We start from the raw sequence: 57,671 nt of genomic DNA, 5'->3' as shown, positions 1-57,671 counted from the left end.
ATTGCAAAATTTTATCCATCTTATAAATTTTCAACAAAAATACATCTTTTCGTTAAGAAATATTTTTTTTAAGCTGTATTTCGAAAAAGAATATTAGTACCTTTGAAACCATCAATGAATTAATGAATTATGCAAAATAAAACCCCTATTTTTTCGAAAACGAATAACGCAGCTTTTTTTAGAACGTTAAATAAAAGAGTTAATACTTATTTTAAAGAGAATAACCTAAAAAAAACAGGAAACTGGAAATTACATTTAAAAACAGTTATTATGTTCAGCTTGTTTTTAGCTCCTTACTTCTTTCTGATAGGAATGGAAATGCCTTTTTGGGTTTACTTACTTTTAAATATTGTAATAGGTATAGGAATGGCCGGCGTTGGAATGAATGTAATGCACGACGGCAACCACGGAGCGTATTCTACCAAAAGCTGGGTAAACAAAATTATGGGTAGCAGTATCTATATTTTGGCAGGAAACGTTTATAACTGGCAAGTTCAACACAATGTTCTCCACCACACGTATACTAATATTCACGGTCATGACGAAGATTTAGATGCCGGAAAAATCATTCGTTTTACGCAAAAGGCGAAATGGCATAGATTCCATAAATTCCAACACTACTACTCTATTTTCTTATATGGATTACTGACTTTCAATTGGGCAATTACTACTGATTTCCTTCAAATGAAACGTTATTTAAAACGTCAATTGTCTTATGGGAATTTCAAAAAACCGGCTTTTCAATGGACTACATTAATCATTACTAAAGTAATTTATTTCTCAATTTGGTTAGTTACTCCTATGGTTTTAGGGATTACTTGGTGGAAAGTTTTAATCGGTTTTGTGTTAATGCACTATACTGCCGGACTTATTTTAAGCGTGGTTTTCCAATTGGCTCACGTTGTTGAAGACACTACAAATCCGGAACCAAACGAAGAAGGAGAAATGGAACACACTTGGGCAGCACATCAATTGTTCACTACTGCTAATTTTGCACCAAAAAACTGGTTGGTAAATTACTTTACCGGTGGATTGAACCATCAAATTGAACATCACATTTTCCCGAATATCAGTCATATTCACTACAAAAAAATATCTGAAATTGTAAAAGAAACAGCGCACGAGTTTGATTTACCGTATTACGAATTCAAAACTACTCGTCAGGCTATTTATTCTCACTTCAAACATTTAAAAGAATTGGGAAGAAAACCACAATTTGCATCATAAAATAACACAACAATAATCCATTATGAATCACGTATTATCTGATCGTATCAACAATTTGGCTGTATCGCAGACTTTAGCTATGGCAGCTTTAGCTCGCGAATTAAAAGCTCAAGGGAAAGACATCATCAGTTTAAGTTTGGGAGAACCTGATTTTAACACTCCCGATTTTATTAAAGAAGCGGCAAAAAAAGCAATTGACGACAACTGGAGTGCTTATCCTCCGGTGGATGGTTATGTAGATTTAAAAGAAGCTATTTGCCATAAATTCAAACGCGATAATAACTTAACGTATACCCCTTCTCAAATTGTAGTTTCAACGGGTGCAAAACAATCTTTATACAACATTGCTCAGGTAATGCTAAACGATGGCGACGAAGTAATTTTACCGGCACCTTATTGGGTTAGTTATTTTGAAATTGTTAAACTTTCCGGAGGAATTCCGGTTGAAGTTCCTACTTCAGTTGAAAGCAATTTCAAAATGACGGCTGCGCAATTAGAAGCGGCCATCACGCCAAAAACGAAAATGATGTGGTTCAGTTCGCCTTGTAATCCATCAGGTTCAATTTACAGCAAAGCAGAATTAGAAGCTTTAGTTGACGTATTGAAAAAACATCCGCAGATTTATGTTGTTTCTGACGAAATTTACGAGCACATTAACTATACCGATTCGTATTGCAGTATTGGTTCGCTTCCAGGAATGGAAGACAGAACAATTACCGTAAATGGTGTAGCTAAAGCTTTCGCTATGACCGGATGGAGAATTGGTTACATTGGCGCTCCGGAATTCATTGCTAAAGCGTGTACCAAAATTCAAGGACAAGTAACTAGTGGTGCTAATTCTATTGCGCAAAGAGCAACTTTAGCGGCGGTTTCTGCAGAACCTTCTGCCATTCAATATATGGTGGACTCTTTCACAAAACGTAAGGACATTGTTTACGACTTACTTTCTGAAATTCCAGGTTTTAAAGTGAATCAACCGGAAGGTGCGTTCTATTTCTTCCCTGATGTTTCTGAATATTTCGGAAAAACTATCAAAGGAAAAGAAATCAACAACGCTAATGATTTTGCTATGTTTTTATTAGCAGAAGCTAATGTGGCAACTGTAACCGGAGATGCTTTTGGAAATCCAAATTGTATCCGTTTATCGTATGCTACTAGCGAAGAATTATTACGCGAAGCAATTAAAAGAATTAAAGAAGCTTTGGTTTAAAACATAATTTTTTCAAATAAATGCCCTAAGTAAACTTGGGGCTTTTTTTTATAAACATCAACACAACAACCATGCGTAAAAAAATAGTTTTATTAGGTTCGGGTGAGCTCGGAAAAGAATTTGTGATTGCAGCGCAACGATTAGGACAATATGTAATTGCAGTTGACAGTTATGCTAATGCTCCGGCCATGCAAGTAGCTCACGAATTTGAAGTTATCAACATGTTAGATGGCGCTGAGCTAGACCGGATTATCGCTAAACACCAACCCGATTTTATTGTTCCGGAAATTGAAGCCATCAGAACCGAACGTTTTTATGATTACGAAAAACAAGGAATCACTGTAGTTCCATCAGCTAAAGCGGCTAATTTTACCATGAACCGTAAAGCTATTCGCGATTTAGCGGCTAAAGATTTAGGACTTCGTACAGCTAATTACCGTTATGCAACATCTCAAGAAGAATTGGAAAAAGCAGTTGCTGAAGTTGGAATTCCTTGTGTGGTAAAACCATTAATGAGTTCGTCAGGAAAAGGACAATCAACTATTAAAGCTGAGGCTGATATCGAAAAAGCGTGGAAATATGCGGTAGAAGGTTCTCGTGGTGATTTAGTGGAAGTAATCGTGGAAGCATTCGTTAATTTTAACTCTGAAATTACTTTATTAACGGTAACCCAAAACAATAATTTACCAACCTTGTTTTGTGCACCAATTGGTCACCGACAAGAACGTGGTGATTACCAAGAAAGTTGGCAGCCGGCTAACGTTTCAGACGCAGCTATCGCCGAAGCACAAGACATGGCTAAAAAAGTAACGGAAGCCCTTGGCGGAGCCGGAATTTTTGGTGTGGAATTTTTCTTAGCCGATGAAGGTGTTTATTTCTCAGAATTATCGCCTCGTCCGCATGATACCGGAATGGTAACTTTAGCCGGAACACAAAATTTTAGCGAATTCGAATTGCATTTACGTACTATTTTAAGCTTTCCCATTGCTGAAATTACGTTAGAAAAAGCGGGAGCAAGTGCTGTAATTTTAGCTTCTGATTTTTCTGAAAATCCTCAATTTGAAGGCTTAGAAAAAATAGCTGCTTTACCTAAAACTGATTTTAGACTTTTTGGCAAACCAACTTCTCGTCCATACAGAAGAATGGGAGTTGCTCTAACTTACGATACATTAGGAACTCCAATGGAAGAAATTGTAGAAAAAGCAAAAACCGCAGCAGCATTAGTTACTGTTAAAGCGTAACCATAAATAAGCTGTTTACTTTTTAAAAAGTAAGCAGCTTTTCTTTTACTTAATTCTTATCTTAGCCATATAAAAAATACAGATGAGTTTAATTTTAGATAATATTGGCAAACACATTACTCTTACCGAAGAAGAAAAGGCTTTATTTTTATCTAAAACCAAAATCATAAAGGCGAAAGCCAAAACCATGCTTTTAAACGCTGGTGAAATTAGTCAATATACTTACTTTGTTAACGAAGGCATTCTAAGAAGCTTTACCATCAATGACAATATTGTAGAACACATTTTGAGTTTTGCTTGTGCTGATTGGTGGATGGGTGATATGTATAGTTTAATCTCTAAAAAACCGGGACATCTTTTCATTGAAGTTATTGAAGACTCCGAATTGGTTTTACTTTCTCGTGAAGATCAAGAAGAATTATTTCATAAAATACCAAAACTGGAACGCTTTTTCAGAATTTTAATCGAAAATTCATTGGTAGCCCACCAAGAGCGATTAATGGACAATTTAAGCTTAACAGCTGAAGAACGCTACGAAAAATTCCAACAAAAATATCCGAGTTTAATAGCTAGTATTCCTCAAAAATATATTGCAGCCTACATAGGCGTTACCCCTGAATTTTTCAGCAAAATGAAAGCTAAGTTACTCAGAAACAGCTCTAATTAACATTTTTTAACAACTCACATTCTCCCTATTCCTTTTTTCTTAACCTAGGTTAAGTGTTTCTGTTTGAACCTCATCGTAAATTTGTACTATAAAAATTTAGGATATGAAAAGAGCCGATTTTATACGAAAAGGATTTTTAGCTTCCGGACTACTTTTAAGCAATGCTTTTAGAAGTCAAGACAATGAAAAATCCATTGAAAAAGAAAATCAAGTAGGTTTTAATCATATTCCTAACACCAATTCAAATGTTATGAAAAATGCAATCTTACATAAAGCAGACAGCCGAGGTGTTGCCGATCATGGTTGGTTAAAAAGTTTCCACACTTTTAGCTTCGCTAACTATTACAATCCTGAAAGAGTAAACTTTGGAGTATTGCGTGTTTTAAATGATGACACAGTTTCATCAGGAATGGGTTTCGGAACGCATCCTCATGAAAACATGGAAATTATATCTATTCCGCTTGAAGGAGATTTGGAACACAAAGACAGTATGGGAAACACTACTGTTATTAAACATGGTGACATACAAGTGATGAGTGCCGGAACAGGTGTGATGCATAGCGAATACAACAAAAACAAAGATTCGCAAGTGAAGTTTCTTCAAATTTGGGTTTTCCCAAACCAAAGAAATGTAACACCTCGTTATGACCAAATTACGCTAAACGTAGAAGACAGACATAATAAATTCCAACAAATTTTATCGCCCAATGCTGACGATGCAGGAGTTTGGATTCATCAAAACGCTTGGTTTAACATGGGGAATTTCGACAAAGGTTTTACAACGGACTATAAAGTTCACGATGCTAAAAACGGATTATATGTTTTTGTTCTAAAAGGTAATGTAAGCGTGGGTGATCAAAATCTTGAAACCAGAGACGGTTACGGAATTTGGGGCTTTGAAACCGTTAAAATTACCGCGACTTCTGATGCTGAACTTTTATTGATGGAAGTTCCTATGTACTAAACACAATTTTTAAATAATAAATACTTAATCACAAAAAAAATTATATTATGGCTAAGACAACTTGGACAATCGACCCAACCCACTCAAAAGTAGGTTTTAAAGTAAAACACATGATGTTTACTAATGTTTCTGGTAGTTTCAACACTTATGGTGCTACTATTGAAACAGAAGATGATGATTTCACAAAATCTTCAGTAGTTTTTACAGCAGATACTAATTCTGTAGATACTGCAAATGCTGATCGTGATAATCATTTAAAAAGTACTGACTTTTTTGATGCAGAACAGTTTCCAAAATTAACTTTCAAAGTAACCTCTTTTGCCCCTAAAGGAGACGATTATGAAGTAACAGGTGATTTAACAATTAAAGATGTTACTAAAAGCGTTTCTTTCCCAGCAGAATTTAGCGGATTAATGAAAGATCCTTGGGGAAATACTAAAGCCGGATTAAATATTTATGGCAAAATTAACCGTAAAGAATTTGGTTTAAACTGGAATGCTGCTTTAGAAACAGGAGGAGTACTAGTTGGAGAAGACGTTAAACTTGAAGTTGAATTACAACTTTTAAAACAATAAATTATTATTTTTCATAATAATTAGTTTTTGATTACTTAGTAAAAAACACCGTGTTGCACCACATGGTGTTTTTTCATTTTAAAAATCAAAAGGTCTTATTTAGCCGTGGGTGAAGTGGTACCTTGTATAGCGAAACACATGACAAGTTGTGTTTTGAAAAGCAAAATGAATGCTTCTCATGAAAAAAATGTATTTTTGCCTTCTAAATTTTTGAAAATATTATGAAAGCATACGTATTTCCAGGACAAGGAGCACAATTTACCGGAATGGGTAAAGATCTATATGAAAACTCTGCGGAAGCCAAAGAATTATTTGAGAAAGCAAACGAAATTCTAGGTTTTAGAATTACCGATATTATGTTTGAAGGTTCTGCCGAAGAATTGAAGGAAACGAAAGTAACACAACCCGCTGTTTTTTTACACTCGGTTATTTTATTTAAAACCTTAAACGCTAATCCGGATATGGTTGCTGGTCATTCTTTAGGTGAATTTTCTGCTTTGGTAGCCAATGGAGCTTTATCTTTCGAAGACGGATTAAAATTGGTTTCACAAAGAGCAATGGCTATGCAAAAAGCTTGCGAAATAACACCTTCTACTATGGCGGCTGTTTTAAACTTAGATGATAAAATTGTTGAAGATATTTGTGCTTCAATAGATGGTGTTGTTGTAGCTGCGAATTACAACTGTCCGGGTCAATTAGTAATTTCCGGCGAATACAAAGCAGTTGAAGCAGCTTGCGAAAAAATGAAAGAAGCAGGTGCAAAACGTGCCTTAATTTTACCTGTCGGTGGTGCTTTCCACTCGCCTATGATGGAACCTGCTCGTGAAGAATTAGCTGCAGCAATTGAAGCGACTACTTTTTCAACACCAAGTTGTCCGGTATATCAAAACGTAACAGCAAGTGCAGTTAGCGATCCTGCTGAAATTAAGAACAACTTAATTGCGCAATTAACAGGAGCAGTTAGATGGACACAATCGGTTAATCAAATGATTGCTGACGGAGCAACTAGTTTTACGGAAGTTGGTCCTGGTAAAGTATTAGTTGGTTTAGTCAACAAAATCAATAAAGAAGTAGAAACAATATCTGCATAAAACATCAAAAAACTCCGAAATACCATCGGAGTTTTTTTATCTCTTATCTTCCAAATAAGCGTTACTTTTCTCAAAGCTCATTATCAAAATATGAGATTGCTAATCAAGAAAACTGCTTTCTTGGTACATTACAAATTTTTATTAGATTTGATAAATCATATTGACATGATATTTTTTTATGAAATACATATTTTAAACACATTTTCACAAACAATTAAATATCAGTAAAGGAGAAAATACATTCTAAATTAGATTTTTATATTTGGTATCACTCGGTGTGTGGTATTTCACTAAAGCTTTATGACAGAGGACTATTGGATGCAACTAAAAGAAAATTATAACTACAAATATGAATAGCAAACTTATCATTGAAACTAATAAAGAAGTCACTATTAAAAGAATAAAGCAATGGTATACTTATTATGGTTTATTGGAAGGGTTACCCACTGATAAGATGAATGAAAGAATTATCAACAGAACTAAAAAAGAAGCAAAAGAGTTTTCTGGGTTGGATGAAATTTATTTGATTGAACCTAAACAGACTCTAATTGATTATGATGGAAAATACCCATTTGGAAACCCCGTTTCTTTACCTGGAATAACTTGTATAGCAGAATTATGGCACAATGATGTTTTTAGAAATACAGACAAAATGTTTTCCAGTCTTTGTCTTATTTGGTTTCAAGAAGATTATGCTTTTCCAATTGAAAAAGACATATTGGATAAAATAAAAGAAATTCCTTTTAGTAAAATATGTGGTGAATTTGACTATTAGAGGATTAAATAACTGCATCAACAAAGGTTTTAAGAAATGGCTTTAACCTATTTATAATTGGAGGAGTTCTTAAAAGTACTTCAGTGCTTTTTTATCAATTTTCTAAAAACCTTTTCGGTATATTTGTGATGAACAGTAGTGATTTTAGTCACTTCTTAAAGCTTTAAACCGTTGTAAGAACTTCATGACAACACTTCGTACATTAGAGAAAATCAATATAGAAGAAATCAAAGATATTTTTAATACCGCATTTGCTGATTATTTTGTTTCTGTTAGTATGACTACAGATCAAATGAAATTAAAATTCTATTCAGAAAATATTGCTTTAAATTATTCCGTAGGAGCTTTTTACAACAATCGATTAATCGGATTTATTCTTCATTTTTACAGAAATGAAAACGGAAAAAGACAAATATATAATGGAGGTACAGGCGTTATAGAAGAGTTTAGAGGAAAAGGACTTACTCAAAAAATGTACAATTTCATACTTCCAAAACTTAAGCTTGAAAACATCTCTATTATACGATTGGAAGTGTTGAGTCAAAATATACAAGCCATCAAATCGTATCAAAAGGTTGGATTTGAAAAATCAAAAATGCTTCAATGCTTCAACGGAAATCCAATAATAGACAACCCGAATAATACAATTGAGATAAAAAAATTACTCGCTTATGAGTGGAAAAAATTAACTTCCTTTTGGAGTATTGAACCGACTTGGCAAAATTCGATTGCTACGATTGAAAATCTAAAAGATCATTTAAAATCATTTAGTGCTTTTTCAGAAAATAATCTTGTTGGATATATTATTTTCAACATTAACTCCAATAGAATTATGCAAATTGCAGTTGACAAAAAGCATAGAAACAAAGGAATCGGAAAATCTTTAGTTCAAAAAATTGTAGAAATAGCCAATCATCCTATTTCGATAATAAATATTGACAACTCACACATTGAGACTATACATTTTTTTGAAAAAATCAGTCTGATAAATCATGCAAATCAGATCGAATTACAAATCAACTATCATCATTCTCAAAAATAGAATCATATAATAAATGGAAAAAGTTACTTTATCAGATAAATTTTCGCTCTTTTCTGAATATTGGTCACCAAAAATAGTTGGTGAACTTAACGGTCAAAATGTAAAATTAGTCAAGCTTAAAGGCGAATTTGTATGGCATAAGCACGACAATGAAGATGAAATGTTTTTCGTCGTTTCTGGAACATTAAAAATAGAATTTAGAGACAAAACCGCAATACTCAACAAGGACGAATTCCTAATAATTCCCAAAGGTGTCGAACATAAACCTATTGCAGAAAATGAAGTTTTGGTAATGCTTTTTGAGCCAGTTACAACAATAAACACAGGCGATACTGAAAGTGAATTAACAAAGCAGAAATTAGATTGGATATAACAAGCTACAACATTATATGGCTATGCTTGACATTTTGTTTCAAATTTTGTTTCACCAGTTCACTTTAATCGTATCTCCTAAACTACAAAAGTTTGCGTTATATTTGGCTTAGCTAGTAACAGAATAACACAACATCAGCTAACCAAGAACCGTTGTATATCATTCTCCTGAAAAATAATAGAAATAAATTTATGAAAGGACCAAATAAAGACATTAAATTTCCAATTGATAAGTATGACAGACTTTGCTTTTTAAAGAATATTATTAAAAATCCTAACATTATTGTTGGCGACTATACTTATTATGATGACTTTGAAAATGTAGAGAACTTTGAAAAAAATGTGAAATACCATTTTGCATTTGTAGGCGACAAATTAATAATCGGAAAGTTTTGTATGATTGCCTCTGATGTAAAATTTATAATGAATGGTGCAAATCATCTGACAAATTCTCTAACAGCTTATCCTTTTGCGATTTTTGGAAATGGCTGGGAAAATGCGATGGAGGGAAAATCTTATCCGCAAAAAGGCGATATAAATATCGGAAACGATGTTTGGATTGGTCACAATGCGACAATAATGGCAGGAGTAAATATTGGAGACGGAGCAATTATCGCTACTAATTCGACAGTAACAAAAGATGTAGAACCCTACACTATTGTTGGTGGAAATCCGGCGAAAGAAATCAGAAAAAGATTTTCTGAAGATGTGATTTCAAAGCTATTGGAACTCAAATGGTGGAATTGGGATATTGAAAAAATCACAAATAACATCCAGAACTTAACAGATAATAAAATTGAAAAATTGATTGAATAAATGCATTACATCAATTACAAGTAATGGTTCTGTTCAGGCAAGTTCTCTAAATTTTGCTTTATCAGTTCACTTCATTATTCGTGTCTCCGAGATCCAAAAGTTTGCGTTATATTTGTTGTAACCTGATCTTGTTTTTACTCTACTACTTTATAGGCGAGAATCCTTTAAACTAAAAAAAACGAAATGATATTAAACAAAATTGAAATAAAAACTACCAATTTAAACGAAATAAGCGACTTCTATCAAAATGCTTTAGAATTACCAGTTGAGAGAATTGATAAAAATTCAATTCTAGTAACAATCGGACAATCTACTTTAAAGATAATCGAAGACTCCGAAAAGTCTGAACCAATTTACCACTTAGCCTTCAATATTCCCGAAAATAAACTACAAGAAGCGACACATTGGTCAACGAACAGAATTGAGCTAATAAAAAAAGAAGATGAGGTACTAATTTCAGATTTTGAGACTTGGAATGCAAACTCTGTCTATTTTTTTGACACAGATGGAAATTTATTAGAATTTATAGCGCGACACGACTTAAACAACACAGAAACAAGTGAATTTAGTAGCAAGCAAATTTTGAATATCAGTGAAATAGGAATAGTACAAACCAGGCCTGACTTATATGGGGAGGAGTTAATCGAAAAATTTAATCTTCATCTTTTTGAAAAGAATCAAAATAGTGATTTATTTACAGCTATTGGTGATGATAATGGTTTATTAATTATTGTAAAGAAAAATCGAAATTGGTTTCCTACCGAAACCCCTGCAAAAAGCAACTGGACAAATATCACACTAACTGAATCAGGAACAGAAACAACTATTAAGATAAGGAAATAAAAGCCTGCAGATAACACAACGAGGTATGCCATAATGTAAACTAAGGAAATATTTAAAAAACAGTATTTTTATGTCGCTCGTAATTTTTAATCTAACCCATCATAAGGCTCGATTAGGTTCGACAAAACTGAAAACTTCGGCTTTAAAAATACCAATAAAAAACAATGAATCTCCTAATCGAACAATTTAAAAAATATGGAAATCTAAGTCTGGATTTAGAAAAAGAATTGAAAAAGAAAATCAAATTTCTGAAAAAGAAAAAAGGGGATTTTTTATTGAAAGAAGGGCAGATTGTTTCTAACTTGTTCATCATCGAAAAAGGACTTGTACGTTCTTTTTACAACTCAAATGAACGGGAAATAAATGTATGGTTCGGATTTGAGAACATCGTTTTAGGCTCTATAATGCCTCTGTTTTTTAATCAACCTTCAATCGAAAATATCCAATTTTTAGAAGATTCCTCCTTATATTATATATCAAGTAACGATCTTGACAAACTTTATAAAAATTCACTGGAAATGAATATAATTGGAAGGAAAATGGCGGAAGAATATTGTAAAATTCTAGAAGAGCGTTCCTTTTTATTGCAAACACTGTCTGCCGAACAACGTTATAACGATCTACTTAAAAATCAACCTGAAACAGTCCAACGAATTTCATTAGGATACATTGCTTCGTATTTGGGAATTTCTCAAGAAACGCTCAGCCGAATACGAAAAAAATAATGATTTTGACTTTTGTCAAAAAATTCACTTTGATTTTCTTGTTGCTTTGCATCATTAAAACAAAAGAACAATGAAATATCTATTTTTAGGTCTAGCAATTGTGCTTGAAGTAATAGGATCTAGCTTTATGAAAGCGTCAAATGGTTTTTCAAAATTATTACCGACAACTATTTCGATTGTTGCCTATATCGCTTGCTTTTTTTTCTTTTCACAAGCATTAAAATCCATTAACCTGGGAATTGCTTATGCAATCTGGGGCGGTTTGGGAATTGTACTGACTGCGATAATTTCGATGGTAATTTTTAAGCAATCATTAGACGTTCCGGCAATAGTTGGAATTATATTAATTGTTGCCGGAGTTTTTGTAATGAATTTTTTCTCAAAATCTACCATAAACTAAAAACACCTAATATCAAATAAAGAAGTTCATCATATTTGCGGAGAAATGAATTTTATTTTTTCAGAATTTTCATAGTCTTTATGTTTCCATCTTTATCTTCTAACTGTAACAAATAGTATCCGGCTGAATATGTAGATAATGGCAACATTGTTTTTCCAGAAGGCACACTTCCTGAAATCATTTCTGTTCCCAAAAGAGAGTAAAGCTTATATTTTAAATTTGAATCTGTACTTATTGTAATAGAGCTACTAAATGGATTAGGAAATATAGAAGTTTTAGGAAATATAAAGTCATCTGTACTTAACGTGTTAATTATCTCATAACAGTAACTTTCACTACCACAACTATTAGTTGCAGTAACGCATACATTGTAATCATCTGATTCATTAAAAGTATGTTGCGGGCTTCCTTCTGTAGATGTATTACCATCACCAAAATCCCATGTGATAGAATCGTATGGAAGTGATCCGCTATAGTTAAATGTAAATGTTTGCTGATTTTGACCTCCTTGACTAAAAGAGAAACTAGGTTGAGGCGAAACACACGGACAGTTGGAACTACCATATTTCACAACAAAAAAGTCTTCCAAAACAGCACTAAATGTATCATCATTAATATATAAATGACCATTAAAGTTTCCTCCAAGGTAATAATTATTATTATCAGAAGACAATGCATACCCAAATTCTTCGGCACCAAAATTGCTGTCTAAGTCTTCAAGACTTATTATAGTTCCATCACTTTTATTAAAACGTGCAAAAAAAACATCATAAAGTTCATTAACCTGCTGAGTAAGAGTAACACCATCCCAAGTTATACTAGCATGTTGACCCGTTATTGCTACTTCATTATTATTTATTACAATAGCATTTCCGTCAGATGCAGCTAATGTTTCTGCGTTAGTAGACCATATACCTTGCCCTAAATCATCAATTTTAATAATATAAGGAAACATATGCGGTTGATTTGAAGTAAATGTTTGACCTGCAAAACTATCTCCAGCTAGTCCGCTTCCTGTAATATAAATATCATTATTACTATCTATACAAAAATCTGTTAACTTTCCAAAAATGTTGGGGTCATTTTCTATTTTCCAAACATAATTTCCATTACTATCAAAAGCTGCTAAATACATTATTGAATTAATGTTTTGGTCACCTACTGTAATTGTACCGTCATCGGGATCAAAAGAACCACCTATGTAAAACCCTCCTGTGTTAGAGTTTCTTAAAAATTTAAAATCACCAGAAACACCTGTCATTTCAATTTGTAAGGGTATTGTTCCAAGAAATGTTCCATAAGTATCATATTTAAAAATAAAAAAATGATCTCCCGCAGTATTATTTACAAAAGCCCCTTCGGCATAAGTCCCAGGCGGCAGAAGACAAAGCCAATAACTATTCCCTTGTAGATCTGTTTGTACTCCCAGACTAAGACTATGACTAAACGCTTCAGAAATTGACACATTATCCTGTTGTGGCATTCTTAACCATTGAAATACACCATCAGGATTGTATTTAAGCAAAAATAAATTTTTTTTATTTACATCAGGTAAAACAGAAAAAGGGATAATAGAATCGGTATCGAAATGTACAGAAAAATTTTGCGTAGAATTATACACAGTTCCAGACACATAAATGTTTCCAGCTCCATCAACTTGTATGTTTTCTATTCTATCGGTACTTGGTCCGCCAATAACCTTATTCCAACGATGGGTACCGTTGCAATCATAGCTAGCCAACAGATAATCTCTATTTGAACCACCATCATAAGCGGTTAATGGCATTCCATCAAGTTGAAGTCCTGTTTTTCCAATAGTATTTAAAAAATATAAATTACCTTGAGGGTCATTAAGCATATCTACAGTCTTTTCTTGATCATTAATTACGTTACTTGAACCACCATCAATCGCCCATTGCCAAGTTTGGGAGTTTGATATGTTACGTACAAATAAGCAAAAAAATATAAAAAGAGGAAGTTGTAAATTAACGTAATTTTTCTTCATATTATAAATTTTTTTCGCTCTAAAATAAGCAATATTTTTTTATTTGTTTATAATTCGTAACCTAAATTACTTTTTTAAACTTGTTCTTAGTGAGCAAGAAAGAAACGTTACATCAAAAATTCAACACTCTATTTTCATACTGCCTTTACGTCGTACTCTTGATGATTTTTTGAGAAATAAATGCGGTTCATGACCAAGATGATTAAAGAAAATGAATTGATAAGAATCTCGCGAAAATTTGCCTTAATCTTCTAAATTTTGTCTATTTTTGGTTTAGTAGCTCTACGTTCCTGCTTTTTTGTTGATATCCATGTATGCTATATAAAAAATGAAAATGAATAAATTAAACACAGAAGAATTTTATGGAAATCATTATCAAAAGTTAACTTTCAGTAACCTAATAATTACAAACATAAAATATACACAACAAGATTGCCATGGAAATCTATAGTTCACCTATCTACCTCAAGGAAAATTATTTAAGGCCAACAAAAAAATCATAAAATATGTCATTCAAAAATTTAGCAACAATTGTCTTTATTGTAGCATTCCAAATTATAACTGCACAAACTATTTATAAGGACAGTATCTTTTCTAAAGTTACTAAAGCAACTTACACTTATGGCAAAGTAGAAAACGAATCACTTCAGTTTGACTATTACAAAGCGGATAACTCTCGAAAAAAATTACCATTAGTTGTATTTGTGCATGGAGGCGGATTTTCTGGTGGTTCAAGAGATGATGATTATACTGTAACATTTGCCAACAAGCTTGCACAACGAGGTTATGCTGTTGCTTCTGTTTCCTACAGATTAACGATGAAAGAAATTGGTTTTGGCTGCGATGTAGAAGCAACTAAAAAAATAGCAGCCTTTAATTCGGCTTCGAATGATGTGAGTTTAGCAATAAAATATATTCTCGATAATGATAAAAAATTCAACATTGACAGCAACACAATAATTCTTGCAGGATCTAGTGCTGGTGCTGAAACCGTTTTGAATATGGTTTATGTTTATGACAATACAATTTTACCTCTAAATTTTAAATACGCCGGCGTAATAAGTTTGGCCGGAGCTTTATCTACCTTAGACAAAATAAACAACAACACTGCAATTCCTACACAACTTTTTCACGGAACTGCTGATAATTTGGTTCCTTATAATTTTGCGCCACATCGTTTTTGCAATTCAAACGATAAGGGATTTATAATGTTATATGGTTCTGATCCAATTGCCGAACGTTTAAAAGGTTTAGGAATCTCTTACTATTTCCATTCCATAAACGGTGGTTCTCACGATTGGTCGTATTTACCAATGACTACTTATTTTGATGAAATTATTGACTTTTTATATCATGATATCGTTCATGTAAGCACTATAAGACAAACAAACCGAACTACAAACAATTAACTCGCAAGGTAATTAGTCACTAAATAGCTTCGGCGTTTTTTTAGTTATCTTTGTGAGAAGAAATTTTCCTTTATGAATTTGGATTTACGAACAGTAAGCGTCATTCGTTACATTACGCCGTTGCGCGAAGGTGGTTCACTACCGGCGCTAGCCGATGCCGATGACGATTTTAAATATGTAATTAAATTTAGAGGTGCCGGTCATGGTGTTAAAGCCTTAATTGCTGAATATTTAGGTGGCCAAATTGCGAGCTATCTAGGTTTGCCGGTTCCCGAATTAGTTTACGTAACTTTAGACGAAGCTTTTGGAAGAACGGAAGCCGACGAAGAAATTCAAGATTTATTGAAATTTAGCGAAGGTTTAAATTTAGGACTTCATTATTTATCTGGCGCGTTGACATTTGATGCAGCCGTGAATGATTGCGATGCGCTTTTAGCGTCAAAAATTGTGTGGCTCGATGCTTTTATTACCAATGTTGACCGAACGTTTAAAAACACAAACTTGTTGATTTGGAAAAAAGAATTATGGCTGATTGATCATGGCGCTTCTTTCTATTTTCATCATTCATGGAACAATTGGGAAACTACTGCCGTTACTCCGTTTGCACTAATCAAAGATCATGTTTTGTTGCCCAAAGCAAGTAAACTGGAAGAAGTACATGCTGAATTTAGTTCCAAACTGAATCCTTCGATTTTAAAAGAAATTGTAGATCGAATTCCAGAAGAATGGTTGCAATGGGAAGAAACCGATTTATCACCAGATGAAATCAAATTGGTTTACTTAAAATTCTTATCACTTCGATTAGAAAATGCTTCAACTTTTTTAAAACAAGCTCAAGATGCACGAAAAACACTTATATGATTACGCTGTCATTCGTGTAGTACCAAGAGTAGAACGCGAAGAATTTATAAACATTGGTTTGATGTTGTTTTGCAAACGCCAAAAGTATTTGCGAATTCAATACCAAATTCCAAAGGAAAAAATAACGCTATTTTGTCCAGAATTTGATGTGGATCAATTAGAAATAAACTTGGCAGCCTTCACCAAAATTTGTTCGGGTAAAAAAGACGGCGGACCAATTGCTGAATTTGAATTAGCTGAACGTTTTAGATGGCTAACCGCTATAAAAAGTTCTAGTATTCAAACCTCAAGACCGCATTCGGGGTTTAGTACAAACCTAGATCTCACATTTGATGAATTATACACAGAATTAGTTTTATAATTATTTTCACATGACTTAACTCGTTAATCATACGTTTTTTTGGCTGTTCAATCATTTTTTAGTACCTTGAGGCTCAGTAACACCAAAACATTTATTAGTATGAAAAAAGTAATTTTAAGTTTTGCCTTTTTAGCTGCTTTATCCTTGACTTCATGTAAGGAAGAAACAAAAGAAAAAATGGAAGACGCTGCCGAAGCAATCCAAGAAGATGTCCAAGAAAAAGTGGATACTGCTGCCACTACAGTAGAAGCTCATGTTGACACTTTAAAAGAGAAAACAAGCGAGGCTCTTGAAAAAGGAGCTGAAAAGCTTGAAGATGCTGCCAAAGAAGTTCATAAATAAAATTAGTTTCAGTTAAACATCTTATTTTTGTATCTTAGATACAATTATTAATTACAAAAAGGTAAAAAAATGAAAAAAGTATTTTTAGGCTTAGCAATGGTAACAGCACTTTTAGTTGTATCCTGTAAAGAAGAAACAAAAGATAAAGTGGAAGAAGCTACTGAAGCTGTTGGGGAAGATATTAAAACTTCAACAGAAGAAGCCGCTGAAAAAATCGACTCTACTGCAAATAAAGTTGAGAAAGAAGTTAAAGAAGAAGTTGAGTATATGGATGAAAGAGTTGACTAGTTCAATAATATATGCAATAAAAATAAAAACCCGAAAGTTATAACTTTCCGGGTTTTTATTTCATAACAAATACTGATTCTTATTTTCTAATTTTTTGCTCCCATTTCCAGGCACTCGCTAATGCTTCTTCTAAAGAAGATTGTGCTTTCCAACCTAAAATATTATTGGCTTTATCGGTATTAGCATAAGCTTCTATGACATCGCCTTCTCTTCTGCCTACAATCTTATAAGGCAATTTTTGATTGGAAACTTTTTCAAAAGCATTTATAACTTCTAAAACAGAACTTCCTTTGCCGGTTCCGATGTTAAACGTTTCTACCTTGCCAAGATTCTTATTTTCCAAAAGTCTTTGCAAAGCCACAACATGCGCTTTTGCTAAATCAACCACATGAATATAATCGCGAATGGCGGTACCGTCCGGTGTTGGATAATCATTTCCGAAGACTGATAATTCTTTTCGCAAACCAATAGCCGTTTGTGTAATAAATGGTACTAAATTCTGTGGCACTCCTAAAGGTAATTCTCCGATTTCAGCAGTTGGATGGGAACCAATTGGATTAAAATAACGCAATAAAATAGCATTGATATTGGTCACTTTAGTCACATCGGTTATAATTTCTTCCCCTATTTGTTTAGTATTCCCGTAAGGCGACATTGCTTGCTGCACCGGAGCATTTTCGGTAATCGGCATTGTTTCGGCTTGACCGTAAACCGTACATGACGAACTAAAAATAAATTTGGCTTTTGCTTTAGCTTGCAATTCTTGTAAAATATAAACTAGAGCATTGATGTTGTTTTCATAATACAACAATGGATTTTCAACACTTTCACCAACAGCTTTACTTGCTGCAAAATGAATAACACCTTCAATATCCTGATACTTGTTAAAAAAATCTTGAACTGACTTTTTATTGCGTAAATCTATATTTTCGAAAATCGGTCTTTGCTTCGTGATCCTTTCAATTCCGCCTAAAACTTCAATAGAAGAATTAGACAAATTATCGATTATAACAACTTCAAAACCTTCGTTTTGCAATTCTACAACCGTATGCGAACCTATAAAACCTAAACCACCTGTAACAAGTATTTTCATCTTTAAAAAGAATATAGAATAAAGAAAATAGAAGATAGACAAGTTTCTTTTCTCTATACTCTATTTTCTTTATTCTTAAAAATTAAACAAACTCTAAAACTGAATCTGTAATAAATTTAATCTGTTCGTCGTCTAATTCCGTATGCATTGGCAACGCAATGACTTCAGCACACAACTGATTGGTTACTCCAAAATCAGCCTCATTATAACGAGCATCTAAATATGCTTTTTGTTGGTGTAACGGGATTGGATAATAAATAGCGCAAGGAATTCCTTTTTCTTGTAAATGCGCCAATAATCCATCGCGCTTACCATTGGTAATTCTAATTACATATTGGTGAAAAACATGATCGTCGCCATTCCAATCAAATTGTGGCACTACAACATGTTCGCTTTGCGATAAAATATCATTGTATTTTTTAGCGGCTGTTCTTCTTGCTTGATTGTAAGCATCTAAATGGGGTAGTTTCGCTTTCAATACTCCGGCCTGAATACTATCCAAACGAGAATTTACTCCTACTACATCATGATGGTAACGAACATACATTCCGTGATTAACTATTCCTCTTAACGTGTGCGCTAAAGCATCATCATTCGTAAAAATAGCACCACCGTCACCATAACAGCCTAAATTTTTAGACGGAAAAAATGAAGTCGCTCCCACATGACCAATAGTTCCTACTTTTTTCTTGCTACCGTCTTTAAACGTATAGTTTGCACCAATGGCCTGCGCATTATCTTCAATTACAAATAAATTATGTTCAGCGGCAATTTCCATAATGGCATCCATGTTAGCAGCACGCCCAAATAAATGCACCGGAACAATAGCTTTTGTTTTTGGTGTAATCGCCTTTTTAACAGCTTCAATAGAAATGTTCATATCATCTACATTCACATCTACTAAAACCGGTGTTAATTGCAACAACCCAATCACTTCAACAGTAGCCGCAAAAGTAAAATCGGCAGTAATCACTTCATCTCCCGGTTTTAAACCTAATCCCATCATGGCAATTTGCAAAGCGTCAGTACCATTTGCACACGGAATGACGTGTTTTACTCCTAAATATTGTTCTAAATCAGCTTGAAATTGATGAACCAAAGGTCCGTTTATATACGTTGTAGTTTCTAGTACTTCTTGGATTGAAGCATTAACTTCATCTTTTATTTTTTCGTATTGACTTTTCAAGTCAACCATTTGTAATTTTCTCATTTGTAAAACGATATTTTGTATAGCAAAAGTAAGAATTAATTATGATTAGAAGCGAATGGTCAATTCTTTTTTGCTATCCTTTTTCCTGCTGTTCGTTCTATTTATCGCTTCGCGCTAAGATGCCACTTCCATCAGGGCTAAAAGGGATTCATTTGGTAATTTTTGTTTATTTTAGCCACTCAAATAAATAACATGCTTTTTTTATACAATATAATCATACAGCTAGTCGCATTGGTTTTAAAGTCAATAGCATTTTTTAGTCCCAAAATGAAACTTTTTATCAACGGTCGAAAAGATGTTTTTTCCACTTTACAAAGTAAAATTCAACCAACCGATAATGTTATTTGGTTTCATGCTGCTTCTTTAGGTGAATACGAACAAGGCCTTCCTGTTATGGAAGTCATTAAAGAGCAATTTCCTAAACATAAAATCGTACTGACATTCTTTTCTCCGTCGGGTTATGAAGTTCGTAAAAACAATACCATTGCTGATGTTACGGCTTATCTTCCTTTGGACACTAAAAACAATGCTACAAAGTTTTTAAAACTTGTTCATCCCGAAATGGCTTTCTTTATCAAATATGAATTTTGGCCTAATTATTTGAACGAATTAAAAATTCGCAATATCCAAACCTATTTAATTTCCGGGATTTTCAGAGAAAAACAAGCTTTTTTCAAATGGTACGGTGGATTTTATCGCAACGCATTACAATCTTTTGACCATTTCTTTGTGCAAAACGATTCTTCTAAAAAACTAATTCAATCTATTGGTTTTACCAACGTAACTGTTTCTGGAGACACACGTTTTGACCGAGTTACCACTATTTTAGAACGCGACAATTCATTGGATTTTATCGAAGATTTTAAATTTCTCGACTCCGCTCGAAATAATAAAGCAACCACAATCGTTATTGGCAGTTCGTGGCCCAAAGACGAAGAATTATTGGTTAACTACATCAACCAAGCACCCGATACTGTGAAATTCATCATTGCTCCACATAATATTAAAGAAGAACAAATTTTGAATTTGAAATCACAAATTCAAAAGAAAACAATTCTATTTTCAGAAAAAGAAGCGATACTAAAACAACACTCCGACTCCGCTCAGTGTGACAAGCTAGAGAATTATCAAGTTTTCATTATCAACACAATTGGTATACTGACTAAAATTTACAGCTATGCCGATATTGCTTATGTGGGCGGCGGATTTGGCAATCCCGGTGTTCATAATATCTTAGAACCGGCAACTTTTGGCGTTCCCATTATTATTGGACCTAACTATGCTCATTTTGCAGAAGCTACCGCTTTAGTTCATCAAGGAGGATGTACTTCTATTCAAAATGCAAACGAATTAAAACTGGCATTCGATTCGTTACTCTATAATTCAGACGAACGTTTAGAAAAAGGGCATATCTGCGAGACATTCGTTCAAATGAATAAAGGAGCTACAACAAAAATTATAAATTACATTTTAACAAAAAACCAACAATAAGCTATCTTATAAAAAACGTAAATTGCAAAACAAAAACCATAACAAAATGAAACTTTTAAAATTACTAATCCTTTTCATTACTTTTCCAATATTCGCACAACAAGGCGGTATGTGGATTCCTAGCCTACTCAAAGGCATGAATGAAAATGAAATGCATCAACTAGGCATGAAAATCAATGCTCAGGACATTTATGATGCGAATCAAACCAGTATTAAAGATGCTATTGTGCATTTTGATGGTGGTTGTACTGCCGAAATTATTTCGCCAAAAGGTTTATTATTAACTAATCACCACTGTGGTTATGATGCTATTCAAAATCACTCAAGCGTAGAACACGATTATTTACAAGACGGTTTTTGGGCAAAATCAACGAACGAAGAATTGGCTAATCCTAAAATGGTAGCTACCTTAATTGCGAGCATTCACGATGTAACCAATACAGTTTTAGAAGGTGTTGCACAACTTTCATCCGAAACTGAAAAACAAAGACGAATTGAGGAAAACATCAATCGTATTCAAAAAACGTTTCCTAAAGAAGCTTGGCAAGAAAACAGAATCAAAACTTTTTACGAAGGAAATCAATACATATTATTTGTAACCGAAACTTTTAAAGACGTTCGTTTAGTAGGCGCTCCGCCAAGTTCTATCGGAAAATTCGGTTCCGATACCGACAATTGGGTTTGGCCACGTCACACAGGCGATTTTTCCATTTTCAGAATTTATGCCGGAAAAGATAATAAACCAGCCGAATACTCAAAAGACAATGTTCCATACACTCCAAAACACTTTTTACCGATTTCTTTAGACGGAATTTCGGAAGGCGATTTCACCATGGTTTTTGGTTTCCCCGGAAGAACACAAGAATATTTACCATCTTTTGCAGTTGAACAAATCGTAAACACTTTAAATCCGGCTAAAATTGAAATTCGTGATGCTGCTTTAAAAGTTCAAGATGGTTTTATGCGTAAAGACCAAGCCATCAAAATTCAGTATGCTTCAAAATATGCACGAATTGCAAACTATTGGAAAAAATGGATTGGTGAAAGTCAAGGTTTGAAAAAATCAAATGCCGTTCAACTGAAAAAAGATTTTGAAACTGAATTCCAAAAAAGAATTACTCAAAAAGGAAAACAAGAAGAATACGGAAACCTTTTGGCTGACTTCGAAAAGAACTACAAAGCCATTGACGATTATGCTTTAGCTAGAGATTATTTCGTAGAAATTGCTTTGCGCAACACCGAATTATTGAGTGTCGGTTTCAAATTATACCAATTAGAGCAAGTTTACAAAACAAAAGGCGAACAAGCTTTCAATGACCGAAAAGAAAACACTTTAAAATCGTTAGAAGGATTTTACAAAGATTTCAATGTAAATGTTGACGAAAAAGTTTTTGAAAAACTATTTGCTTTATACGGACAAAAATCACCGCTAGTTCCTGCTGAATTCAAAACTATGAATTATACCAAGACGACAACTGAAGTATACAGCAAATCAAAATTAACTTCCTATTCCGGACTTCAATCTTTACTAAGTGGCGATGCTAATAAAGTATTCAAATCTTTAAACAAAGACAAAGGATATGTTTTAGTTAAAAAAATGGCGGATAATTACTTCAACACTATTGCTCCTAAATATGATATGCTAAACTTAGAATTGAGTGCATTGCAACGTGAATACATGAAAGCACAATTGGAATTGTTCCCTGACGGAAGATTTTTCCCGGATGCCAACAGCACTTTACGCATTACTTACGGTCAGGTTAAAGGATATAATCCTAGTGATGCCGTTTACTACGAACCTGTTACCCACTTAGAAGGTGTTATGGAAAAATATATTCCGGGAGACTATGAATTTGACGTTCCTTCTAAATTAATTGAATTGTACAAAACCAAAAACTACGGTTCGTATGCCGACAATGGAAAAATGCCGGTTTGTTTCATTGCTACCAATCATACGACTGGTGGAAACTCCGGTAGCCCGGCTTTAGATGCACAAGGAAACTTAATCGGATTAAACTTTGACCGCGTTTGGGAAGGCACCATGAGTGACATTCATTATGACCCCGCAATTTGTAGAAATATCATGGTAGACATTCGTTATGTTTTATTTATTATTGACAAATATGCCGACGCAAGAAACTTAATCGACGAAATGCACATGGTTCATCCTAAAAATTCGAAAAAATAAGGCTTTTTTTCTGCCACATTCTCACAAAAACCCCTTGTAAATCAAGGGGTTTTTATTTAAAAATATTTTTTTTAAAAAAAAAAGTAAAAACATTTTGTCAAGTCAAAAAATTTATATCTTTGCTATGAATTAATAATTAACCTTTTATAATTTAGTAAGATGAAAAAAGTTGTTTTAAGCTTAGCATTAGTTGCTATGATGTTCGTATCTTGTAAAGAAACTGCTACTGAAGCTCCAGTTGAAGAAACAGTTGAAACTCCAGTTGAAGAAACTGTTGAAGCTGTTGAAGCTACTGTTGATACAACTGCTGTTGATACAGCTGCTGTTGAAGCTCCTGCTACTGAAGCTCCTGCTGCTCACTAATAATAAGCAAACAGAACAAAAAAAAGCTCCACCAAGTGGGGCTTTTTTACTTTTTATACTTATCCGAAATTAATCTTCAAAAATTACATCTCCAAAGATATCATTTCCCAACGAGAAATCTAAAATCTCAGCACTCTGCATGTAGCGCTTAATCTCATTTATCCCTTTCTCCATCAATAATTGCGTCGTGTATTTTCTGCTAACAGCTACTTCCTTCCCATTAACAATCATTTTAAAATAAAACTTTCCTCCACCCGATCTGAAGTTCATAAAAAGGATTTGCTCTACTCTTTGTTTGACGTATTCTATTTCCTCTTCACACTCAAAACGCAATTCAAAAGCATTACTTGTAAAAATAGTTTTCCCTTTCCTTGAAGTCAGCTCATATTTATACACACCACTTGGGCGCTTCGTAATCACAAAAGTTGCCATTAAAAGTTTTTTATAGTTGTTGTTTAAACTAAACTAGTTAGTTCTGTTTTAAAAATAATCAAAAAAGTATAGAAACAAAAAAAGCTTCTAACTTAGTTAGAAGCTTCTTGTACTCAAGGCGGGACTTGAACCCGCACGGGCATTACTACCCACTGGATTTTAAGTCCAGCGTGTCTACCAATTCCACCACTCGAGCGTTGGTTTATTTGAAAATTTAAAAATAAAGCCTTTTTGAACCAAGCAAAAAGGCTTTAGTACTCAAGGCGGGACTTGAACCCGCACGGGCATTACTACCCACTGGATTTTAAGTCCAGCGTGTCTACCAATTCCACCACTCGAGCAAAATTAAATTTTCATGGAGCGAAAAACGGGGTTCGAACCCGCGACCTCAACCTTGGCAAGGTTGCGCTCTACCAACTGAGCTATTTTCGCGTATTTATAAGAACTTTTTTCTTGTTTGCGAGTGCAAATATATAATATATTTTTCTTTCTACAAGCACTTTTAAATAAAAAATATAACTTTTACACAATCCCCTGAAAGTGAATAATTTATTTTTGAGTTATCTTTTTGTAAACATTCGTTTTATTTCATTGAGCTTCATCAAAGCCTCTACAGGTGTTAATGTATTAATATCTGTATTCAAAATTTCTTCCTTAATTTCTTCTAAAAGCGGATCGTCTAAATTAAAAAAGCTCAATTGCATTTCTTCCTCTTCTGTTTTTAATCCGTTTAATTCAGCTCCGGAATGATCTTTCTCCAACTTTTTCAGCATTTTTTGTGCTTTTTGAATTACTGTTTGTGGCATTCCGGCCATTTTAGCTACGTGAATACCAAAACTATGTGCACTTCCGCCTTTTACCAACTTACGAATAAACAAAACAGTATCTTTTAACTCTTTGACCGAAACATTGAAATTTTGAATTCGACTAAAGATAGCTTCCATTTCGTTCAACTCGTGATAATGTGTGGCAAACAAGGTTTTAGGCTGATGTGGATGCTCGTGCAAATATTCGGAAATAGCCCAAGCAATTGAAATTCCGTCATAGGTTGAAGTTCCGCGACCAATTTCATCTAACAACACTAAACTTCTTTCCGAAATATTATTTAAAATAGAAGCCGTTTCGTTCATTTCGACCATAAAAGTCGATTCGCCCATCGAAATATTATCACTAGCTCCTACTCTAGTGAAAATTTTATCTACAATTCCCATTCGGACACTTTCGGCCGGAACAAAACTTCCCATTTGAGCCAACAATACAATTAAAGCCGTTTGTCTTAAAATAGCCGATTTACCAGACATATTAGGTCCGGTAATCATAATCATTTGTTGGGTTTCCCGATCTAAAAAAACATCATTAGAAATATAAGGCACTCCAACAGGCAACTGCTTTTCAATTACAGGGTGACGTCCTTCTTTAATTTCCAAATCAAAAGAATCGTCAATTTGCGGTTGCGCATAATTGTTTTCTATTGCCAATTGCGTAAAAGACTGCAAACAATCGAGTTGAGCAACTAAATTAGCATTATGCTGAACCGGTTTTATATAACTCGCCATCCAGTTGACCAATTGCTCAAAAATCTGGCTTTCTAATGCTTGTATTTTTTCTTCAGCACCAAGAATTTTAGCTTCATATTCTTTCAGTTCTTCCGTAATGTAACGCTCTGCATTTACTAACGTTTGCTTGCGAATCCATTCACCTGGAACTTTGTCTTTATGCGTGTTTCGAACTTCAATATAATATCCAAAAACATTATTAAAAGCGACTTTTAACGACGGAATTCCTGTTTGCTCGCTTTCTCGTTGCTCCAATTGTTCCAAATAGGCTTTCCCGTTTTGAGAAATATTACGCAAATCGTCCAATTCTTGGTTCACACCAACAGCTATAGCATTTCCTTTATTGATATTAACAGGTGCTTCCGGATGAATAGTTGTTCCGATTTTCTCGCGAAGCAATTCGCAGGCATGTAAACTGTCACCAATCGTTTTTAGCGCTTCATTTTTACTTTGTAACGCTAACGCTTTTATCGGAATAATTGCATCTAAAGAATCCTTAAGATAAATCATTTCGCGAGGCGAAACTTTTCCTGCTGCTACTTTTGAGATCAAACGCTCCAAATCGGAAATTTGTTTGATTTGGTATTGAATACTTGCCAAATCTTCCGAATGCACTTTTAAATAGGCTACCACTTCGTGACGGCTTTTAATGCGATTGGCATCTTTTAAAGGTAAGGCTAACCAACGTTTCAGCAAGCGCGCACCCATTGGCGATAAGGTTTTGTCAATTACATCAAGAAGCGTAACCGCATTCACATTGGTCGAATGATACAATTCTAAATTTCGAATGGTAAAACGATCCATCCAAACATAAGCATCTTCGGCAATACGCTGAATATTGGTAATGTGTTGATTTTTATTATGCTGTGTTTCCGACAAATAATACAAAACCGCTCCCGAAGCAATAATTCCTTCCGGAAGTTCTTCAATTCCGAAGCCTTTCAATGAATTGGTCTGAAAATGTTTGGTTAAACTTTCCAAAGCATAATCTTCCTTATACACCCAATCTTCTAAGAAAAACGTATGAAAATCTTCTCCGAAAACTTCTTTGAATCGGTTTTTAAATTGTTTGGGCACTAAAATTTCACTTGGATTAAAATTTTGAAGCAATTTATCTACGTATTCTTCCGTTCCTTGAGCCGTCAAGAATTCGCCGGTAGATACATCTAAAAACGAAACGCCCAACTGTTTTTTCCCAAAGTGTACCGATGCTAAAAAGTTATTGGATTTGGCATGCAAAACCTCATCGTTCATTGCTACACCCGGCGTTACCAATTCGGTTACTCCACGTTTTACAATGGTTTTAGTCATTTTTGGATCTTCCAACTGATCGCAAATAGCTACGCGAAGTCCGGCTTTGACTAATTTTGGCAAATATGTATTCAACGAATGATGCGGAAAACCTGCTAAAGCTGAATTTTCACCACCATTGTTTCGATTGGTTAACACAATTCCCAAAATATTAGCCGTACGAACCGCATCATCTCCGAAAGTTTCATAGAAATCTCCCACTCTAAACAACAAACATGCATCGGGGTATTTAGCCTTTATGCTGTTGTATTGCTGCATTAACGGTGTTTCTTTCTTCTCTTTTACCTTAGTTTTTGATGCTTCTTTTTTCGCCACAATTCTTCAATTTTAGTACAATTGCGAAGGTAAGAAAATCAAGCACAATGACAATATTAAAATCAACAGCAATTCTAGTAATAAGATGAATTTTCAAAATGAATTTCAAAATTCGAATGCAATCCTTAATTTTGCAACATGAGAAAATTAGCCAACGAAGAACTGAACCGCATCAGTAAAGACGAATTTAAACAAGCTGAAAAAACACCGATTCTTGTTATTTTAGACGACATCAGAAGTTTACACAATATTGGTTCGGTTTTTAGAACGAGTGATGCTTTTTTGTTGGAAAAAATCTACTTGTGTGGAATTACGGCAACTCCGCCCAACAAAGAAATTCACAAAACAGCTTTGGGTGCAACGGATACCGTGACTTGGGAATATGCAAAAGATGTTTTGGAAGTTATTCAAAAATTGAAAGACGAAAACGTAAAAATTTATTCGGTAGAGCAAACTGAAAACTCAATTATGCTGAATGATTTCCAAGTGGAAACTCAAGAACGTTACGCCTTAATTTTTGGTAACGAAGTAAAAGGGGTTTCGCAACAAGCTATTGATTTAAGTGAAGGTGTTATTGAAATTCCACAATTGGGAAGCAAACACTCGCTAAATATTTCCGTTAGTGCCGGAATTGTAATTTGGGATTTGTTTCAGAAGTTGAACTCTTAATTGTCATTCCGAACTTGTTTAACGCTATTGAATCTTCGATTTCGGAATCTTTTAGAAGCTGAAATAAATTCAGCTTGACAAATTAATTTTCTATTTTCTTTTGAATCTCTTCCAAAATCAAAACATAATCTTCTTGGCGTTTTACAAAATCAAAATCGGAAACATCGATGATTAAAACATTCAAATCGGTTTGCGTTTTGATGTAATCCAAATAACCGCGATTGATTTTATCTAAATATTCCGCCGGAATTTCTTGTTCGTAACTTCTGCCACGCTTTTTGATATTTCCTAAAAGACGATCTGTATTTTGGTACAAATACACATACAAATCGGGTTTAGGCATTTCTTTGTGAATAATATCAAACATGGTTTTATACAAACGGAATTCATCTTCTTGCAACGTTACTTTTGCAAAAATCAACGATTTAAAAATATGATAATCGGCTACAACAAAATCTTTAAACAAGTCAAATTGCGCCAAATCATCAGTCAACTGCTGATATCTGTCCGCTAAAAAAGACATTTCCAAAGGAAAAGCATAGCGATTTTGGTCTTTATAAAATTTAGGCAAAAAAGGATTATCGGCAAAACGCTCCAAAATTAATTTGGCATTACAATCTTCCGAAATTTTAGTAGCCAAAGTGGTTTTCCCAGCGCCTATATTTCCTTCAATAGCAATATAATTGTACTGATCGATTCCTAAATTAGCCAAAGGCGAAAGCAATTTATCGGAAAACACAATACAATTAGAATCATCTGTTGTTTCCTGAAGCAATTCGGCAACCGATTTCTTTAAAAGAGGATGTTTCCATTGGGAATCCAAATCGGCAAACGGCAACAAAACAAACTTTCGGTTTTGCATCTGAATGTGCGGAATAATCAAATCTTGCGTTTCAATCACTTCTTCGTTACAAGCAATAATATCTAAATCGATAGTTCTTGCCTGATATCCGGCGCCTTCTTTTCGCGTTCTGCCTAATTTTTTTTCAATTTTTAAAAGTTCTTTTAAAACTTTTGATGCCGATTTTGAAGTATGAACCAGTAAAGCCAAATTTAAAAAAGCATCGCTATCAAAACCCCAAGAAGGTGTTTCGTAAACTTTTGATACTTTAACCACAGTAGCTACCTCATTATGAATCATAGCAATACATTTTTCAATATACTCTAATCTGTCACCCTGATTGCTTCCTACTGATATTACAATTTGATTTTGGCTTTTCATACGGAACAAAATAACAAACTATTTTACACTTAAAACTGAACAAATTTATTTTTTTATGAACATGTAACATTTTAACATTTTCCAAGACTTATTATTCCAGACTATTTAATGAAAAGAAAAATGAAATTTTTAGGAAACGTATTAGCCACTGTTATTGGCATCTTTATTTTTTGCATGTTGTTGTTCTTTGGCTTATTATTCATCGGAATTGTTGCCGGAGGTGATGATGACAAAGTTACGGTAAAAGACAATTCGGTTATTGAATTGGACTTATCTGACGTGACACTAGATTATGCCGGAAAAATAAACTTCAAAGACTTTAATTATTTTGAGACCAAGCACAATGGCCTTATTGATATTTTAAACGCTATTGATTACGCTAAAACCGATGAAAAAATCAAAGGAATTTCTATTCTTAATAATTTTTCAGGACTAGGGTTAGCCCAAAGCAAAGCATTACGCGACAAATTAGAAGATTTCAAAAAATCAGGAAAATTTGTAGTGGCTTATTCTAACTATTTAACCCAAAAGGATTACTATCTGAATTCAGTTGCCGATACTTTGTACCTGAATCCTGTTGGCGAGTTAGATTTTAAAGGATTAAGTTCTGAAATTCTTTATATGAAAGAACTTCAGGAAAAAACAGGAATCAAAATGGAAGTTATTCGTCACGGAAAATACAAAAGTGCCGTTGAACCATTCCTTGCGCAAGAAATGAGTCCGGAAAACCGTGAACAAATGACCGTATTATTAGAATCGGCTTGGAAAACAATTGTAGATGATATTTCCAACAGCAGAAAAATAGGCGTTGATAGTTTAAACAGTATTGCAAATTCATTAGGCGGACGAACTCCTGAATTAGCTTTAGCTAAAAATTTAGTAGATAAAGTAGCTTATGAAGATGTGTATCATGACGCTATCAAAAGAGCTTTAAAAGTTAAAGGAACGGAAGACTACAACAAAGTAGCAATAGTTGATTATGCGAAAAAAGTAGCAACAACCGCTAAAAATTTCGATAAAGAAGACATCATTGCTGTGGTTTATGCTCAAGGAGAAATTGCCAGCGGAGAAGGTGACGTAGATGTTATAGGAGAAGGCGCTATCCGAAGATCATTAGAAGAAGCCCGCAAAAACAAAAATATTAAAGCAGTCGTTTTACGTGTCAACAGCCCGGGTGGTAGTGCTTTGACTTCTGATCTGATCTGGAGAGAAATTGAGCTAACCAAGAAATTAAAACCTGTTGTTGTTTCTATGGGGAATTATGCAGCATCAGGCGGATATTACATATCATGTAATGCTAACAAAATTTTCGCTGAACCAAGCACTATTACAGGTTCAATTGGTGTTTTTGGCATGCTACCCAACATGAGTGCTTTGGCAAAAAACATTGGTATCAATGCAGAACAAGTTAAAACACATGCTAACTCTGGCGGTTATAGTGTTTTTGAACCTTTAGATGAGAATTTCAAAAACTTTACCTTAGAAAGTATTGAAAATATTTACAGTACTTTTGTAAAACGTGTTGCTGACGGAAGAAAAATGTCCACTCAAGAAGTTGATGCTATTGCTCAAGGTAGAGTTTGGACAGGAACAGATGCTTTACGAATTGGCTTAGTAGATGAATTAGGAGGCTTAGATGACGCTATCGCTTATGCTGCTAAAATAGCTAAGACAGAAACCTATAAAACAAAGAATTTTCCGGAATACGAAAAAAGCTTTCAAGATTTATTATCTAATTACACTGGTTTAGCGATGTTTAAAACCCGTGAACAAATGATTAAAGAAGAAATTGGCGAAGCTAATTATCAAGTTTTAGAACAATTAAGACGTGTTCAAAGCAGAAAAGGAATTCAGGCAATTATGCCTTATGAAATAAAAATTGAATAATTTTTTCATTTAAAATATGTGAAAGCCATTCGTTATGAATGGCTTTTTTTATGGGTTTCAATATCTTTGTGCTAATTTTAAAAGGTATGAGTTCCAAAGACAAATTTTTAGCGCAACGTATTTACTTTACATTAAGTGCACTTTTCATCTGTTCCTTAGTGGTGTCTAATTTAATTTTTCAAAAGTTCTTTTATTGGTATCCTTTTGGTGATGTCGAAATTTTTGGTGCTAAATTATTTGAAATTTCAGTAGGAATTATTCCATATCCTATTACTTTTTTGGTAACTGACATTATTTCTGAGATCTATGGGAAGAAAAAAGCCAATCAAGTAGTTACTACCGGAATTTTTGCTTCCATTTTCTCATTGGGAATCATTTATATTGCTAACGCCGTTCCGGCAATGCAAAGTTCCCCTATAAATAACGAACTATTTTCTAAAGTATTCGGACAAACTGCATTAGCCGTTTTGGCTTCCATGATTGCTTATTTAGCTGCGCAATACATCGATATTCAAGTGTATCACTTTTGGAAAAAAGTAACCAAAGGAAAAATGCTTTGGGTTCGCAATAATTTTTCAACTATGACATCACAAGCAGTTGACACTTTTTCGGTATTGCTTTTATTGTGCATTTTTGAAATTTTGCCTTGGGAATTATTCGGAAAATTATTTGTCAGCGGGTTTGCTTTTAAAGTATTTGTTGCCTTGTTAGACACTCCTTTTATGTATTTAGCTGTGTACTTATTCCGAAAAAAATTTAATTTAAAAGTCAACGAAGAGTTATTCATTGATTAAAATTATTTTTTTAACGTAATATTAAAAGTATTTAAGGTAAATGCTTTTATTTTTGTATAAATCATTCATTTTAACACTAAAAAACCCAACTCATTATGCTTAAAAAGGTATTAAAAGGCATTGGAATATTCTTATTGGTTTCCATTATTGCCTTGGCTGCTGCTCCTTTTATTTTCAAAGATAAAATAAAAGCATTGGTTTTAAAATCTATTAATGAAAATGTAGATGCTGAAGTTGCATTTGCAGATGTCGATTTAAGCCTGCTTCGAAACTTCCCCAATGCAAGTGTTGAAATTTCTGATTTAAGCATTATCAATAAAGCTCCGTTTAAAGGAGATACTCTTTTTTATGCTGGTGCATTGAATCTTAAAATGAGTATTAAAGAGCTTTTCAAAGGTAAAAATGAACCGATGAGCTTAGAAAGCTTCTCTTCTACTAATGCCGTAGTAAACTTAATCATCAACAAAGAAGGAGTAGGTAATTATGATATTGCTCTAAAAACAGATGAAGAAGATAAAACCGAAGATACTTCAGAAAGCAAACCTTTTAACTTGAACATTCAGAACTATGAAATCAATAACTTAAGAATGACTTATCTTGATGAAGGCTCTAATATGAAATTGGTTTTAGACAGTTTAAATCACAGCGGAAAAGGAAACTTTGCAGAACAAAAACTGGATTTAGATACCAAAACAGCTACTAAACTTTCTTTCGATATGGATGGTACTAATTACATGAAAAATGTAGTTTTATCATTGGATGCGGTTTTAGGAATTGATTTGGATCAAATGAAATTTGAATTCAAGGATAACAAAGCATTAATCAACCAATTGCCTTTAGCTTTTAACGGTTTTGTACAAATGGCTGATGATGGTCAGATTTACAACCTTACTTTTGGCACTCCTGATTCTGACTTTAAAAACTTCTTAGGATTAGTTCCTGAAGCTTATTCAGGTGACATTAACAAAGTTAAAACAACCGGTGAATTTAAGGTTTCCGGAAAAGTTGACGGTAAATTAACCGAAACTACCATTCCTAAATTCAATATTGAGATGGCTTCTAAAAATGCCTCATTCCAATATCCTGATTTACCAAAATCGGTTAAAAACATTGTAATCGATACCCATATTGTAAACGAAACCGGAGATATGAAAGATATTTACGTTGATTTAAACGAATTGTCTTTTGCTATTGACCAAGATGTTTTCAGTGCTAAGGCAAATGTGAAAAACTTGACTGAAAATGCTTTAGTTGACGCTCAATTAAAAGGAGTAATTAACTTAAGTAATGTTACCAAAGCATATCCTGTTAAATTAGACCAGCCACTTTCCGGTATTTTAAAAGCAGATGTTGAAACTAAATTCGACATGAAATCGGTTGAAACAAGTCAGTATCAGAACATTCAAAATTCAGGAACAGTTAGCTTAAGCGGCTTTAATTATGAAGGCCCTGAATTAGCAAAACCATTTAAAATCAATAATACTTCATTAAGTTTCAATCCGAACCAAATCAAGTTAAACGATTTTGATGCGGTAACCGGTTCAAGCGATTTAAAAGCAAGTGGTGCTTTAGATAATTTCTACGGGTTCTTATTCAAAAACCAAACGTTAAAAGGCAACTTTAGTTTGTCTTCTAATAAATTATTGGTTTCTGACTTTATGGCTCCAACGACAACTACTAATGAAGAAACCGGAAAAACAACTACTGAAGCGGTAAAAATTCCGGCATTCTTAGATTGTACTTTAACCGCTAAAGCAAATACTGTTGTATATGACAATCTAAACCTTAAAAATGTTTCCGGTAACTTGGCTATAAAAGACGAAGCTATTACATTAAGCAATTTAAAAATGGATGTTTTCGGCGGAAATATCGGTTTAACGGGAACGGTTTCAACTAAAGAAAGTAAACCAAAATTTAGCATGGATCTAGGTTTAAACGGTGTTAATATTGCGGAATCATTTACTCAAGTAGAAATGTTAAAAAGCATTGCTCCAATAGCGAATACTATTAATGGAAAATTGAATTCTACCATTAATCTTTCGGGTACTTTAACGGATGACATGACTCCGGATTTAAAAACTATTTCCGGTGACTTAATTGGACAATTATTGGCTCCAACAGTAAATACTGAAAATTCTAAGTTATTATCTTCTTTATCTTCAAATGTAAGCTTTTTAGATGTAAGCAAATTGAATTTAAAAGACCTTAAAGCATCTTTAACTTTCAAAGATGGAAAAGTAGCTTTAAAACCCATGAATTTAAAATATCAAGACATTGATATGACTATTGACGGAACGCATGGATTTGATCAATCGATGAATTACAACGTTAAATTTGATGTTCCGGCAAAATATTTAGGTACCGAAGTAAACAATTTAATTTCTAAACTTTCGGCTGCTGATCAACAAAAAATTCAAAATATTCCAATCACAGCAAATCTTACAGGAAGTTTCACAAGCCCTTCTGTTAAAACAGATTTAAAATCAGCTACTACTAATTTAGCTTCTCAATTAGTTCAAATGCAAAAAGAAAAATTGGTTGGTCAAGGAACCAGTACTTTAAGTAACTTATTAGGCGGCAATAAAACAACTAGTTCTTCTACAACAGGAACAACTGGTTTAACGGCTTCTGATTCCACAAAAGCGGCAACAAAAGAAGAAGTAAAAAATACAGTTAAAGAAAAAGCCTCTAGTGCTATTAATAGTCTATTCAAGAAAAAGAAAGAATAAACTAACTTATATATGACAAAAAAGCTGCTCAATGAGCAGCTTTTTTTATAATGATATTTTTACTATATAACCTTCATAAGTTCTGACGTTAAAAACAGTTCCGTCTTCAAAAATAAGATACTGCCCTTTTATTCCTGTTAGTGTTCCTTTAAAATCAGGTGTTTTTTCTAAATTTAAACTACTCACTTTTTTAGGGTATTGTAAAACCGGATAGTGCAGATCGTATATTTTAGCATTTTCTGTATAATACGGCAACACTTCTTTAGGTAACCAATCCTGAACTTTTATCCTTTCTTTAGTTAAATCGGCTTGAATTACATCATTTTTCAACATTTTTTGCCAACTGGTTTTATCGGTAAAATGATCTTTTAAGGCGACCTCTGTAATTCCTGCCAAATATCTATTGGGAACTTCTACAATAGGTACTGCTTCTATTGCTCCCTGATCTATCCAACGAGTAGGAATCTGCGTTTTTCGGGTTACTCCTACTTTTACTTCACTTGATAATGCCAAGTAAACAATATGAGGTTGTAATTGCACCTTCTTTTCGTATGCTAAATCTCTATCTTCAATATCTAAATGAGCCGTACTTAATTCCGGTTTCATAATCCAATCGCCGGCAGCAGGGTTTTTCATAAAACAATCGTAACAAAAACCTTGTCTGAAAATCTTTTTGGGTTGACCGCAACTCAAACATTGGTATCCTTGAAATTTGATTTCCAATTCTTTCCCTAAAAGCTGATTGATATTTAAAAAACTATCTTTAAAAACCAAATAATAATCAATAGGATCTAAAAATTCTGTTTGCATTTTTTGGAGAACGCCGTGATAAGTCATAGTTATTTTGATTACGATTACAATAAAAAAAATTAAAAAAAATATTATTTTTGGTAAAGTTATAATTCATAAATTGTAATTCATAATTATACTTTTTAAAAATGCCGTTACCTATAATAAATTCTATTGCTTCTTGGTTACTAAAAAAAAGGGTTCATCAAATGGAACTTTTTTTAAAATATCCACATGAAGTACAGGAAGAATTGCTTTTCAATTTATTGAAAACGGCAGAAAATACTCATTTAGGAAGACGATATGATTTTGAATCCATTACAAATTATGAAACGTTTTCAGAGCGTATCCCTATTTCTAATTATGAAGATTTAGAACCGTTAATTGAGAAGACAAGAAGAGGCGAACAAAATGTTTTTTGGCCTACTCCCATAAAATGGTTTGCAAAATCCAGCGGGACGACCAATGCAAAAAGCAAATTTATACCCGTTAGTGCAGAGGCTCTGGAGAATTGTCACTATAAAGCGAGTAAAGATTTATTGTGTTTATACTTAAACAACAACGAAGATTCACAATTATTTACCGGAAAAAGTCTTCGCTTAGGAGGAAGTAAACAATTGTATGAAGACAATAATACTTTTTTTGGTGACTTATCGGCTATTTTGATTGATAATATGCCTATTTGGGCTGAATTTAGTTCTACTCCATCCAATAAAGTTTCTTTGATGGGCGATTGGGAAACCAAACTTCCGGCTATTATCAACGAAACCATTCGTGAAAATGTAACGAGTTTAGCCGGTGTTCCCAGTTGGATGATGGTGTTGCTAAACAAAACGCTGGAAACTACACAGAATTCAAATTTATTAGACATTTGGCCTAATGCTGAAGTTTATTTTCATGGCGGTGTAAGTTTTGAACCCTACCGAGAACAATACCAAAAACTTTTTCCTAAAAAGGATTTTAATTTCTACGAAATATACAATGCTTCTGAAGGGTTCTTTGCTTTACAAGACCGAAACAATTCGAACGAGATGCTTTTAATGCTTGATTACGGGATTTTCTATGAATTCATTCCTATGGAAACCTTTGGCACACCACAAGAAAAAAGCATTCCGTTGCACGAAGTAGAATTGCACAAAAACTATGCTTTAGTCATCACAACTAATTCAGGTTTATGGCGCTATTTAATTGGAGACACCGTTCGTTTTACTTCTTTGAATCCTTATCGAATTGTAGTAACAGGAAGAACCAAACATCATATTAATGTATTTGGGGAAGAATTAATGATCGAAAATACCGACAAAGCATTGGCTAAGACATGCCAAGAACTAAATTGTGAGGTCATTGATTACACAGTAGCCCCTGTTTTTATGCAAAATAAAGAAAAAGGAGCTCATGAATGGTTAGTTGAATTCAAATCGCATCCGATGAATATGGATCATTTTGCCTCGTTATTAGATGAAAATTTACAAAAAGTAAACTCTGATTATGAAGCCAAACGATACAACAATATGACGTTAAATCCGTTAAAGTTGAATGTAGCCCGACCACATCTTTTTTACGATTGGCTAAAAGAAAAAGACAAATTGGGTGGACAACATAAAATCCCAAGACTTTCAAACAGCAGAATATATTTAGATGAGTTATTGAAAATGCAAATCCTTCAAATGAAATAAAAATGAAACAAAGTATTAAAATTGCAAGTTTGGTTATGATTATTGGAGCAACTTTGGTTTCTTGCGGACCTAGAAGATACAGATGCGGTCCTCATCGAAAATGTGAAGTAAAAGAGCATAAAACTAATAATCAGCCCCTTATTCGAACGTATAAATCACAGAAAACGAATAGTTAAATAGTCTTTGGGGCTATAATAGAAGAACGACCTAAATACATTGGTCGTTTTTTTTTGTATTTAATCGATTTTTATAACATAAAAAATGTATTATGTTATAAAAATAACTTTTAAATTTTATTTTTGCTCTTCTTTTTAACAAAACTAACTACAAATTAACCGATTAAGTTCAAAATTATGAGAAAACTACGTGTTCTTTCTCTTTTTGCTATTTGCTCATTTACAAAAATGTTTGCTCAGGAGCCACAAAGAGTTGAAGGATTAGATTCAATTATTGATGTACTCAATAACTCTACAAAAGGAATCCGATATGTATTAAATGATACAGGAATTAATTCAGAGCTTTCTGAAATCGGAACTTCTTTCTTCATGAATAAATATATTATTCTTTCTAACAAAAAAAGAAGGCATTACGAAACTACTTTAAACGAAAAAACAAATACTTACAACAATAATTTATATTGTGTAAATGTAGATGATGAAGGAAATTTATCTTTTCCATTGCTTTTTTCTTCTGCTTTAGATTCTAAAAACAATGAAGGTTCATTAGCTTTTACTCCTGATCAACAAACCATTTATTTTACTCAGGAAACCAATCCTGAAACAGGTAAATTCGAATTATTCAAAGCGAGACTTGCAGAAGACGGCAACAAAAAATACTGGACCGATATTACAAAAATCGACTTAGATAATGGAAATTATTCTATTGAAACGCCAAGTGTTTCTCCAGATGGAAAAAAACTTTATGTTTCTAGTAATAAACCCGGAGGATTAGGCGGATTTGATATTTATGAAGTTGCTATCTTAGGCAATGGAACTTATGGAACCATGAAAAACTTAGGTCCAACAGTAAATTCAAAAGAAGACGAAAAATATCCGCATGTAACTCCTGATAATAAATATTTATATTTTTCTTCTAAAGGACACTTAAACCTAGGCGGTTATGATATTTTTAAATCGTCTATTGTTGAAGGACATTATTTGGAAGCTTTAAATTTAGGAGCTACTTTAAATTCCAGAAAAGACGATTTAGCTTTTGTATTGGTTAGTGACAAAAAAGGATATATTTCTACAGACAAATCAGGAACAGAAAATTTTGATATCTTAAGATTCGAAATTAAAGATCTTGAAAAATCACAAAAAACATTTCAAATCCTCGAAAAAGAATCACAGCTTCCTTTACCTAATGCCAAAGTCGTTATCAAAGATGAATTTGGAAACACAGTGAGTAAAACCATTTCTGATGAAAAAGGAAATATCACAGTCGACTTAAACCCTATTTCTCATAATTATGTTAGCGTAGAAAAAGAAGGCTATGAGGATTATAATACTCATTTCACTTCTGAAAACATCCTAAAAAACCCAATTACTTTAACACAGTCAAAACCCGTCATTACAGAAGAGGCTATTGTCATTGAAAATATCTATTTCGATTTCAACAAAGCTAATATAAAAACTGAATCAAAACTATCATTAAACAAGGTTGAAACGGTTTTGAAGGAACATCCGGAAATGAAAATTGTTATTAACGCTCATACCGATTCTAAAGGTTCTGAAAAATACAATCTTTTATTATCAAATAAGAGAGCAAAATCAGCTTATGATTACTTAACCCAAAGAGGCATCGATAAAGAACGTTTAAGCTTTAAAGGTTATGGAAAATCGCAACTATTGATCGAATGTACAGAATGTACTACTGAAGAAGATCAAGCGAACAGAAGAATTGAGTTCAAAATCATGAGATAAGAAAAAGGGAAGCAAATGCTTCCCTTTTTTATTAAAATATCTTTTTTAAGATGCTGCTTTTAATCGCTGTAATAAGTTTTTATTCAAACTGTGTTCGGCAAAAGTCTTAGTTACTACTAATTCTTTCTCTGAAGAACTTGGCAATTCAAACATAACATCTGTTAAGATAGCTTCGCATAAAGAACGTAAACCTCTAGCCCCTAATTTATACTCCAAAGCTTTTTCAACAATAAACTGTAAAGCATCTTCTTCGATAGAAAAATCAACTTCGTCCATTTCGAACAGTTTTTTGTATTGCTTTACCAAGGCATTTTTAGGTTCGGTTAAAATTGCTCTTAACGTTTTAGCATCTAGCGGATCCATGTGTGTTAAAACCGGTAAACGACCGATAATTTCCGGAATTAACCCAAAATCTTTCAAATCTTTCGGGACTACATATTGCAACAAGTTTTCTTTGTCGATAGCTTCTGTACTCTTTGACGAACCATACCCTACCGCCTGACGGTTTAAACGTTTTGAAATAATGCGTTCAATTCCATCGAAAGCGCCACCGGCAATAAACAAAATATTTTGCGTATTAACCTCCACAAATTTTTGATCCGGATGTTTTCTTCCTCCTTTAGGAGGAACATTTACTACAGTTCCTTCTAAAAGTTTCAACATCGCTTGCTGAACACCTTCTCCGGAAACGTCTCTAGTAATTGACGGATTGTCGCTCTTACGGGCAATTTTATCAATTTCGTCAATAAAAACGATTCCTCTTTCGGCTTTAGCCACATCATAATCGGCAGCTTGTAATAAACGCGTTAAGATGCTTTCCACGTCTTCACCCACATATCCAGCTTCTGTCAATACCGTAGCATCAACAATAGCTAACGGAACATTCAACATTTTAGCAATGGTTTTCGCTACTAATGTTTTTCCTGTCCCTGTTTGACCCACCATAATAATGTTACTCTTTTCAATTTCCACCTCATCATCTAATTGCTTTTGCATTAAACGTTTGTAGTGATTGTAAACCGCAACACTCATTACTTTCTTAGTTTGGTCTTGACCAATGATATATTCGTCTAAAAACGCTTTAATTTCTTTTGGCTTCAATAAAACTAGCTCGGCAAGTAACTCACTTTTGCCATTTTGTTTTAATTCTTCCAGCACAATACCGTGTGCCTGCTCAATACAACGATCACAGATATGAGCATTAATTCCTGCAATCAATAAATTGGTTTCCGGCTTTTTTCTACCACAAAACGAACATTCTAATACTTCTTTAGCCATCTTTCTTTATAAGGTTAAGGTAATCGAAAAAAGGTGATTGGTTAACAATAGGTTTTATTTCTTTACCATTTACCTTTCTCCATTTGCCTAAAAATTATCTAGTTAACACTTCATCAATCATTCCATACTCTTTTGCTTCACTAGCAATCATCCAGTAATCTCTATCACTATCATGGTGAACTTTTTCCATTGATTGACCTGAATGTTTTGAAATGATTTCATATAACTCGTCTTTCAATTTCAAAATTTCACGAGCTGTAATTTCGATATCAGATGCTTGCCCTTGAGCTCCGCCTAAAGGTTGATGAATCATTACGCGAGAATGTGGCAATGCACTTCTTTTTCCTGCCGCTCCTGCACACAATAAGACCGCTCCCATAGAAGCTGCCATACCCGTACAAATTGTAGCAACATCCGGTTTAATAAACTGCATGGTGTCATAAATCCCTAAACCGGCATAAACACCTCCACCCGGAGAGTTCACATAAATTTGGATGTCTTTAGAGGCATCTAAACTTTCTAAAAACAATAATTGAGCTTGTACAATATTTGCGATTTGATCATCGATACCTGTTCCTAAAAAGATAATACGATCCATCATCAAACGTGAAAACACATCCATTTGTGTTACGTTTAATTGACGTTCTTCCATAATATAAGGCGTCATTCCTACCGGAGGCGTAACACGACTCATAATTTTATCGTAGTACAAACTATTTATCTTGTGATGCTTTGTAGCGTACTTTTGAAATTCTTTACCAAAATTCATAGCGAATTGTATTTAAGTTTTACAAAAAATAAACGTCAAACTAAATATTTTAGTCTGACGTTCAAAGATAATTATTTTTTACGAAAAAATTATTCTCCGTACATCTCTTTAATAAACTGATCGTAGTTTACTTTTTTAGATGTAGCTCCAACTTTTTCTTTGAATAAGTCTAACATTTTTTCGCTCATTACTTGTTCAGACAAACGTCTTACTTCTTCTTGATTAGAAAGTACGCGAGCAACAATTCCTTCAACTTCTTCATCAGAAGGGTTTAATTGACCGAATTGAGCCATTTGTTTTTTGATTAACTCAGCAGTATGTGCTTTTAAATCTTCAAATTGTATTTGTAAGTTGTTATCTGTAATGATTTTATTCTCAATCAATTGGTAACGTAATCCTTTTTCAGATTTGTTATATTCTTCTTCAGCTTGTTCTGCTGTTAATAGATTTTCACCTGCAGTTTGAATCCATTTTTTCAAGAATTCAGCCGGTAATTCAAATTTTGTATTCTCAATTACACTTTCGATTACATCGTTTAAGAATTTTTGATCTGCTTGTTGTGCAAATTGTGCTTCAGCATCTTCTTTGATTTTAGCTTTTACTTCTTCTACTGAAGAAACGTTTCCTTCACCAAATAATTTATCGAATAATTCTTGATTTAATTCCGCTTTTTCAATTTGGTTGATTTCTTCAATTGTAAAATCAACATTGATATCTAAACCGTGAACGTCATGATGACCAACTTTTAAGTAATCCATCAATTTGTGATCATCATCAAAAAGTCCTTTTGTAGCCAATGTAACTACATCTCCTACTTTTTTACCTACAAATTGTTTTGCCGTTTTTTTATCTTTAAAAATATCTAAAGTGATATTAGCCGGATTGTTGATCCCTTTCTCTTCATTAGAAAAAGTACCTTGAATAGCACTGTCTTCAGCCACTTTATCTTGAGGAACTAATTTACCGTATTGTTTTTGAATACGCTCAACTTGCTCGTCTAACATTTTTTCGTCAGCTTCGATTTCGAATCTTGTTACATTAGATTTAGCTGCTAAATCAACTGTAAATTCAGGTGTAAGACCTAATTCAAATTCAAAAGTAAAATCGTCATTATCCCAGTTGAAATCTTCAGTTACTTTTGGAAGTGGATTTCCTAAAATATCTATTTTCTCTTCTACTAAATAATCATTCAAAGATGTTTGCAACAATTTGTTAACCTCATCAGCCAATATTGCTTTTCCGTATTGTTTTTCGATAAGACTCATTGGAACTTGTCCTTTTCTAAAACCTGGGATATTAGCGTTCTTTCTATAATCTGCAAGTACTTTTTGTACTTTATCAGCGTAATCTTCCTTTGAAATAGCTACTGTTACAACAGCATTTAATGCATCTACTTGCGCTTTTGAAATGTTCATTATATTCTTAATTTAATGTCATAAAATTTGGGTTGCAAAATTATATAATTTTTACAACCCAAACAAGTTTTTAATTATTTGAATTTCAATTTATTGATTTTTAGTTTTCGTCTACAAATATTCTATTGAGAAGAGATTGTAAAACAGAAAGGATAACACTAAAAAAGAATGCGCTTAAAAAACCATTCACATAGAACCCTCCAACAAAATACCCGGCCATCATGATGATAATTGCATTAATTACCAAGAGAAATAACCCCAGAGTTAAAACTGTCGCAGGAATAGTCAAAAGAACTAAAATTGGTTTTACAAAAACATTTAACACTCCTAAAACTACAGCTACCACTAAAGCCGTTTGAATACTATCCACATGAATTCCCGGTAAAAAATGCGCTAAAACAACTATCAAAATAGTCGTAATAATCAATTTAATTATAAGATTCATTTTTGCTTTTTTTATATTACATTATAAAGATAAAAAAAGACACCAAAAAATTCGGTGTCTTTCCTTAAATAAAATATATAACCCAAAATTTATTTACTTAGTTTGAACCCACAATTTGAGTTCCTTGGTAATCATTTACATATTTTAAAGGCAAGTTTGCGTTATAATGCTGATTGATCAAATTGATAATTGAATTTGCAATTACTGCATATCCTCTGGCGTTTGGATGAACACCGTCTAAAGAAAATAATACTTGACCTTCAGTTTCAATACCACTAAAATAGTTAGCCGTATAAATTTGACCAGTTTCAATAACCAAACCGCTTACTAATTGTTGCATTAAAGCATTCATATCAGCAACTGCTAAATCATTTGCCGCAGCAATAGATACAATAGTTGCATTAAACGAATCCGTTGCAGAAGCTACTTTCGCTTTTTCTGTAGCAGTCAACACCCATTTATTTGCCATTGGATAAGTCACGCCATTAACATCAAATGGTGCTATTGAAGAAGCATTAACAGTCCCTATAACTGATGAAGCAGGTAAAACAACCAAATCATTCGCTGTAGCTTGCCTAGCTCTTCCATACAAAGCTCCTAATTGAGTAGCGTAATTTATTAATAATGGATTACCAGATCCATTTGCATAAGCTGTAATTTGCCCCCCTAAATCACTTAAATCAGCATCAAAAATCAGGATTGGATTTGTAGTTCCCGCAGTAGTATTTAAAGGCATTATTCTTCCGTTAGTGGCTACCGCTAAAAACTGATACAATTGGATTAGCAATGAAGCTTGAGGATTCGCATTGATCAACTCTGCACTTATAGGATTGTAAGGAACAGTAGTAAAATAAGGTATTGATGTTACACTTGGTATTGTTGCCACAACTCCTTTCGCTCCTCCTGAAGTTAATGTAGTTATGATCTGAGAATAAACACTAGCAAAAACAGCTGAATTGGTAATATCATTACTACCATAAGTAGAAGGATTTGGATCACCCTCAGTATTACGATCTAAAGCAGGAGTCATTCCATCGGCTTGAGCACCTCCATTTGTAGCATACGACAAAACATCATTTGAACCAATCCAGTTGGTAAAAAATGTCGGATTCATTGCCATTGCATCTCCTAAAACTGATGCTGTTGAACTACTCGCCATCCTAGCAAAATAAGGATTTGCTGCTCCAACAGAAACTCCAGCTATATTTCCATAACCCGGAGCCACTAAATGAAATGATTTAGCACCAGGAACTCCCATATTATTATAAGGCCCTGCGTGAATATCAGAAACCTCAATTGATGGTGTACCAGCTAAATTTTCCGGTCTACCCTCTGAAGCATCGATCACTAATCTTGTACTTGCTATTTGAACACCTCCCAGCATTAACCCTCCTAAATTATTAACATCATCACCATAATAAGGTTGCGTAAAACCACCTCCCCCTACTAAAGCAAATTGTTGAGCTAACATATTAGGAAAAGAATTTTCTTGTCCGGAACGATATACTGTCCCATCCATATACCCTGAAGTCAGTGAGTTACCCACAGCTACATAGGTAGTAAAATCGGCTTCTCCTGCTGTGTAGTTAGCATCTACATCATTCTCAAATTCAGGCTCACACGATGCAAAAATCGCAGCCAATACAGTAAAATATATAAATTTATTTTTCATTTTCTTTAGATTAAAAAAAGATTAGAAGCTATAAGTTACACCAACACCCGGTGAAAAAACCACTGATTTATAAGTCCCTCCGAAAGAAGGGTTTGGTTGACCAGAAATTGGATCAGTTGAATAATCATAAGAATTATCAATTTCATCAAAATGTAAGTATAAGAATGAGAAATCAACTCCAAATTTTTGATTCAATTGATATGTTAAACCTCCTGTGAATCCCATAGAATCATTTCTTGGTGTTTCCGGAGCAAAATAGCCATCCTGTACCGGACTCTCATCATGATACCATCCTGCTCTGAATGTAAATTTATCGTTTGCTTGGTATTGTGTACCGATTCTAAATGTACTAGCGTTTTTATAGTTTCTCGGATTGTTAGACTCTAACCCGTTTGCAAACTTTACATCTAACGCTCTATAAGAATCCCATAAGGTATAATTATAATCAAATGCTACCAACCATTTGTCTGTAATTTCATAAGATAATCCCACTGTTAACTCAGCTGGTAACGGAAGATCAGCATCAAAAGTTGTTGAGCCCGGTAAAAGTGCTTGAGCATAAACCGGAACATCATAAAAATTAGCATCTCCACTACGAGCTTCCATCATTATCTCTGAACGATAGTTCATCCCTAGACGCATTTTATCTGTTGGGTTAAACATAAATCCGACACTATACCCCCATGCTGTAATTCCTTTATCTTCTATAGTCACATTAGCATCTTGAAGTACTTGACCTGAGTATTGTAGATTTTTATTAAATTTTACTCCTCCAATTGCATAAATTGGTCCACCACCTACGCTAAAATGCTCTCCTACTCTAATAGAAACCGATGGTTGAATAAAAAAAGCTTGTAAATCAATATTATTCACTAAGTGAGAACCTTCCCAGCCTTGATCCCATTCTACAGCACTACCATAAGGAGTATATACTGCTAAACCAGCCGTTAACCAATCGTTTATTCTATATGTTGCATATAACTCAAGTGGCGTTCCTACATTAGTAGTAGATGCCGTCCAATTGTACATAGAATTCTGGAATTTTGTCTTGGCCACTAATGCATTCCCTCCAACAGACAAATTAAATCTGTTCTCCAAATAAGCCATCCCAGCAGGATTGAAAAACGCAACCTCTGCACTATTCACCACAGCAACCCCTGTGTGCCCCATGGCCAACTGCTTTTGCCCTTGCATTGCCACTCTATACCCTCCTGCAAAAGCAGAGGTGCCAGCTAGTGCTAAAAGCGCTAAAGAAAGTAATTTTCTCATATTTCCGATTTGTTTTATTTTTTGAATTAAAATTTCTATAATTCAAAATTATAACAAAATATGGAATATGCAATTTTTTCATCAAAAATATTATGCATACATAATATTTTTATCTTTATTTTTTCAAATACTCAAAAACAAAGTTGTAGAATAATTTAGGATTTTCAGCATGAAGCCAATGACCTGCCCCTTCAATCGTTTTCAATTCCATCAACGGAAACTGTCTCTCTATAGCTTGAACGTCTCCATTTAAAATATAATTAGACACCGAACCTCGAATGAACAAACACGGTTTATCATAATGCAAATCTTCAGGAAGAGGCTGTCCTATATTTTCAATCTTTTTATTAAAAACTTCTAAATTAAAACGAAAAGCTAATTGCCCCGGTTCTTTCCAATATAAACTTTTTAGTAAAAATTGTTTGGTTCCAAAGTCAGAAATATATCTTGAAATAATATCATCTACTTCTTGACGAGATGGTTTTAAATCGAAATTCACGGCATTTAATGCGGCTAAAATTTGTTGATGGTGTGGCGGATAATACTTGGGACCAATATCAGCTACTATCAGTTTTTGAACTAAATCAGGATATTCACAAGCCAATTGCATAGCGATTTTCCCACCCATAGAATGTCCCAAAAGAACAATATCTTGTAACTGATTAAATTTACAATATTCTAAGACATCTTGCGCCATTACTTCGTAACTGAACTCTTCGGAATGAAAACTTCTTCCGTGATTTCGCATATCAAGTAAGTGTACTTGATATCCTAATTCTGAAAATTGCAATCCCAATGATTTCCAATTATCTGACATTCCTAAAAAACCATGAAGAATAACAAATGATTTTCCTGTTCCTTCTATTTTTGAATATAGCATTTTTGAGTTTTATTTTTTGCGTGAGCGGGTGAAGCAAGCTACCATGTAGCGCAAAACACGCGACCCCGCCACTAAAAGCGGGGACACGCCCTAATTATTTTAATCGTTGTAAATACATATTAACCACATTTTCCAAACCTAAATAGAGCGATTCGGAAATTAAGGCATGACCAATGGACACTTCTAACAAACCGGGAATATTTTCTTTGAAGAATTTAATATTATCCAGACTTAAATCGTGCCCTGCATTGATTCCTAAACCCAACTCATTTGCTTTAACAGCAGCCTGCACATAAGGCTCTATTCCTTTTAAATTCCCTAAATCGTATTCGTGTGCAAAACTTTCGGTATACAATTCAATACGATCGGTTCCGGTAGCTTTCGCTCCTTCTACCATAGCTTCTATCGGATCTACAAAAATTGACGTTCGGATATTGTTGCGTTTGAATTCGTCAATTACCTCAATCAAAAAATCTTTATGTTTAATGGTATCCCAACCAGCATTTGACGTTATAGCATCATCAGCATCAGGAACCAAAGTTACTTGCGTAGGTTTAATTTCGAGAACTAAATCGATAAACTTGGACACCGGATTTCCTTCAATATTATATTCGGTATATACTACACTTTTTAGATCACGTGCATCTTGGTAACGAATATGCCTTTCATCCGGACGCGGATGAACAGTTACACCTTCAGCACCAAATTTCTGCACATCTTTAGCAACCTTTAGTAAATTAGGCACATCACCACCTCTTGAGTTTCTTAAAGTGGCTATTTTATTGATATTTACAGATAGTTTTGTCATGATTTTGTTTTATTTTTACAAAAATACGAAGTATGCACCGCTTAAATGCTCTTTTTTGATTAATTTGCGATAAATTTAGGTTACTTGTACATGAACCCACTTTTAGAATACATCAATAACGACGTCCAACCCCTAGAAAGCACAATGCCTCTTAGTGAAGCCGATGAACTTTTTTATGAATTGCCTTACTCTCATTTCCCTATTCTTGAAGAAGGTGTTTATGTAGGTGCTATAAGCCGTGAAAATGCTGAATTAGGTCGTGCAGAAGAGTTAATTTCAGACAAACGTTTTGATTTTGATCGCTTTTTTGTTCGTTCTACCATGAACTGGTTAGATGTTTTGGAAGTTTTTGCTAAAAATGAAACAAACATAGTTCCTGTTTTAGACGAAGCTAATAAATACATTGGCTACTACGAATTAGAAGATGTGATTCGTTTTTTACATGAAACCCCGTTTTTAAAAGAAAACGGCGGAATTTTAGTCGTAAAAAAAGAACTGAACGCTATTTCTTTAAGTCAAATTGCCCAGATTGTAGAAAGTAATAACGGTAAACTGTTAGGTATTTTTATCTCGAAATCAGATGGTCACTTTGTTGAAGTAACGGTAAAAATCAGTCAAACAGGATTAAACGAAATCATACAAACATTCCGTCGGTATGAATACGAGATTATTTCAGAACACCAAGAAGATTCGTATTTGAAAAACCTAAAAGAACGATCAGACTATTTAGACAAATACCTTAATATATAAGTTATAATTTTTAATTCACTGTAAACCCCACATGAAAATAGCAATTTACGGTCAATATTACCAATCTAACACTAATGAAATTGTAACTCAGGTTGTTAATTTTTTCAAGCGCCATAATGTTGAAATTTTTATAGAGAAAAAGTTTTCAGAGAATGTTTTAGACCTACTTCCAGACGGTTATAAGACTTTTTCTTCACATGAAGAATTAGAAGAGACTACTGATTTTTTAATCAGCATTGGAGGAGACGGAACTATATTAAGAGCAGTTACTTATATCCGAAACAAAAATATTCCGATTGTAGGGATCAATGCTGGTCGTTTAGGATTTTTGGCAACCGTTCAAATGAATGAAATTCAATTGTTCCTAGAACGTCTTATCCAAGGGAAATATACCATTTCGCAAAGAACTTTATTAAATTTAAGCAGCGAACCTTCTAATCCTGATGTAAGTGATTTAAATTTTGCCTTAAACGAAGTAACTATTTCCAGAAAAGACACCACTTCGATGATTACAATTGCTACTTATTTAAATGGCGAATATTTAACATCGTATTGGGCTGACGGTTTAATTGTCTCTACTCCTACAGGATCTACAGGATATTCACTAAGTTGTGGTGGACCTATTTTAACTCCTAAAGTTAAAAGTTTAGTAATTACACCCATTGCTCCTCATAATTTAAACGCCAGACCTTTAGTTATTCCTGATGACACTGAAATTACTTTGAAAATTTCGGGACGCGAGAATGAATACTTAATTTCTTTAGATTCCCGTGTTACTTCAGTTGACAACCAAACTGTTCTCACAGTAAAAAAATCAGGTTTCGCTATCCAATTAGTAGAATTTCCTGACGAAGGTTTCTTAAAAGCTATTCGCAAAAAACTACTTTGGGGCGAAGACAGAAGAAATTAACTACCTTACTTATATAACATTTTGATTTTTTTACGTTTAAAATAAAATTTCCATTACATAATGGTAAAGAAATCTATATTGTTATATTTGCAAACTATTAAAAAAATGAAGCGTTTATTTTTATACATATTATTAGTATTAGGTCTTAACCTCTCACAAGCACAAATCAATGAATTAGGTTTATTTGTCGGAGGCATTAATTATATAGGTGATATTGGTCCTACAGACTACATTTCACCCAACAAGCCTGCTTTTGGTATTTTATATAAATGGAACAGAAGTCCAAGACATGCTTATCGCTTTGGTTTTAATATCGGAAAATTAAAATCTAATGATTTAGACAGTGATGTTCCCAGTAGAGAATTAAGAGGTTTTAGCTTTGAAAACAACATAATGGAATTTTCTGCAGGTTTAGAATTCAACTTCCTTGATTTTGATTTACACGAACCAGGATTCTTACTAACACCGTATGTTTCAACCGGAATTAACTATTTCATTTATAATGAACTATATATTTCAGGCAATGAAAGTGATATTGACTATAGAAGCAGCACTTTTGCGTTACCTATGATTGTTGGATTAAAAGGAAGGCTTACAGAGAATCTTATACTAGGGTTTGAAATAGGTGCACGCTATACTTTTACCGATAATTTAGACGGAAGCAATCCTAAAAATGATAATTTTGAGACCTTGCGTTTTGGCAATTTAAACAGTAAAGACTGGTATGTTTTTACCGGTTTTACACTTACCTATACCTTTGGTCAAAATCCATGTTTTTGCGCAGAATAATATGAGTTTAGAGAAACAAATAGATCCCGACAAATTACCTAAACATCTAGCCATCATTATGGATGGAAACGGTCGTTGGGCTAAACAAAGAGGCTTATTACGTTCTTTAGGTCATAAAAGCGGAACAAAATCAGTCAGAACCGTAGTTGAAACCTGTGCTAAATTAGGCATAGAGAACCTTACTTTATATGCTTTTTCTACTGAAAACTGGAACAGGCCTAAATTAGAGATCGACACCTTAATGAAACTTTTAATTTCTTCTCTAAAAAAAGAATTAAAAACTTTAACAAAAAACAACATTAGGTTAAATGCTATAGGAAATTTAACAAATTTACCTAAAAAAGTACAACAAGAATTAGAAGAAGTAATTGCTAAAACTGCTGATAATTCAAGACTTACTTTAACTTTAGCATTAAGCTATGGTTCAAGAGAAGAACTGATACAAGCTGTTAAAAAAATTAGCGATAAAGTTAAAAATAATATAATTTCATCAGAGGCTATTGACGAAACAATTATTAATCAGCATCTTTACACGCACAATCTGCCAGATGTTGACTTAGTGATAAGAACAAGTGGCGAACATAGAATCAGTAATTTTTTATTATGGCAAATAGCATACGCAGAATTTTATTTCACGGATGTGCTATGGCCGGACTTTACAGAAGAACATTTATATGAAGCCATTATTAGCTATCAAAAACGAGAGAGAAGATTTGGAAAAACAAGTGAACAAATTTCATAATACTAAAATGTTTAAGAAGAGGATACAACTACTATTTGCCTTTATTATTTTAGGAAATCTTAATGCTATTATAGCTCAAGAAACGAAACTGGAAAGCGGAAAAGAATATATTTTAGCTAATGTTGAAGTTAGTGGAAAAGTTCAATATAGTGAACAAACAGTTGTGACCTTTACCGGATTGGAAAAAGGGCAAAAAATAATGGTTCCTGGAGAAGACATAAGTACTGCTATTAAGAAATTATGGAAACTAGGACTTTTCAATGATGTTGCTTTTTACATTAATAAAGTAGAAGGAGACAGCATTTATTTAGATCTTCATTTAAATGAACTTCCTAAACTTGTTGATGCTAAAATCCAAGGTGTAAAAAAAGGAAAGGCCGAAGAACTTATTAAAGATACTGATTTAAAAAAAGGAAAAGTAGTTAACGAAAACTTATTAACTACTACCAAAAACTACATCGAAAATAAATATAAGAAAGACGGTTACTACAATAGTAAAGTTCATATTAACTCTATCCCGACAGACTCTACAGGAACCGAAGTAAAACTTGTTGTTAATGTGGACAAAGGAGATAAAGTGAAAGTAAAATCAATAGATTTTACTGGAAACAGCGAAATTTCAGATACGAAATTAAGACGTGCTTTTAAGAACACTAAACAAAAGAATCCTATCCGTATCTTTAAACGCTCTAAGTACATCAAAGAAAAGTATAAGGAAGACTTAGTTTCTGTAATCGACAAATATAAAGAAAGTGGTTTCCGTGATGCACGTGTTGTATCTGATTCTGTTATCTATGACAAGAAGAAAGACATGATTGCTATTAAAGTAAACCTTGAAGAAGGGAAAAAATATTATTTCGGTAATATACGCTACATCGGTAACACAGTCTACACCGAAAATCAACTAAACCGTCTTTTAGGTATTAAAAAAGGAGACGTTTATAATGGTGTACTTTTACAAAAAAGAATTGCTGATCCATCAAAACCAGATGGAGAAGACATCACCAATCTTTATCAAAATAGTGGCTACTTATTTTCTAGTATCAATGCTGTTGAAGTAAAAACATACAACGACACTATCGATTTTGAAATCAGAGTAACAGAGGGACCAATAGCTTATTTCAACAAAATAACCGTTGTTGGTAACGACAAAACAAACGATCATGTTATTTATCGCGAGTTAAGAACAAAACCAGGTGAAAAATATAGCAAAGACTTGTTGATCAGATCAATTAGAGAAGTTGGTCAGTTAGGGTTTTTTGACGCTGAAGCTATTAAACCTGAATTTAAGAATGTAGACCCGCAAGCAGGTACCGTTGATATTGAATATAGTGTAGCTGAAAAAGGATCAAGTCAGGTGGAACTTCAAGGTGGTTATGGTAGTGGAAGTTTTATCGGAACACTTGGTTTATCCTTCAATAACTTCTCTATGCGCAATATTTTCAACAAGAAAGCTTATAAACCACTACCGATGGGAGACGGACAAAAATTAGCTTTACGTTTGCAAGGAAGTTCTTATTTCAGAACGTATAGCATGTCGTTTTCTGAACCTTGGCTAGGAGGTAAAAAACCAGTAAACTTCTCTATCTCTTTATCGCACAGTAAACAATTCTTATATAATTATTCTACTTATAATGTGGATAAAAGCCAAAGTTTTAGTATTAGCTCTATTTCTGTTGGTTTAGCAAAAAGATTGAAAGTTCCTGATGACTACTTTGTATTATCTCAAAGTGTTGCTTTCCAATATTACAGCCTATCTAATTATTATACCGGTTTGTTTACATTCGGGGACGGTTCTTCAAGAAACTTAACTTATACAGTAGCTCTTTCAAGAAACAGTAAAGGATTCAACCCTGTTTATCCGACTTATGGATCTGAATTTACCATTAGTGGTAAATTTACTCCTCCGTATTCTCTATTTAACGGCGTAAAATATGGAGAATTAGGGAGCAAGGCCGCTTACAAACAAACAAATGAAAGTAGTGCCTATATTGACTCTAATGGAAATTTAGTACCAACCGGATCATATATTGATTCAGATAATAATATTGTTAGTAATTATCAAGATGCCACAACAGATCAAGGAAAAGTGGATCAAGAGCGTTTTAAATGGTTAGAATATTATAAGATTAAAGCAAAAGCTGACTTATATACTACTATCTACGACAAGTTAGTATTAAGAACCTTAGCAGAATTCGGATTCATGGGAGCTTATAACCAAGACCGTGGGTTAGTACCTTTTGAGCGTTTTTATTTAGGTGGAGACGGTATGGCCAATTATTCATTAGATGGTAGAGAGAATATACAGTTAAGAGGATATCCTAACAACTCTTTATCTCCTTTAAACAGTAGTGGTTCTCAAATCGGAGCAACTGTATATAACAAATTCTCTTTAGAATTACGCTATCCGATTACATTAAGTGGTGCAGCTTCAATTTATGGATTAACGTTCTTAGAAGCAGGTTCCGCATTTGCAGATTTCAGTACTTACAATCCTTTTGTTGTTCAACGTTCAGCAGGATTCGGTTTACGTGTATTCATGCCTGCTTTTGGTTTATTAGGAATTGACTTTGCTCATGGATTTGATGCTGTTCCGGGATCAACAACGAAGAGTGGATGGCAAACTCATTTTATCATAGGACAACAATTTTAATAGTTTAACGTTTTTAATTTAATTTTTAAAGAACACCAAAAAAACATATCTTTAGAGCCATTTTTTATGTACTTTTAAAGATTAAATGAAAGGACACTATGAAAAAAATATTTTTTACTCTTTTTATTTTAACATCATTTTTAGCTTCATCACAAACAAGAGGTTCAAAAATAGGCTATATTGACATGGAATATATTCTTGAAAAAATTCCATCTTATGCTGAAGCTAACAACCAACTAGAGCTAAAAGCTCAGAAATGGAAACAAGAAATTGAAGTTAAAAAAAATGAAATTAACAAGTTAAAAGACGCTCTAAAAGTAGAAAAGCCTCTCTTAACCAAAGAACTTATAGAAGAAAGAGAAGAGGAAATCTCTTTTTTAGAAAGCGAGCTACTTGCATTTCAAGAAAAGAAATTTGGCGCCCAAGGTGATTTAATTGTACAAAAATCAACCATTATAAAGCCTATACAAGATCAGGTTTTTAATGCGATACAAGATATTGCTGAAAAGAAAAAATTTGATATGGTTTTTGACAAATCTTCAGATCTTAGTATTTTATTTGCTAAACAACAAAATGACATTAGTGATTTAGTAATCAGAACTATTTTAAGAGCAGAAAAAAGAGAAGAATTAACTAAGAAGCAATTAGAAGCGCAAGAGAAAAAAGAAGCTGAAGAAGATTTCCTAGATGAAAATCCTGATCTTGCAGCCAGACAAAAAGCTTTGGATGAGAAGAAAGCAGCTAGAGAAAAGATGTTAGAAGAAAGAAAGATTGCTCGTGAAAAACTAATTGAAGAACGCAAACAAGCTGCTGCTGATAAAAGAAAAAAATTAGAAGAAGAAAAAGAAAACAAAAAAACTGGCACAGAAATTGAAAAAGAAGTTAATGAAGAAGGAAAAAATAAAATAGAAGAAACTTCTTCTGAGGAAAACAAAAAAGAAGTCCAGACTGCTGCTGAAGAGAAGCAAAAGCAGATACAAGAAGAAAGACAGAGAAAGCTGGAAGAGCGTAAAAAAATTATTGAAGAGAAAAGACAAAAAGCTATAGAGGCAAGAGAAGCTGCCAAAAAAGCAAAAGAAGAAGAAAAACAAGAAAACAATTCGGAGGAAAACTCAAACGGAAATTAATTAAATTTAAACTTAAGAATATAAACATGAAACAAATTAAGACTTTAATTATTGCATTTGTATTATTTGTAGGTGCACAAGTATCTGCTCAGTCAAAAGTAGCTCACATTAATGTACAAGCTTTAATGGAAAACATGCCTGAAATGAAAGCTGCTAAAACTCAATTAGAAAAAATTCAAGCTCAATACGACAAAGACTACAAAACTATGGTACAAGAGTACCAAACTAAATTGCAAAAATACGAACAAGAAGCTCCAACTGCTGGTGAAGCTTTAAACGAAACGCGTTCGAAAGAAATGCAAGATATGGGTTCTCGTATCCAACAGTTCCAACAAACTGCCGGTAAAGACTTACAACAAAAAGAATTGGATTTATACAAACCAATCTTAGAAAAAGCTCAAGCTGCAATCCAAAAAGTTGCTAAAGCTAAAGGATTCCAATACGTTTTAGATTCAACGACAGGAAGTGGTGTTTTGGTTGCTGACGGAACTGATTTATTAGCTGACGTTAAAAAAGAATTAGGCTTCTAATTTCTTTAAAATATCTTATTTAAGAAACTGCTCAAAATTAATTTTTCGAGCAGTTTTTTTTTATTTTTGTCTATATGATTTCTAACTCTCAACCCATCGGCTTTTTTGATTCAGGTATAGGCGGTACTTCTATTTGGAAAGAAGTTAACAATTTATTACCTCATGAAAACAGTATTTATCTTGCTGACAGCAAAAACGCGCCTTATGGACAACGATCAAAAGAAGAAATCATAGCCTTAAGTGTAAAAAATGTAGAGTTTCTGTTAGAACAAAACTGTAAAATGATCGTAGTGGCCTGCAATACTGCAACAACAAACGCCATAACGGAACTAAGGGCACAATTTTCTATTCCGTTTATAGGAATTGAACCAGCAATAAAACCAGCAGCTCTACAATCTAAAACGCATACAATAGGCGTATTAGCAACAAAAGGCACTATCAATAGTGATCTGTTCCATGAAAAGGTAAAAAACTACAAGGACGTTCACATTATTGAACAAATAGGTCATGGCTTAGTTCAACTGATTGAAAACGGAGATTTAGATTCTGCCGAAATGAATGAACTCCTGGAGACTTATTTACAGCCCATGATAGCCCAAAACATCGACTACTTAGTATTAGGATGTAGTCATTACCCATATCTGATTCCTCAGTTAAAAAGAATACTTCCTGAGCATGTAAAGATCATTGATTCAGGAGAAGCTGTTGCTAAGCAAACTAAAAATATATTAGAACAAAAAAAATTATTGAATACTTCCGAATCGTTAGGTTCAAAAGTGTTTTATACGAACAGTGATACCGAAGTACTGGAAAACATTCTAAATAAACAGGAAAGAGTTTTTTATCTAGATTTTTAAGCTTCCAAAAGCTCTCATCGTCTACACCCTTAACCCTGATTGCATAAAGTAGCTCACGAAGTGACTACTTAGAAAAGCAGGAAAACGGACTCCCTAAGAGCCCAAAAGATTCGTTCCTTATTCTTCTTCTACTTTAAACCAAGAAGAATACATCACATAATTGTTTGAAATGCGCTCAATTTCACCTGCAAAGTCACTGGCATTGATATCTTTTACTTTCTTAGCCGGAACACCTGCATAAATAGTTCCCGATTCTACGACTGTATTTTGAGTAATAACAGATCCTGCAGCAACTATAGAATTACTGTGAATAACGCAATTATCCATAACAATAGCTCCCATTCCAATAAGAACATTATCTTTAATTTCACAACCGTGTACTATGGCATTGTGACCAATAGAAACATTATTTCCTATAACTGTCGGATGCTTTTGATAGGTACAATGAATAACTGCTCCATCTTGGATATTTACTTTATTACCGATAGTTATTGAGTTCACATCTCCTCTAACTACTGCGTTAAACCAAACACTACAATTTTCTCCAAAAATAACATCCCCAACAATAGTGGCATTTTCTGCAACATAGCAATCTTTTGGTATTTGAGGATATTTTCCGTTTACTTCTTTAATTAGCATTTCTTTATAATTAAAAAAGTCCCGAATTATTTCGGGACAATTATTATTTTAATAGTTTCTTTTAATTAACAGCAGGACAGTTACAATCCCAAGCTTCAGGCTTACAGAAAATATCAATCCCTAGTGTAATTTGATGGAATCCTCCATTATCAAATTTAACATCTCCCATGATATGAGAATAGGTATAAGCAAACATAAATTGTTTATAGTTGATACCAACAATAGGAGTAAGCCATTGTAAACTTTGAGTATCAACGGCATTTCCATTTGAATATTCTGTTTTATCAAAGCTTCTTCTATAAGAAAGACCTCCCCATACTCTACCAAAATCCATATTCTTATACACTTTCATATTTAAATCAAGTGCTTTTTCTGCCGTTTCGTCTGTATATTGAAACATGAAAGAAGGTTCAAACATTAAACGATCACTATCTCCAAAAACAGCTCCTAAGCTCCACAAATATTTTCTTAAATTGTCAGACTCATAACCTTCAGTATAGATTTCTCTTCTATTTGCTAAGAAATTCTTTATTGTAAAATGCGTAAAGAAGTCCATATAATGATAAGAAGCTCCTAAATCAACATTGAAATACGAATCTTTTTGATAAACTCCTCCATAAACAAAAGGGTCAAAACCTTGAAATTCTGTCTCGTCTAGTTGGCTTTGAATAAAGGCTCCACTTAAACCAAAAGATAATTGGTTTAAATCAACTGTATTTCTGGAAAAACGAATATGGTGAGCATACGTTAACTTAGCTCCTCTTTGCGAATGATAACCATTCTTATCGTTAAAAGCTATCATCCCAATACCTGATTTACCATCTTCATCTAAAGCTGTATTAAAACTCAATGTTTGAAGAGCCGGTGCATCTTGCTGACCAAACCATTGTTGACGTCCGGTTAATCTAATCTTACCACAACTAGAGGCTCCCGCCATTGATGGGTGAATCAGATAATAATTATCAGATAAATAATCAGAATAAACTGCAATACCTTCTTGCGAAAAAGAAACTTGTGCTAATAAGGTCAAAAATAAAATTAAATAACTATTCTTAAAATTCATTTTAGGTTATCGTTTTAATGAAAAATGTGCTCTAAACTCTTTTAATATCTGATTTTCAACATATTCTATAGTAAACCAATAATCGGACGATGGTAATTGGCGCCCATTAAAAGTTCCATTCCATCCTTCACCACTGGGACTGATTTGCTTAATCACTTTACCATAACGGTCAAAGATATAAATTTTTACATTATTTGTGCCATTTAATCCAACA

56 protein-coding genes and 3 tRNA genes (1 of these 59 running past the window's edge) are annotated in these 57,671 nt (G+C 33.6%); 37 read left to right on the top strand and 22 right to left on the bottom strand.

The genetic code is table 11. From position 1 onward, the window contains the following. Nucleotides 1–19: the beginning of a 16S rRNA (guanine(527)-N(7))-methyltransferase RsmG gene (rsmG, locus tag ACUSJC_RS09945; RefSeq protein WP_449269422.1), read on the bottom strand. The gene continues 617 nt to the left of window position 1, outside the view; 19 of the gene's 636 nt are visible here — the first part of the coding sequence; its start codon is at nt 17–19; the stop codon falls past the left edge of the window. A 110-nt stretch (nt 20–129) separates the two neighbouring features. Here rsmG and ACUSJC_RS09940 point away from each other — a divergent pair, with 110 nt between their 5' ends. The 14 genes from ACUSJC_RS09940 to ACUSJC_RS09875 all read left to right on the top strand — a co-directional run bounded on the left by ACUSJC_RS09940 (nt 130) and on the right by ACUSJC_RS09875 (nt 11,948). Continuing rightward, nucleotides 130–1,227 carry a fatty acid desaturase family protein gene (locus ACUSJC_RS09940; protein WP_449269421.1) on the top strand — a complete coding sequence of 366 codons (1,098 nt, stop codon included), beginning with the start codon at nt 130–132 and terminating at the stop codon, nt 1,225–1,227. 22 nt (nt 1,228–1,249) lie between these two features. Continuing rightward, nucleotides 1,250–2,437, top strand: a complete 1,188-nt coding sequence (locus ACUSJC_RS09935) for a pyridoxal phosphate-dependent aminotransferase (RefSeq protein WP_449269420.1) — start codon at nt 1,250–1,252, stop codon at nt 2,435–2,437. A gap of 71 nt (nt 2,438–2,508) precedes the next feature. Further along, nucleotides 2,509–3,678 carry a formate-dependent phosphoribosylglycinamide formyltransferase gene (purT, locus tag ACUSJC_RS09930; protein WP_449269419.1) on the top strand — a complete coding sequence of 390 codons (1,170 nt, stop codon included), beginning with the start codon at nt 2,509–2,511 and terminating at the stop codon, nt 3,676–3,678. Between the two features lie 82 nt (nt 3,679–3,760). Further along, nucleotides 3,761–4,345, top strand: a complete 585-nt coding sequence (locus tag ACUSJC_RS09925) for a Crp/Fnr family transcriptional regulator (protein ID WP_449269418.1) — start codon at nt 3,761–3,763, stop codon at nt 4,343–4,345. A gap of 250 nt (nt 4,346–4,595) precedes the next feature. Then, entirely contained in the window at nt 4,596–5,309 is a 714-nt protein-coding gene (locus ACUSJC_RS09920) for a pirin family protein (RefSeq protein WP_449269472.1), read from the top strand. A 47-nt stretch (nt 5,310–5,356) separates the two neighbouring features. Then, a complete protein-coding gene (locus ACUSJC_RS09915) occupies nt 5,357–5,884 on the top strand; it encodes a YceI family protein (protein WP_449269417.1) in 528 nt (175 codons plus the stop codon). Nucleotides 5,885–6,105: 221 nt separating this feature from the next. After that, the gene (gene fabD / locus ACUSJC_RS09910; RefSeq protein WP_449269416.1) at nt 6,106–6,975 is read left to right on the top strand and encodes an ACP S-malonyltransferase; all 870 of its coding nucleotides are present in this window, start codon (nt 6,106–6,108) and stop codon (nt 6,973–6,975) included. A gap of 349 nt (nt 6,976–7,324) precedes the next feature. Next, on the top strand, nt 7,325–7,750 hold the full coding sequence (locus ACUSJC_RS09905; protein ID WP_449269415.1) for a hypothetical protein: 426 nt from the start codon (nt 7,325–7,327) through the stop codon (nt 7,748–7,750). A gap of 184 nt (nt 7,751–7,934) precedes the next feature. Then, on the top strand, nt 7,935–8,792 hold the full coding sequence (locus tag ACUSJC_RS09900; protein WP_449269414.1) for a GNAT family N-acetyltransferase: 858 nt from the start codon (nt 7,935–7,937) through the stop codon (nt 8,790–8,792). Nucleotides 8,793–8,805: 13 nt separating this feature from the next. Beyond that, complete coding sequence (locus tag ACUSJC_RS09895; protein WP_449269413.1) at nt 8,806–9,165, top strand: cupin domain-containing protein; 360 nt, start codon at nt 8,806–8,808, stop codon at nt 9,163–9,165. A gap of 191 nt (nt 9,166–9,356) precedes the next feature. Next, nucleotides 9,357–9,980 carry a CatB-related O-acetyltransferase gene (locus ACUSJC_RS09890; protein ID WP_449269412.1) on the top strand — a complete coding sequence of 208 codons (624 nt, stop codon included), beginning with the start codon at nt 9,357–9,359 and terminating at the stop codon, nt 9,978–9,980. Between the two features lie 183 nt (nt 9,981–10,163). After that, nucleotides 10,164–10,823 (top strand): VOC family protein, encoded by a 660-nt coding sequence (locus tag ACUSJC_RS09885; protein ID WP_449269411.1) that lies wholly within the window; start codon nt 10,164–10,166, stop codon nt 10,821–10,823. A gap of 164 nt (nt 10,824–10,987) precedes the next feature. Next, a complete protein-coding gene (locus tag ACUSJC_RS09880) occupies nt 10,988–11,548 on the top strand; it encodes a Crp/Fnr family transcriptional regulator (protein WP_449269410.1) in 561 nt (186 codons plus the stop codon). A 70-nt stretch (nt 11,549–11,618) separates the two neighbouring features. Beyond that, on the top strand, nt 11,619–11,948 hold the full coding sequence (locus ACUSJC_RS09875) for a DMT family transporter (RefSeq protein ID WP_449269409.1): 330 nt from the start codon (nt 11,619–11,621) through the stop codon (nt 11,946–11,948). A 52-nt stretch (nt 11,949–12,000) separates the two neighbouring features. On the opposite strand, the gene ACUSJC_RS09870 is transcribed toward ACUSJC_RS09875, so the two are convergent. Further along, a complete protein-coding gene (locus tag ACUSJC_RS09870; RefSeq protein ID WP_449269408.1) occupies nt 12,001–13,953 on the bottom strand; it encodes a PKD domain-containing protein in 1,953 nt (650 codons plus the stop codon). Nucleotides 13,954–14,459: 506 nt separating this feature from the next. Between ACUSJC_RS09870 and ACUSJC_RS09865 the strand changes: the two genes are divergently transcribed. The 5 genes from ACUSJC_RS09865 to ACUSJC_RS09845 all read left to right on the top strand — a co-directional run bounded on the left by ACUSJC_RS09865 (nt 14,460) and on the right by ACUSJC_RS09845 (nt 17,214). Beyond that, nucleotides 14,460–15,362 carry an alpha/beta hydrolase gene (locus ACUSJC_RS09865; RefSeq protein ID WP_449269407.1) on the top strand — a complete coding sequence of 301 codons (903 nt, stop codon included), beginning with the start codon at nt 14,460–14,462 and terminating at the stop codon, nt 15,360–15,362. Nucleotides 15,363–15,434: 72 nt separating this feature from the next. Further along, the gene (locus ACUSJC_RS09860) at nt 15,435–16,223 is read left to right on the top strand and encodes a HipA family kinase (RefSeq protein WP_449269406.1); all 789 of its coding nucleotides are present in this window, start codon (nt 15,435–15,437) and stop codon (nt 16,221–16,223) included. Continuing rightward, entirely contained in the window at nt 16,201–16,584 is a 384-nt protein-coding gene (locus tag ACUSJC_RS09855) for a DUF3037 domain-containing protein (protein ID WP_449269405.1), read from the top strand. The genes ACUSJC_RS09860 and ACUSJC_RS09855 overlap by 23 nt, the downstream gene beginning before the upstream one ends. Nucleotides 16,585–16,683: 99 nt before the next feature. After that, nucleotides 16,684–16,926: a hypothetical protein gene (locus ACUSJC_RS09850; protein ID WP_449269404.1), complete on the top strand. Its 243-nt coding sequence runs from the start codon at nt 16,684–16,686 to the stop codon at nt 16,924–16,926. Between the two features lie 69 nt (nt 16,927–16,995). After that, entirely contained in the window at nt 16,996–17,214 is a 219-nt protein-coding gene (locus ACUSJC_RS09845) for a hypothetical protein (RefSeq protein WP_449269403.1), read from the top strand. A gap of 79 nt (nt 17,215–17,293) precedes the next feature. Here ACUSJC_RS09845 and galE read toward each other — a convergent pair whose 3' ends face one another. Both galE and ACUSJC_RS09835 read right to left on the bottom strand, forming a co-directional pair. Next, the gene (gene galE / locus ACUSJC_RS09840; protein ID WP_449269402.1) at nt 17,294–18,307 is read right to left on the bottom strand and encodes a UDP-glucose 4-epimerase GalE; all 1,014 of its coding nucleotides are present in this window, start codon (nt 18,305–18,307) and stop codon (nt 17,294–17,296) included. 82 nt (nt 18,308–18,389) lie between these two features. Beyond that, on the bottom strand, nt 18,390–19,517 hold the full coding sequence (locus tag ACUSJC_RS09835) for a DegT/DnrJ/EryC1/StrS family aminotransferase (RefSeq protein ID WP_449269401.1): 1,128 nt from the start codon (nt 19,515–19,517) through the stop codon (nt 18,390–18,392). A 192-nt stretch (nt 19,518–19,709) separates the two neighbouring features. Here ACUSJC_RS09835 and ACUSJC_RS09830 point away from each other — a divergent pair, with 192 nt between their 5' ends. The 3 genes from ACUSJC_RS09830 to ACUSJC_RS09820 all read left to right on the top strand — a co-directional run bounded on the left by ACUSJC_RS09830 (nt 19,710) and on the right by ACUSJC_RS09820 (nt 23,559). Next, nucleotides 19,710–21,008, top strand: a complete 1,299-nt coding sequence (locus ACUSJC_RS09830; protein ID WP_449269400.1) for a 3-deoxy-D-manno-octulosonic acid transferase — start codon at nt 19,710–19,712, stop codon at nt 21,006–21,008. 46 nt (nt 21,009–21,054) lie between these two features. Beyond that, nucleotides 21,055–23,196: a S46 family peptidase gene (locus ACUSJC_RS09825; protein ID WP_449269399.1), complete on the top strand. Its 2,142-nt coding sequence runs from the start codon at nt 21,055–21,057 to the stop codon at nt 23,194–23,196. 159 nt (nt 23,197–23,355) lie between these two features. Then, the gene (locus tag ACUSJC_RS09820; protein WP_449269398.1) at nt 23,356–23,559 is read left to right on the top strand and encodes a hypothetical protein; all 204 of its coding nucleotides are present in this window, start codon (nt 23,356–23,358) and stop codon (nt 23,557–23,559) included. Nucleotides 23,560–23,628: 69 nt separating this feature from the next. On the opposite strand, the gene ACUSJC_RS09815 is transcribed toward ACUSJC_RS09820, so the two are convergent. The 5 genes from ACUSJC_RS09815 to mutS all read right to left on the bottom strand — a co-directional run bounded on the left by ACUSJC_RS09815 (nt 23,629) and on the right by mutS (nt 27,116). Continuing rightward, a complete protein-coding gene (locus tag ACUSJC_RS09815) occupies nt 23,629–23,991 on the bottom strand; it encodes a DUF1508 domain-containing protein (RefSeq protein ID WP_449269397.1) in 363 nt (120 codons plus the stop codon). A 110-nt stretch (nt 23,992–24,101) separates the two neighbouring features. Beyond that, a tRNA-Leu gene (locus ACUSJC_RS09810) sits at nt 24,102–24,187 on the bottom strand. A 59-nt stretch (nt 24,188–24,246) separates the two neighbouring features. Continuing rightward, nucleotides 24,247–24,332: transfer RNA gene (locus tag ACUSJC_RS09805), tRNA-Leu, on the bottom strand. A 15-nt stretch (nt 24,333–24,347) separates the two neighbouring features. Beyond that, nucleotides 24,348–24,423: transfer RNA gene (locus tag ACUSJC_RS09800), tRNA-Gly, on the bottom strand. Between the two features lie 128 nt (nt 24,424–24,551). Further along, nucleotides 24,552–27,116 carry a DNA mismatch repair protein MutS gene (gene mutS / locus ACUSJC_RS09795; RefSeq protein WP_449269471.1) on the bottom strand — a complete coding sequence of 855 codons (2,565 nt, stop codon included), beginning with the start codon at nt 27,114–27,116 and terminating at the stop codon, nt 24,552–24,554. 195 nt (nt 27,117–27,311) lie between these two features. On the opposite strand from mutS, the gene ACUSJC_RS09790 reads away from it, so the two are divergent. After that, nucleotides 27,312–27,842: an RNA methyltransferase gene (locus ACUSJC_RS09790; protein WP_449269396.1), complete on the top strand. Its 531-nt coding sequence runs from the start codon at nt 27,312–27,314 to the stop codon at nt 27,840–27,842. An 82-nt stretch (nt 27,843–27,924) separates the two neighbouring features. Here the strand turns inward: ACUSJC_RS09790 and folK are convergent, their stop codons facing one another. Then, nucleotides 27,925–29,064: a 2-amino-4-hydroxy-6-hydroxymethyldihydropteridine diphosphokinase gene (gene folK, locus ACUSJC_RS09785; protein WP_449269395.1), complete on the bottom strand. Its 1,140-nt coding sequence runs from the start codon at nt 29,062–29,064 to the stop codon at nt 27,925–27,927. Between the two features lie 120 nt (nt 29,065–29,184). Between folK and sppA the strand changes: the two genes are divergently transcribed. The 3 genes from sppA to ACUSJC_RS09770 all read left to right on the top strand — a co-directional run bounded on the left by sppA (nt 29,185) and on the right by ACUSJC_RS09770 (nt 34,474). Further along, nucleotides 29,185–30,951 (top strand): signal peptide peptidase SppA, encoded by a 1,767-nt coding sequence (sppA, locus tag ACUSJC_RS09780; RefSeq protein WP_449269394.1) that lies wholly within the window; start codon nt 29,185–29,187, stop codon nt 30,949–30,951. An 86-nt stretch (nt 30,952–31,037) separates the two neighbouring features. Continuing rightward, nucleotides 31,038–31,745 carry a queuosine precursor transporter gene (locus tag ACUSJC_RS09775; protein ID WP_449269393.1) on the top strand — a complete coding sequence of 236 codons (708 nt, stop codon included), beginning with the start codon at nt 31,038–31,040 and terminating at the stop codon, nt 31,743–31,745. Between the two features lie 95 nt (nt 31,746–31,840). Then, a complete protein-coding gene (locus ACUSJC_RS09770; RefSeq protein WP_449269392.1) occupies nt 31,841–34,474 on the top strand; it encodes an AsmA family protein in 2,634 nt (877 codons plus the stop codon). Between the two features lie 45 nt (nt 34,475–34,519). On the opposite strand, the gene ACUSJC_RS09765 is transcribed toward ACUSJC_RS09770, so the two are convergent. Further along, a complete protein-coding gene (locus tag ACUSJC_RS09765) occupies nt 34,520–35,311 on the bottom strand; it encodes a DUF2797 domain-containing protein (RefSeq protein WP_449269391.1) in 792 nt (263 codons plus the stop codon). A 101-nt stretch (nt 35,312–35,412) separates the two neighbouring features. Between ACUSJC_RS09765 and ACUSJC_RS09760 the strand changes: the two genes are divergently transcribed. The 3 genes from ACUSJC_RS09760 to ACUSJC_RS09750 all read left to right on the top strand — a co-directional run bounded on the left by ACUSJC_RS09760 (nt 35,413) and on the right by ACUSJC_RS09750 (nt 38,861). After that, nucleotides 35,413–36,939, top strand: a complete 1,527-nt coding sequence (locus ACUSJC_RS09760) for a GH3 auxin-responsive promoter family protein (protein WP_449269390.1) — start codon at nt 35,413–35,415, stop codon at nt 36,937–36,939. A 2-nt stretch (nt 36,940–36,941) separates the two neighbouring features. Then, nucleotides 36,942–37,115: a hypothetical protein gene (locus ACUSJC_RS09755; protein ID WP_449269389.1), complete on the top strand. Its 174-nt coding sequence runs from the start codon at nt 36,942–36,944 to the stop codon at nt 37,113–37,115. Nucleotides 37,116–37,292: 177 nt separating this feature from the next. Further along, complete coding sequence (locus ACUSJC_RS09750) at nt 37,293–38,861, top strand: OmpA family protein (RefSeq protein ID WP_449269388.1); 1,569 nt, start codon at nt 37,293–37,295, stop codon at nt 38,859–38,861. Nucleotides 38,862–38,906: 45 nt separating this feature from the next. On the opposite strand, the gene clpX is transcribed toward ACUSJC_RS09750, so the two are convergent. From clpX to ACUSJC_RS09710, 8 genes are all read right to left on the bottom strand, one after another. Then, a complete protein-coding gene (gene clpX, locus ACUSJC_RS09745; protein ID WP_449269387.1) occupies nt 38,907–40,139 on the bottom strand; it encodes an ATP-dependent Clp protease ATP-binding subunit ClpX in 1,233 nt (410 codons plus the stop codon). A 94-nt stretch (nt 40,140–40,233) separates the two neighbouring features. Continuing rightward, nucleotides 40,234–40,908 (bottom strand): ATP-dependent Clp endopeptidase proteolytic subunit ClpP, encoded by a 675-nt coding sequence (clpP, locus tag ACUSJC_RS09740; RefSeq protein WP_449269386.1) that lies wholly within the window; start codon nt 40,906–40,908, stop codon nt 40,234–40,236. Nucleotides 40,909–40,997: 89 nt separating this feature from the next. Further along, the gene (tig, locus tag ACUSJC_RS09735; protein ID WP_449269385.1) at nt 40,998–42,323 is read right to left on the bottom strand and encodes a trigger factor; all 1,326 of its coding nucleotides are present in this window, start codon (nt 42,321–42,323) and stop codon (nt 40,998–41,000) included. Between the two features lie 100 nt (nt 42,324–42,423). Then, nucleotides 42,424–42,768, bottom strand: coding sequence for a phage holin family protein (locus tag ACUSJC_RS09730; protein ID WP_449269384.1), 345 nt, complete (start codon nt 42,766–42,768; stop codon nt 42,424–42,426). A gap of 97 nt (nt 42,769–42,865) precedes the next feature. After that, nucleotides 42,866–44,440 carry a G-D-S-L family lipolytic protein gene (locus tag ACUSJC_RS09725; RefSeq protein ID WP_449269383.1) on the bottom strand — a complete coding sequence of 525 codons (1,575 nt, stop codon included), beginning with the start codon at nt 44,438–44,440 and terminating at the stop codon, nt 42,866–42,868. A 21-nt stretch (nt 44,441–44,461) separates the two neighbouring features. Next, nucleotides 44,462–45,709, bottom strand: coding sequence for an OmpP1/FadL family transporter (locus ACUSJC_RS09720; protein WP_449269382.1), 1,248 nt, complete (start codon nt 45,707–45,709; stop codon nt 44,462–44,464). 115 nt (nt 45,710–45,824) lie between these two features. Continuing rightward, nucleotides 45,825–46,589 (bottom strand): alpha/beta fold hydrolase, encoded by a 765-nt coding sequence (locus ACUSJC_RS09715; protein ID WP_449269381.1) that lies wholly within the window; start codon nt 46,587–46,589, stop codon nt 45,825–45,827. A gap of 94 nt (nt 46,590–46,683) precedes the next feature. Continuing rightward, complete coding sequence (locus ACUSJC_RS09710) at nt 46,684–47,397, bottom strand: pyridoxine 5'-phosphate synthase (protein ID WP_449269380.1); 714 nt, start codon at nt 47,395–47,397, stop codon at nt 46,684–46,686. Between the two features lie 90 nt (nt 47,398–47,487). Between ACUSJC_RS09710 and ACUSJC_RS09705 the strand changes: the two genes are divergently transcribed. The 8 genes from ACUSJC_RS09705 (at nt 47,488) to murI (ending at nt 55,755) form a co-directional block, all read left to right on the top strand. Then, nucleotides 47,488–48,147: a CBS domain-containing protein gene (locus ACUSJC_RS09705; RefSeq protein ID WP_449269379.1), complete on the top strand. Its 660-nt coding sequence runs from the start codon at nt 47,488–47,490 to the stop codon at nt 48,145–48,147. Between the two features lie 31 nt (nt 48,148–48,178). Further along, nucleotides 48,179–49,057, top strand: coding sequence for an NAD kinase (locus ACUSJC_RS09700; RefSeq protein WP_449269378.1), 879 nt, complete (start codon nt 48,179–48,181; stop codon nt 49,055–49,057). A gap of 105 nt (nt 49,058–49,162) precedes the next feature. After that, nucleotides 49,163–49,846: a type IX secretion system protein PorG gene (gene porG, locus ACUSJC_RS09695; protein WP_449269377.1), complete on the top strand. Its 684-nt coding sequence runs from the start codon at nt 49,163–49,165 to the stop codon at nt 49,844–49,846. A gap of 1 nt (nt 49,847) precedes the next feature. Further along, nucleotides 49,848–50,588: an isoprenyl transferase gene (locus ACUSJC_RS09690; protein ID WP_449269376.1), complete on the top strand. Its 741-nt coding sequence runs from the start codon at nt 49,848–49,850 to the stop codon at nt 50,586–50,588. Then, nucleotides 50,521–53,241 (top strand): outer membrane protein assembly factor BamA, encoded by a 2,721-nt coding sequence (gene bamA, locus ACUSJC_RS09685; protein WP_449269375.1) that lies wholly within the window; start codon nt 50,521–50,523, stop codon nt 53,239–53,241. The genes ACUSJC_RS09690 and bamA overlap by 68 nt, the downstream gene beginning before the upstream one ends. Nucleotides 53,242–53,339: 98 nt before the next feature. Next, nucleotides 53,340–54,368 carry an OmpH family outer membrane protein gene (locus ACUSJC_RS09680; RefSeq protein ID WP_449269374.1) on the top strand — a complete coding sequence of 343 codons (1,029 nt, stop codon included), beginning with the start codon at nt 53,340–53,342 and terminating at the stop codon, nt 54,366–54,368. Nucleotides 54,369–54,394: 26 nt separating this feature from the next. After that, entirely contained in the window at nt 54,395–54,898 is a 504-nt protein-coding gene (locus ACUSJC_RS09675) for an OmpH family outer membrane protein (protein WP_449269373.1), read from the top strand. 77 nt (nt 54,899–54,975) lie between these two features. After that, nucleotides 54,976–55,755 (top strand): glutamate racemase, encoded by a 780-nt coding sequence (murI, locus tag ACUSJC_RS09670; protein WP_449269470.1) that lies wholly within the window; start codon nt 54,976–54,978, stop codon nt 55,753–55,755. A 117-nt stretch (nt 55,756–55,872) separates the two neighbouring features. On the opposite strand, the gene ACUSJC_RS09665 is transcribed toward murI, so the two are convergent. The 3 genes from ACUSJC_RS09665 to ACUSJC_RS09655 all read right to left on the bottom strand — a co-directional run. After that, the gene (locus ACUSJC_RS09665; protein ID WP_449269372.1) at nt 55,873–56,394 is read right to left on the bottom strand and encodes a gamma carbonic anhydrase family protein; all 522 of its coding nucleotides are present in this window, start codon (nt 56,392–56,394) and stop codon (nt 55,873–55,875) included. 61 nt (nt 56,395–56,455) lie between these two features. Beyond that, complete coding sequence (locus ACUSJC_RS09660) at nt 56,456–57,457, bottom strand: PorP/SprF family type IX secretion system membrane protein (RefSeq protein ID WP_449269371.1); 1,002 nt, start codon at nt 57,455–57,457, stop codon at nt 56,456–56,458. A gap of 6 nt (nt 57,458–57,463) precedes the next feature. Beyond that, nucleotides 57,464–57,671, bottom strand: a 208-nt coding sequence (locus ACUSJC_RS09655) for a T9SS type B sorting domain-containing protein (protein WP_449269370.1), incomplete at its 5' end; no start/stop codon positions are given.

This window comes from Flavobacterium sp. U410, from assembly GCF_053570605.1.
The sequence above is the reverse complement of the archived record's forward strand: the minus strand, read 5'-3'. Positions and strand labels throughout refer to the sequence as shown.

Excerpts from the sequence above, each read along its gene's own strand:
- ACUSJC_RS09660 (WP_449269371.1), bottom strand. The coding sequence starts at position 57,457 with ATGAATTTTAAGAATAGTTATTTAATTTTATTTTTGACCTTATTAGCA.
- porG (WP_449269377.1), top strand. The coding sequence starts at position 49,163 with ATGAAGCGTTTATTTTTATACATATTATTAGTATTAGGTCTTAACCTC.
- ACUSJC_RS09700 (WP_449269378.1), top strand. The coding sequence starts at position 48,179 with ATGAAAATAGCAATTTACGGTCAATATTACCAATCTAACACTAATGAA.
- ACUSJC_RS09765 (WP_449269391.1), bottom strand. The coding sequence starts at position 35,311 with ATGACTTATCACGGCGTTCTCCAAAAAATGCAAACAGAATTTTTAGAT.
- ACUSJC_RS09905 (WP_449269415.1), top strand. The coding sequence starts at position 7,325 with ATGAATAGCAAACTTATCATTGAAACTAATAAAGAAGTCACTATTAAA.
- ACUSJC_RS09690 (WP_449269376.1), top strand. The coding sequence starts at position 49,848 with ATGAGTTTAGAGAAACAAATAGATCCCGACAAATTACCTAAACATCTA.
- ACUSJC_RS09880 (WP_449269410.1), top strand. The coding sequence starts at position 10,988 with ATGAATCTCCTAATCGAACAATTTAAAAAATATGGAAATCTAAGTCTG.
- ACUSJC_RS09815 (WP_449269397.1), bottom strand. The coding sequence starts at position 23,991 with ATGGCAACTTTTGTGATTACGAAGCGCCCAAGTGGTGTGTATAAATAT.
- ACUSJC_RS09755 (WP_449269389.1), top strand. The coding sequence starts at position 36,942 with ATGAAACAAAGTATTAAAATTGCAAGTTTGGTTATGATTATTGGAGCA.
- folK (WP_449269395.1), bottom strand. The coding sequence starts at position 29,064 with ATGAAAAGCCAAAATCAAATTGTAATATCAGTAGGAAGCAATCAGGGT.
- tig (WP_449269385.1), bottom strand. The coding sequence starts at position 42,323 with ATGAACATTTCAAAAGCGCAAGTAGATGCATTAAATGCTGTTGTAACA.
- ACUSJC_RS09920 (WP_449269472.1), top strand. The coding sequence starts at position 4,596 with ATGAAAAATGCAATCTTACATAAAGCAGACAGCCGAGGTGTTGCCGAT.
- ACUSJC_RS09860 (WP_449269406.1), top strand. The coding sequence starts at position 15,435 with ATGAATTTGGATTTACGAACAGTAAGCGTCATTCGTTACATTACGCCG.
- ACUSJC_RS09730 (WP_449269384.1), bottom strand. The coding sequence starts at position 42,768 with ATGAATCTTATAATTAAATTGATTATTACGACTATTTTGATAGTTGTT.
- ACUSJC_RS09665 (WP_449269372.1), bottom strand. The coding sequence starts at position 56,394 with ATGCTAATTAAAGAAGTAAACGGAAAATATCCTCAAATACCAAAAGAT.
- ACUSJC_RS09935 (WP_449269420.1), top strand. The coding sequence starts at position 1,250 with ATGAATCACGTATTATCTGATCGTATCAACAATTTGGCTGTATCGCAG.
- ACUSJC_RS09830 (WP_449269400.1), top strand. The coding sequence starts at position 19,710 with ATGCTTTTTTTATACAATATAATCATACAGCTAGTCGCATTGGTTTTA.
- ACUSJC_RS09940 (WP_449269421.1), top strand. The coding sequence starts at position 130 with ATGCAAAATAAAACCCCTATTTTTTCGAAAACGAATAACGCAGCTTTT.
- ACUSJC_RS09870 (WP_449269408.1), bottom strand. The coding sequence starts at position 13,953 with ATGAAGAAAAATTACGTTAATTTACAACTTCCTCTTTTTATATTTTTT.
- ACUSJC_RS09750 (WP_449269388.1), top strand. The coding sequence starts at position 37,293 with ATGAGAAAACTACGTGTTCTTTCTCTTTTTGCTATTTGCTCATTTACA.
- ACUSJC_RS09825 (WP_449269399.1), top strand. The coding sequence starts at position 21,055 with ATGAAACTTTTAAAATTACTAATCCTTTTCATTACTTTTCCAATATTC.
- ACUSJC_RS09710 (WP_449269380.1), bottom strand. The coding sequence starts at position 47,397 with ATGACAAAACTATCTGTAAATATCAATAAAATAGCCACTTTAAGAAAC.
- ACUSJC_RS09925 (WP_449269418.1), top strand. The coding sequence starts at position 3,761 with ATGAGTTTAATTTTAGATAATATTGGCAAACACATTACTCTTACCGAA.
- ACUSJC_RS09775 (WP_449269393.1), top strand. The coding sequence starts at position 31,038 with ATGAGTTCCAAAGACAAATTTTTAGCGCAACGTATTTACTTTACATTA.
- ACUSJC_RS09875 (WP_449269409.1), top strand. The coding sequence starts at position 11,619 with ATGAAATATCTATTTTTAGGTCTAGCAATTGTGCTTGAAGTAATAGGA.
- clpP (WP_449269386.1), bottom strand. The coding sequence starts at position 40,908 with ATGAATTTTGGTAAAGAATTTCAAAAGTACGCTACAAAGCATCACAAG.
- galE (WP_449269402.1), bottom strand. The coding sequence starts at position 18,307 with ATGAAAATACTTGTTACAGGTGGTTTAGGTTTTATAGGTTCGCATACG.
- ACUSJC_RS09715 (WP_449269381.1), bottom strand. The coding sequence starts at position 46,589 with ATGCTATATTCAAAAATAGAAGGAACAGGAAAATCATTTGTTATTCTT.
- ACUSJC_RS09770 (WP_449269392.1), top strand. The coding sequence starts at position 31,841 with ATGCTTAAAAAGGTATTAAAAGGCATTGGAATATTCTTATTGGTTTCC.
- fabD (WP_449269416.1), top strand. The coding sequence starts at position 6,106 with ATGAAAGCATACGTATTTCCAGGACAAGGAGCACAATTTACCGGAATG.
- ACUSJC_RS09705 (WP_449269379.1), top strand. The coding sequence starts at position 47,488 with ATGAACCCACTTTTAGAATACATCAATAACGACGTCCAACCCCTAGAA.
- clpX (WP_449269387.1), bottom strand. The coding sequence starts at position 40,139 with ATGGCTAAAGAAGTATTAGAATGTTCGTTTTGTGGTAGAAAAAAGCCG.
- ACUSJC_RS09915 (WP_449269417.1), top strand. The coding sequence starts at position 5,357 with ATGGCTAAGACAACTTGGACAATCGACCCAACCCACTCAAAAGTAGGT.
- ACUSJC_RS09835 (WP_449269401.1), bottom strand. The coding sequence starts at position 19,517 with ATGAGAAAATTACAAATGGTTGACTTGAAAAGTCAATACGAAAAAATA.
- ACUSJC_RS09845 (WP_449269403.1), top strand. The coding sequence starts at position 16,996 with ATGAAAAAAGTATTTTTAGGCTTAGCAATGGTAACAGCACTTTTAGTT.
- ACUSJC_RS09895 (WP_449269413.1), top strand. The coding sequence starts at position 8,806 with ATGGAAAAAGTTACTTTATCAGATAAATTTTCGCTCTTTTCTGAATAT.
- ACUSJC_RS09760 (WP_449269390.1), top strand. The coding sequence starts at position 35,413 with ATGCCGTTACCTATAATAAATTCTATTGCTTCTTGGTTACTAAAAAAA.
- ACUSJC_RS09675 (WP_449269373.1), top strand. The coding sequence starts at position 54,395 with ATGAAACAAATTAAGACTTTAATTATTGCATTTGTATTATTTGTAGGT.
- ACUSJC_RS09720 (WP_449269382.1), bottom strand. The coding sequence starts at position 45,709 with ATGAGAAAATTACTTTCTTTAGCGCTTTTAGCACTAGCTGGCACCTCT.
- bamA (WP_449269375.1), top strand. The coding sequence starts at position 50,521 with ATGAAGCCATTATTAGCTATCAAAAACGAGAGAGAAGATTTGGAAAAA.
- ACUSJC_RS09865 (WP_449269407.1), top strand. The coding sequence starts at position 14,460 with ATGTCATTCAAAAATTTAGCAACAATTGTCTTTATTGTAGCATTCCAA.
- ACUSJC_RS09855 (WP_449269405.1), top strand. The coding sequence starts at position 16,201 with ATGCACGAAAAACACTTATATGATTACGCTGTCATTCGTGTAGTACCA.
- mutS (WP_449269471.1), bottom strand. The coding sequence starts at position 27,116 with ATGCAGCAATACAACAGCATAAAGGCTAAATACCCCGATGCATGTTTG.
- purT (WP_449269419.1), top strand. The coding sequence starts at position 2,509 with ATGCGTAAAAAAATAGTTTTATTAGGTTCGGGTGAGCTCGGAAAAGAA.
- ACUSJC_RS09885 (WP_449269411.1), top strand. The coding sequence starts at position 10,164 with ATGATATTAAACAAAATTGAAATAAAAACTACCAATTTAAACGAAATA.
- ACUSJC_RS09890 (WP_449269412.1), top strand. The coding sequence starts at position 9,357 with ATGAAAGGACCAAATAAAGACATTAAATTTCCAATTGATAAGTATGAC.
- ACUSJC_RS09850 (WP_449269404.1), top strand. The coding sequence starts at position 16,684 with ATGAAAAAAGTAATTTTAAGTTTTGCCTTTTTAGCTGCTTTATCCTTG.
- sppA (WP_449269394.1), top strand. The coding sequence starts at position 29,185 with ATGAAATTTTTAGGAAACGTATTAGCCACTGTTATTGGCATCTTTATT.
- ACUSJC_RS09680 (WP_449269374.1), top strand. The coding sequence starts at position 53,340 with ATGAAAAAAATATTTTTTACTCTTTTTATTTTAACATCATTTTTAGCT.
- ACUSJC_RS09900 (WP_449269414.1), top strand. The coding sequence starts at position 7,935 with ATGACAACACTTCGTACATTAGAGAAAATCAATATAGAAGAAATCAAA.
- ACUSJC_RS09725 (WP_449269383.1), bottom strand. The coding sequence starts at position 44,440 with ATGAAAAATAAATTTATATATTTTACTGTATTGGCTGCGATTTTTGCA.
- ACUSJC_RS09820 (WP_449269398.1), top strand. The coding sequence starts at position 23,356 with ATGAAAAAAGTTGTTTTAAGCTTAGCATTAGTTGCTATGATGTTCGTA.
- ACUSJC_RS09790 (WP_449269396.1), top strand. The coding sequence starts at position 27,312 with ATGAGAAAATTAGCCAACGAAGAACTGAACCGCATCAGTAAAGACGAA.